The organism is Rhodococcus sp. PvR044, from assembly GCF_040548995.1.
Lineage (GTDB): Bacteria > Actinomycetota > Actinomycetes > Mycobacteriales > Mycobacteriaceae > Rhodococcus_G > Rhodococcus_G oryzae.
In genome coordinates this window covers 170,093-227,763 of record NZ_JBEPSX010000009.1, presented here as the reverse complement: position 1 = coordinate 227,763, position 57,671 = coordinate 170,093, and the positions used below count along the sequence as shown (strand labels likewise).

The following is a 57,671-nucleotide window of genomic DNA, read 5'->3' as shown; positions in this document are numbered from 1 at the left end:
CGAGGGGCGTCAGACGATCCTGAGTACCGAGCGAGTGAGGCTGACCACCTGGCTCCCATCAGACCTTCAGGATCTGGCCGAGCTGCATGCAGACCCGGTCACAATGCGGTTCATCGGCCACGGGCGTCCCGAAACTATGGACGAGGCGCGCTCGAGGATCGTCGAGTACCGCAGCGAACAAGGCCAACGAGGCTGGACCAAATGGCGCGTGGAGGGCAACGACGGAGGCATGATCGGCCGGGCCGGCTTCGGCGAGAGCGATGCCGGCCGCGAGTTGGCGTACGCCTTGCGTCCAGACCAGTGGAACCGTGGCCTCGCGACTGAGATCGCCGAGGCCTTGGTTCGCTGGCACGTCGAACATCCGCCCACCGATCGGGCTTCAAGCAGCCTCTGTGCGTACGTCGAGGTCGGAAACCAAGCGAGCGTGCGGGTACTCGAGAAGGTCGGCTTCACCTTCGTGGACAGACGCCCCTACAAGGGTGTGACCTGCGACTTCTTGCAGCTTCCCGTGAGGAGCTGACCGCGAACTGTTTGCCTCGGTCCGCGGTTAAGACCGCCACCGCAGACGCACCAGGGCAGCCATGACCAGGACAGCAACGCCGCCGAGAGCAAATCCCCACCACGCCGGCGCGCCAATGTCATCGACACCGACTGGGTCCGTTTGCGGATCTGGCGCCTGCGGTGACCCGTAGACGGTCATTCGCGGCTTCTCGGGTCCGGTCGTTGTTCGAATTGGTTGTGGCTGAGCAACTGTTGACCGACCAGGGTGCGCCATTGGTCTCGTATGTGGACGTGAAGACGAGGTATTCGGTGCCGATCTCGAAGCCGCGCCCGCATGCCGCGCTCTGCACACTCGACGACACCACCGTCGAAGCGCCGACGTCGCCCTCGAACACCTCACGGACCTTGAACTCGTAGAACTCTGTTTGGTCTTCGGCACGCTTAGACGTCGCAGTCCCGGTGAAGACTGACGCAGCATGCGAGACCTGCTCGACGATGTGAGGACCGTCGGGCGCGTAGGCGCACGAGCAGGCAGAAGCCACGCCAGGAGTGAACAACGGCAGCGCTCCCGTCAGACCCACCACCGCGAGTATCGACAGCAACCACCGCACAACGCCCCCCGTTCAGGTCCGCACACCCCTCCGACCGGAACCGATGCTAGACCTGCGGTATCAGAAGGCGTCAGCTATTGCGACGTTGCTACTTCCAGGTCCACCAGGATGCCTGCCTCTCGGATCCACGGGCCGTCCGGCGGAGGAACCATCGGGCTTCCCCATTCCCGCGCGTCTGGCGGCATGGGGACCGCCGGCACCAAGCCGCAACGAGTACGTCCCGGGGTGGACCCGACCGTATGGGTCGGTCCATGCCGCCGACAATCTGCCTTCGCTGAGCGGTTCGACCAGTGCCACAACGTCATTAGAGGTCTCTGGGTGGATCCACGGTTCGGCGAGGTAGAACTGGAGCGCGTAGTCGACGTGGTCGCCTACCTGCGGGATATCGATTGTCCCGTCCATGACCAGATCCTCGGGCACGATGATCCGCAACGTCGTCACCACATCATTCTGCCTGGTCATCGGGATGGTGGATCGGGACATCCGCGACCGCCGCGTCGCTCGGTGCAAGCGCATCCGGGACCAGCGCGCGGTGGAAGATCGGGATCAGCGGCCGGGGGGAGGGTTCACCGGAGCGACGGAACGGCGCCGAGTCCCGCGAGCCATCCGTCCAATCGCGGACGCTCACCGCGGACAGATCGAGCCGGAACGGGGTCTGCGCGGCCAACTGGTGCAGGAACAGCGTCGCGGTCCGGCCGTTGCCCTCGCGGAACGGGTGGGCGTGGTTGAGGGTGGCGTAGATCCGCGCGAGCGTGAAGGCGAGCGCGCCCCGGTCGGGTGTTGACCAGTCGGCGTCGGCGACGTACCCGGCGACGAGGCCGAGGTAGTCCTCGATGGCGGGGACCGGAGCGAACTCGTTGCCGCCCTTGGTGATGTCGACGATCCGGGTCTGCCCGGCCCACGCGAACACGTCGCCGAACACGTGCTGGTGCAGCTCGCACAGGTGGGTGGCGTCGAAGCCGGAGCCGACATCGGGACGTCGGTCATGCACCTGGAGGATCCGGACGGCGGTCGCGGTGAACTCGATCGAACGCAGCGCGGCGCCGTCCCGGTAGTCGAAGTTGTTCCGCAGCACCCGGGTTCCGGGAACCAGGTACGGGTGACGCCGCAGGAACAGCCGTCGACGCGGCGGCACCGCGACGCGGAACGTGTCGGCCTCGGCGCGACAGTTCACCAGATAGCTGCCGACGGTGAGCTCCCGGAGCAACACCGCGACGAGGTCCGCGATCTGGTCCGGGCGCGGCTCCCAGCCCTCGAGACACTCGGCGGCGACCGTCTGGTCCACCGCGCGCGTCTGCCGTTCGTCGAGCCGGGTGAACAGCGTCGGCCAGCGCTCCGAGGCGTTCACGCGCCCGGGCCCGCGTAGGCGAGTTTGCGTTGTACACCGGCGATCTCGCGGACGGCGTTCGCGAGCAGGCTGCGGTAGAGCGGGGTGAGCGAGGCGATGGTGAGCTCGTCGGTGACCGGTAGCCCCTGTTCGAGCTGCTCGCACTGGTGGCGCAGCCGGATCTGTTGCAGGACGTCGAAGGATTCCGCCAGGATCCGGGCGTCGTCGTCCGGTAGGAGCCCGGTGTCCGCCGCGGCCTGTAGGCGCGCGGGGGTCGATCCCGCGCCCAGCCCGGCGGCCAGGCCAGCCCAGCGGGCGATGTTGACGATCGGCATCACCCCCTGCGACTTCAGGTTCACGAAATCGGTTCGTCGGGTGAGGACCTGGCGCAGCGAGTGGATGCGGACCTTCTCCTCGACCGCCTCGCGCAGCAGGAGCTTCATCGCCGAGGGCGTCGCCCTGGTCCTTGCCGAGACCTGTGCGGACATGTCGAGGCCGTCGTCTCCCCGGGTGACCCGGCTGTCGGTGAGCAGGGAGATCATCAGGATTCCCTTGTCCTCGTACGGGTCCGCGATCCACTGGTCCGCGGCCTGCATCCAGGCCCCGGCGGACCGCGCGAAACGCGGTCGCGCGGCGGTGGCCCCCTTCTCGTCGGACGGGAAGCCGCACCGGTCGAGCAGGCGGTGCACCCGCGCGGCGGTGGCCATCAGTTCCGTGTCGGTGTCCGGCCGCTGGTCGTCGTCCGCCCACACCAGGGCACTGTCGACATCGGAGCCGGGCATCGCCTCGCGGCGGGCGACGCTGCCGAGCGAGAGCCAGGTGAACGGTGTCCGTCCAGACCGCGCGGTCCGGGTCTCCAGGTGCAGGGCCCGCGCGGCGGCGGCGTCCACGATCACCGAGAGGATCGCGGAGACGTCCAGCGGTGCGACCCGTGCCCGCCAGAGGCCGAGCACCAGCTCGGGCACCTGGGCGGTCGCCGCGATCAACGCATCCGGGGTTGCGGCCCTGGCCACGGCGGCGCGGAGCAGGAACCCGCTGCGGGTCGCGGTGGCCAGCAGGTCGCCGTCCTCGAGGACGCCGAGCAGTGCACCCGTCTCGGACATCACCGGCATGTGCCGCACCCCCCGCTCGAGCATGTCCATCAGGACATCCGCGCCGAGACGATCCGCGGGAACGGTGCGTGCGGGTGCGGTCATCACGGCCGAGACCGGGGTGTCGGTGCCGAGCCCGGCTGCCACCACCCGCCGCCGCAGATCACCGTCGGTGAAGATCCCGTGCGAGCCCCCGGTCAGCGGGACGATGACATAGCGCTTGCCCTCCCGGGTCATCAGCTCGGCCGCCTCGCGCACGGTGCTCTCGGGGGAACAGATCAGCGCGGGCCCGCGCAGCAGCTCGCCTGCCCGGCGCATCGCCGGGTCACGAACGACCAGTGGGGCGGCAGGTCCGGCGCCACCGTCCTTGTTCTGCACGGCTCTCATGGGCACATCCTTCCAGGACTCGGTGTTCCGACGCCGCAGGCGGCGGCGGTGAGCAGTTCGCAATGTCTGCGTAACGAATGACATTGAGACGCAACGGAAAGCCCGAACCTCGAAACGTGCGGGACACCCATGCGCACTGGTGGAACGGAAAACTATCAACTGACAGATACTCCGCCGCCCGCCTCGCAGGAGAGCCCATGACGACCGTCGCATCTCAGTCCCAGGACCACGACGACCTGGCGGAATTCGGGTACGAACAACAGCTGCACCGGTCGCTGGGCAAATTCGCCTCCTTCGCGGCCGGCTTCTCCTTCGTCTCGATCCTGACCACGATCTTTCAGCTGTTCGGTCTCGGTTTCAGCTTCGCCGGACCTGCGTTCTTCTGGACCTGGCCGTGCGTGTTCATCGGCCAGTTCATGGTGGCCCTCTGCTTCGCCGAACTCGCCGCCCGCTACCCGATCTCCGGCGCGATCTACCAGTGGTCGCGGCGAATGGGAGGCGAGCTCGTCGGGTGGTTCGCGGGCTGGTTCATGATCCTGGCCCAGATCGTCACGGCCTCCGCCGCTGCCATCGCGCTCCAGGTCGTGCTGCCGACGGTGTGGAGCGGATTCCAGATCGTCGGCGAGGACAGCGCCCTGACCTCGCCGAGCGGCGCCGCGAACGCGGTCCTGCTGGGGTCCGTGCTCCTTGTGCTGACCACCACCATCAACTGCATCGGCGTCAACTGGATGTCGCGGATCAACAACATCGGCGTCACCTGCGAGATCATCGGCGTGATCGCCGTGGTCGGGATGTTCTTCACCCACGCCCAGCGCGGGCCCGACGTCGTGTTCGACACGGGCGAGGCAGGCACCCAGCCGGGGTACATCTGGGCCTGGATCGTCTCCGGGCTGATGGCCGCCTACGTGATGGTCGGGTTCGGCTCCGCGGGCGAACTCGCCGAGGAGACCCGTAACCCTCGCCGGGTCGCGCCCCGCACCATCCGCCTCGCGCTCTCGGTCTCCGCCATCGGCGGCGGCCTGATGATCGTCGGCGCGCTGATGGCGGCGCCGAGCCTGACCGATGGCCGCCTCGCCACCGAGGGACTGCCCTACGTGCTGACCTCGATCCTCTCCTCGCCATGGGGGACGCTGCTGCTGATCGACGTCACGATCGCGGTGTTCGTGTGCACCCTCGCCATCCAGACCGCGGCCTCGCGGCTGATGTTCTCGATGGCCCGCGACGGTCGACTGCCCGCCTCGTCGGTGCTGTCCCGGGTCAACCCCCGCACGGGCACCCCGATCGCGCCCTCCGTCCTGATCGGCCTGCTGTGCGTGGCGGTGCTGGCCGTCAACGTCGGCAACTCCGCGATCTTCACCACCCTCTCGAGCGTGTGCATCGTGCTGATCTACCTGGCCTACCTCATGGTGACCGTGCCGCTGCTGGTGCGCAGGCTCAGCGGCTGGCCGACCGGCGGGCCGCAGGTGGACGCGGAGGGCCGCCCGCTGTTCTCGCTCGGGAAGTTCGGGATCCCCGTCAACATCGCCGCGGTCCTCTACGGCGCGCTCATGGTCGTCAACCTGTCCTGGCCGCGCGCCGAGATCTTCAACCCGACAGGCGAATTCCCCCTCCTGCAGTGGGCCGCGCCGCTCACCGTTGCTGCCGTGGTGCTCATCGGAGCCCTCTGCTACCCGCGCGGCAAGACCGTCCCGAACCCCGTCACGATCGGAGCCTGACAGTGACCGCAACCAACACCACGACCGCTGCCCGCGCGCACGCCCGCGCACAGGCGGGCGAGATCACCGAGTCGATGCCGGTCCTGCCGGCATCCCGGTGGCCCAGCCCACCGGATGGTGTGCCAGCCGAGCACCTGACCTGGGCGGAGACCGTACCGGGTGGCCGCTACACCTCGAAGGTGCTGGCCCGCGGTACCAGGCTGCGCCTGCGCGACCTCGACGGGGCCGCCTGCGCGAACCTGCTGCTCTACCGCGCCGACGCGCCATGGGAACGGCTCAACGCTGCCGACACGGTGAAGGTGCCCTGGCAGGCCTACCTCGGTACCGGGCATCCGCTGCTCTCCGATCAGGGACGGGTCCTGGCCACGATCGTCGCCGACACCTCGGGGCGGCACGACGCCTTCTGCGGCACCAGCAGCCTGGCCGACAACCTCGCGCGGTACGGAGAGGGCGCCGCGCACTCGGGCGCCCCGGCGGGCCGGGAGCTGCTGACCCTCGCCGCCGCCAAGCACGGCCTGACCCCTCGCGACCTGCCACCGACGCTGAGCTTCTTCCACGGCGTCCGGGTCGAGGCGGACGGCGCCCTGACCAGCACCGGGAACGCCGGGGCCGGAGCGGAACTCGAGCTGCTGATCCACCTGCCGGTGATCGTGCTCATCGCGAACACCGCGCACCCGCTCGACCCGGCGCCGACGTACCCGACCACCTCCCTCGAGGTGCTCGCTTGGGAGGCGGCGGCCGATCTCGCCACGCTGCCCAACGAGGACCCCGAGTACCGGCGGGCGGTCCTCAACAGCGAAGACGTCTGGGCCGCCGCACAGTTCGGAAAGGACGCGAAATGACCTCCACCCTCGACAACCTCGCCCTCGTGCCCGGCGCCGTCGTCCTCGACGAGGCCGTCGGTGCCCGCGGACCGTGGTCGGCGATCGTTCGCGCAGGCGACGTGCTGACCATCGTCGACCTGCACGGAAACCAGGCCGTCGACAGCCTCTTCTACGCGGCCGACGACCACGCCGTCCGGTACTCGGCCGCGGCGACCGTTGCCGCGCAACGCAACCTCTTCCTCACCACGGGAAGCGTGCTGCGGGCCGACGATTCGAGCGCGCTCATGACGATCGTCGCGGACGAGGTCGGCAATCACGACACCGTCGGCGGCGCCTGCTCGCAGGAATCGAACACGCTGCGTTATGGCCATCACACCAAGCATCAGCACGCCTGCGTGGAGAACTTCCTGGCCGAGGGCGCGAAATGGGGCCTGGGGAAACGCGATCTGGTCTCCAACATCAACTTCTTCATGAACGTGCCGGTCGACGCCGACGGAACCCTCGGGATCGTCGACGGGCTGTCCGCGCCCGGCAAGCGGCTGGCGCTGCGGGCCGAGGTGGACACCCTGGTGCTGGTCTCGAACTGCCCGCAGATCAACAACCCCTGCAACGGCTTCGACCCGACCGAGGTCCGGATGATCGTCACCCGGCCGACCGGGGACAACCGATGAACGCCGTCACCGTCCAGCGGCCGGGAATGCTGACGGCCGTGCAGGACTGGCCCGGTCGGGTGGGCTACTGGCAGATCGGGGTGCCGCCGTCGGGGCCGATGGACGACCTGTCCTTCCGGCTCGGGAACGTCGCGCTCGGCAACGACGAGGGTGCACCCGGCCTCGAGTGCACCATGGCGGGCCCCGCCCTGCGGTTCGCGGAGGCGACGACGGTCTGCGTGACCGGCGCGCCGACGGTCGTCACGGTCGATGGGCGGCCCGTCCCGTCGTGGCAGGCGGTCGCGGTGCCCGCGGGCGGCGTCCTCGACGTGGGCGCGGTCAGTGGTCCCGGCCTGCGGATCTACGTCCTGGTCCGAGGCGGACTGACCGTGCCGGACTACCTCGGCAGCGCTTCCACCTTCACTCTGGGGCGGTTCGGCGGCCACGAGGGCCGGACCCTGCGCGAGGGCGACGTGCTCGTCGCCGGTGGCGGTTCGTCGAACCCGGCTGCCGCCCAACCTGTTCCGATGGAGCACCGGCCGGTCATCGGTGGCCACTGGGAGATCGCGGTCACCGAGGGGCCGCACGGGGCGCCGGAGTTCTTCACCAGGGAGGACATCGACACCCTGCTGGCCACCGACTACGAGGTGCATTTCAACTCGGATCGCACCGGCGTCCGGCTGATCGGGCCGAAGCCGGACTGGGCGCGCACCGACGGCGGCGAGGCGGGACTGCATCCGTCCAACATCCACGACAACGCCTACTCTGTCGGGGCGCTCGATTTCACCGGCGACACCCCCATCCTGCTCGGGCCCGACGGCCCCAGCCTCGGCGGATTCGTCTGCCCGGTCACCGTGGTGGCCGCGGAACGATGGAAGCTCGGCCAGCTCAGCCCGGGGGACACCATCCGGTTCGTCCCCATCCGCGCGGCCCACGCCGCGTCGAGAAGCGAACTGGGACTGGGGCGCCGGGCCAGCCTGTCGACGGTCTTCGGGCGGGGCGGCGACGGCGACGACGGGGTGATCGCCAGGCGGGACGGGGCCACCCAGGTCACCTACCGGCGCTCCGGCAACGACAACGTGCTCGTCGAGTACGGCGACATGAGCCTGGATCTGGCCCTGCGCGCGCGGGCACACGCCCTGCACCAGCGGCTCGAGGCGGAGAAGCCGGCGGGCCTGCTCGACCTGACCCCCGGCATCCGGTCGCTCCAGGTCCGCGTAGACCCCGACGTGCTGCCGGTCCCGAAACTGATGGGCCTGCTCGCGGAGGCCGAGGACCAGCTCCCCGACGCCTCCGAACTGGTGGTGCCCAGCCGCGAGGTCCGGATGCCCCTGTCCTGGGACGACCCCTCCACCCGCGAGGCCATCAAGCGGTACATGCACGGCGTCCGGGCGGACGCGCCCTGGTGCCCGTGGAACATCGAGTTCATCCGGCGGATGAACGGTCTGGAGTCGGTGAACGACGTCTTCGAGACCGTCTTCGGTGCGCAGTACCTGGTCCTCGGGCTGGGCGATGTCTACCTCGGCGCGCCGGTGGCCACCCCGCTCGACCCGAGGCACCGGCTGGTCACCACCAAGTACAACCCGGCCAGGACCTGGACGCCGGAGAACGCGGTCGGGATCGGCGGCGCCTACCTGTGCATCTACGGGATGGAGGGTCCGGGCGGCTACCAGTTCGTCGGTCGCACCACGCAGGTGTGGAATCACCGGCACCCCCAGCGGTCGGGGCCGTTCGAGGAAGGCACCCCCTGGCTGCTGCGGTTCTTCGACCGGATCAGTTGGTACCCCGTCGAACCCGACGAGCTGTTGGAGTTGCGAGCCGAGACGGCCGCAGGCGGAGCGGGCGGGGTCCAGATCGTCGACGGCAGCTTCTCGCTCGCCGAGCACGACCGGTTCCTCGCGGACAACTCCGAGTCGATCGACTCGTTCCGCGCCACCCAGGCGCGGGCGTTCGGGGCCGAACGCGAGGCCTGGTCCGCGGCGGGGGAGTTCGCCAAGACCGAGGTAAAGGAGGTGGCCGCATGACGGCGGTGGAACGGGTCAGGGCGGCGTATCGCGCGATCGAGGCGGCCGACCGGCCGGAGATCTGGATTCACCTGCGCCCCGAGTCGGAGGCGTTGGCGGAGGCGGAGGCGGTGGACCGGCGCGCCGACACGCCGCCGTTGCGCGGCACGGTGCTGGCGGTCAAGGACAACGTCGACGTGGCGGGGATGCCGACCACGGCCGCCTGCCCGGAGTTCGCCTTCCGACCGGAGTCGGACGCCGAGTCGGTTGCCGCCCTGCGGGAGGCGGGCGCGGTGGTGATCGGGAAGACGAACCTCGACCAGTTCGCGACCGGCCTCGTCGGCACCAGGAGCCCGTACGGCGCGGTGCGCGATTCCCTTCGCCCCGAGTACATCTCGGGTGGCTCCAGCTCGGGCTCCGCCGTGGCGGTCGCGCTCGGCCTGGTGGACCTCGCGGTGGGCACCGACACCGCCGGATCGGGGCGGGTGCCCGCAGGCCTGCAGGGGATCGTCGGGATCAAACCGACCTACGGGGTCGTCTCCGCCGAGGGCGTCGTGCCCGCGTGCGCGTCCTACGACTGCGTGACGATCTTCGCACCCGACCTGCACGGTGCGTCGCGGGCGATGGCCGTGCTCGCCGCGGGCGCGCCTGGCCGAGCCTGGCCGGCGGACGTCCGGCTGGCCGCGCCGCCGCGGCCGCGGGTGGCCGTGCCGCGCGAGCTGCCTGGCCTCGACGCCGACTGGGCGGCGGCGTTCGGCGCGGCGGTCCGCGCGCTGCCCGAATCCGGCGCCGAGATCGTGGAGATCGATCTCGACCCGTTCCTGGCCGCAGCCAGGCTCCTCTACGACGGGGCGCTGGTGGCGGAGAGGTACGCGGCCGTCGGGGCGTTCGTGGATTCGCGGCCCGGCGCCGTCGATCCCACCGTCCTGGCGATCGTCTCGCCTGCGGGCGGGATCGAGGCGCATCGACTGATCGCCGACCGGAGCCGCCTGCAGCAGCTGCGCGCCACGGCGATGGCGCGGTTGGAGGGCATCGACGCCCTGCTGATCCCCACCGCTCCTGAGCACCCGACCATCGCCGAGGTCGCGGCCGACCCGATCGGGGTGAACTCCCGGATGGGGACCTACACCAACTTCTGCAACCTCTTCGATCTGTGCGCGGTGGCGGTACCCGCAGGGACCGCGGGACCCGCACATTTCGGGGTGACCGTGCTCGCGCGTGCCTTCGAGGACGCGGTCGCGGCGGACATCGCGGGGATGGTGACCGGCTCGGTGGTCGAGGGGTGGTCCGCAGCGGCGGCTCCGTCGGTCGAACTGGCGGTGTTCGGCGCCCACCTGCTCGGCCAACCGCTCGAGCACCAGCTCACCACGCTGGGCGCCCGCTGGCTCGGGCCCGTGTGGACCGCGCCGAACTACCGGCTCACGGCCCTGGACACCGTGCCCCGCAAGCCCGGACTGATCCGGGTGGCCGACGGCGGGGTGTCGATCGCGGGGGAGAAGTGGCTACTCTCCCCGGCCGCACTCGGGGACTTCCTCGCCGAGCTGCCGACACCGATGCAGCTCGGCGCCGTCGAGTTCGACGACGGGAGCTGGGGGACCGGATTCGGGTGCGATCACGCCGCGGCGGCCCGCGGCCGGGACATCAGCGAGTACGGCGGCTGGAAGGCGGCGCTGGCGGCGGGGGCGCTCGGGTGAGGGGCCGATGCTCTCGCGCTCTCGACGGGTGGCCGCGCGCCTGCAATGGTTGAGGTGTGACTCGAGGAGGTGAGCATGATGGACGTGAAGCAGTGGTCGGTGGGCGTCGTCATCGACGAGCACGACGGCCGAACGCGGGCCAAGGCACGGCTGAGCGCGGGCGAGAAGCCTGAGATGGTCGGTGTCGGGCTGGCCAGGCTCAACCCGGAGGACGCCGACGTACCGGCGATCGGCGACGAGCTGGCGACCGCGCGTGCACTGGCAGACCTGTCCCACCAATTGATCGAGGCCACCGCGGCCGATATCGAGGAGGTCACCAAGCAGCCGTCGAATCTCTACAGCTAGGCATGAGCCGCAACCTGTTCGGCCCAACCCAGCCGAATACCGGCAGCACCGCTCGCGACCATCTCGCGAACGAGCGGACCTATCTCGCGTGGCATCGCACCGGTATCAGCGTCGCCGCGCTCGGTGTCGCGGTCGCGAAGTTCGCCCCGAACCGCGGCGGCCACGCCGTCGCCGCCGGGTTCATCCTGATCGGCGCCGGACTGCTGGTGTCCGCGTACGGCACCATGCGCTACCGGGCCATCAGCAGGCAGATCGAGTCGGGGGAATTCGCCCCGGCGACCTTTGCCGCGATCGCCACCTCGAGTGTCGTGACGGTGCTCGCGCTGCTCGCGGTGGTGGTCCTGCTATGAGCCAGGAACGTCCGCGACGCAGCGGAACCCGATGTGACTCATCCCGGTGTCGATCATCTGCGGCCTCCTGGCCGCGGGCCGATACCGTCGGCAGTAGCTGTCCGCGCACAGGAACGAGCCGCCCTTGATCACCTTGCGGGGAACCAGGAACTGCGGCTGGCGGGGGTCGAAGCTCTCCGAGCGGCCGGGCCCGCGCGGGTTGCGAGGTGCGCAGCACGACTCCGTCGTGTCGGGGTGTCGGTCCGAGTACCAGTCCGCGGTCCATTCCCAGACATTGCCCGCCATGTCGCGCAGGCCGTACTCGTTCGGCGGAAAGCCTCCGACGGCGGTGGTGGTGCCGTAGCCCGCCTCGGCACGCCACGGGAAGTCCCCGTGCCAGTAGTTGGCCAGCGGGCGGGACTCGGATTCGGGGTCGTCGCCCCAGGTGAAATCGGCGCCGTCGAGGCCGCCCCGAGCCGCGGCCTCCCATTGCGCTTCGGTGGGCAGCGACCGGCCCGCCCACCGTGCGTACGCTTCCGCGTCCTCGTGCGCGACATGGACCACGGGATGCTGTTCCAGGCCGGCCGTCGACGACACGGGGCCCATCGGGTGCTGCCACGACGCACCGACCGTCCAGGTCCACCACTGGCTCAGGTGGCGGAGGTCGACGGGACCCGGAGTGGGCGTGAACACCATCGAGCCCGGTTGCAGGTTCTCGGCGGGAGCCCCGGGGAACTCGGCGGGATCGAGCGGGCGTTCGGCGACCGTGACGTAGCCGGTGTCCCGCGTGAAATGCGCGAACTGCGCGTTGGTGACCGGGTGGGTCTCGATGGCGAAGACGTCTACCGCGACGCGATGCGCAGGACCTTCCTCCTGGTAGTGCCGATCCGAGCCCATGATGAAGGTCTGGGCGGGGATGCGCCGGACCTCGGAGACGATCTGGGTTTCCAACGAAGCCTTTCCTACTGCCTGATCAGGTGACGGCCGACGAGAAGACGTTCGTCCAGTCGTTCTTCATGCTCACCACGGTCCAGTTCTTTTCTCGTGCGTGATCGAGGGCCTGCTCGGCTCCGGCGACGTAGTCGAACTCGCGGTCGGCGTCGTCGTGCAGGATCAACGCCCGCAGGGACGGGCGGTCGGGCTGCCCGGAGAAGGCGAGCATCGGCAGGTCGCCGTTGGAGTTGCCGACCGACAGAATCGGCCGTCGTCCGATCCGGCTCCAGATCCGGATCGGTTTCTCCGGTCCGTCGTCGAAGAAGTCCATCGCGCCCTTGTAGAGCAGGTCCGTCGCCTCCGCTCCCTCCCGGTACGAGAGGCCCAGGGCGCTGCCGATGATGCGTTCCGGCGGAATCCCGTAGAGCTCGCCCGCAACCGGGCGCATGAAGTCCCGATCGCCGCCCGACGCGATGTAGTTCGCGAAGCCGTTTGCCTCCAGGTAGCGCAGGAGCTCGACCATCGGCGCGTACCCACAGCCCCGATATGGGCGGCTGAGCGTGGGGTGGTCGGTGCCGGCGAAGAATGCCCGGACCCGAGCATCGTAGTTCTCGACCGTGACGGAATCGAACGCCTCGGTGACCGCGCCCATCAGCAGTCTCAGGTCGCCGTCGTCGCCGTGATAGTGCTTGACCATCGCCGCACCGAGCCACTGGAGGTCGTGCTCGTGGGCCGCCTTCCAGGGTTGCCTCTCCTGGAGGGCGGGATCGCCTGCCGCCATCTCGGCGAAGCGCCGGACGGTGAAGTCGAGCTGGATGGGCATCGGCTTCTCACACCAGAGCGTGCCGTCGTTGTCGAAGACGGCCACCCGGTCCATGGGTTCGACGAAGTCCTGGCCGCCCGTGGTGGTGACCCGCTCGACGAAGTCGACGATCGCGGCTCGGGTCGATCCGTCCGCCCAGGAAGCCAGGTGGTTCCCCATAGACGTCAGTCCTTCGCCAGGAAGGCGTGCAGCTTGGCCACCGCGTGGTCGATGGTGAAGCTGGCCGGCTCCTGCCGCGGCGGGAACTCCTTGAAGGTCTCGAGGAACTGACTGGTGATGAACGTGCCGTAGATGGCGATGTAGTCGTGGTCGAGGAACCAGTCCCAGTAGGTGTTCGAGGTGATGTCGGCGCGCTCGAACGGGTCGGTGCGCAGGTTGAACACCTTCGGTACCCGCAGGGCCGTGAACGGCTCCGCCCACAGCCCGAGGGTGCCCTTGGCCCGTTGCTCCATGAACACGATCTTCCAGTTGTCGAAGCGTATGCCCAGCACGTCGCAGTCGTCGGAGAAGTAGATCAGCCCCCGGCGCGGGGACGTCTCGACCTCACCGGTGAGGTACGGGAGCAGGTTGTAGCCGTCGATGTGCACCTTGAACGTCTTGTCGCCGACGGCATGCCCTGCCTTGAGTTGGTCGACGATCTCGGGTGCGCCCGCGGCGGCGAGGAAGGTCGGCAGCCAGTCGTGATGCTGGACGATCTCGTTGGACACACTGCCCGCGGGGATCTTGCCCGGCCAGCGGATCACCTCGGGAACCCGGAAGGCGCCCTCCCAGTTGGTGTCCTTCTCGCTGCGGAACGGGGTGGTCGCGCCGTCCGGCCAGGTGTTCGCATGGGGACCGTTGTCGGTGCTGTAGATGACGATGGTGTCCTCGGCGAGGCCCAGGTCGTCGACCGCGTCGAGCAGCCTGCCGACATGCTTGTCGTGATCGACCATGGTGTCGTGGTACGGCGACTGCCAGTGCCCGGCCTGCCCGAGGCTCTCCGGTTTCGTGTGGGTCCGCAGGTGCATGTGCGTGGTGTTCATCCACACGAAGAACGGTGTGTCGGCTTCCTTCTGCCGGGTGATGAAGTCGATTGCCGCGGAGACCGTCTCGTCGTCGATGGTCTCCATCCGCTTCTTGCTCAGCGGCCCGGTGTCCTCGATGCGTTGCTTCCCGACCGGCCCGTAGCGCGGATCGACCTCGCCCGCGTCCTCCTCGGTGGCCCAGGTATGCAGGACACCGCGCGGCATCATCACCTCGTGGAGTTTGGGGTAGTCCTGCGCGCTGGGGTAATCGGCGAGCTCGGGCTCCTCCTCGGCATTGAGGTGGTAGAGATTGCCGAAGAACTCGTCGAACCCGTGCACGGTCGGCAGGTACTTGTTGAGGTCACCGAGGTGGTTCTTCCCGAACTGCCCCGTCGCGTATCCGAGCGGCTTGAGCAGCTCGGCGATGGTGGGGTCCTCGGCCGACAGCCCGATGTCGACTCCCGGGATGCCCACCTTGCTCATGCCGGTGCGGTACACGCTCTGACCGGTGATGAACGAGGCGCGGCCCGCCGTGCAACTCTGCTCGCCGTAGGAGTCGGTGAACTTCATGCCCTCGTCGGCGAGGCGGTCGATGTTCGGTGTCCGGTACCCCATCAGCCCTTCGCTGTAGCAGCTGAGATTGGTGATACCGATGTCGTCGCCCCAGATCACCAGGATGTTGGGTTTGTTGTCCGCCATCGTTCGCTCCTCGCGTGTGCGGTCGGATGCAAAATGTCGCGGTTCCGACGCTGCTAGGGGCGCCCGTGGTGCGCATCACCCGTCTCGGGTGAGAGTCGCCGCCGGGCTCGGTCCGTGGTGAGGATGTACGCGCTGATCAGGATGACCCACGCCGGGAACGCCAACGTCACCCACAGGCTGAAGCTGACGACCACCAGCAGGCTGAGCGCGAGCACATAGGTGATGATCGCCAGCGTCCGCGGCATCAGGCCGGTGCGCAGCCAGATGGTTCCCAGCGAGATCATGAACACCGCGGCCATCCGGACCTCGTAGACGTTGTTGATGTGCAGCATCACCTCGCGGCCGAAGTACATCAGCTCGCCCTCCGGGGCCTTCGATTGCCGGGAGACGGCGAGGAGTCCGCCCGCCAGCGCCATCGACACGCACATCATCGCGAGGAGCAGCAGCCCGCTGCCGAGGAAGACGGTGGAGAAGAACCGGTCCTCCAGCTCCCCGAACCGGTCGCGGACCACCCCCATGAACCACAGGAAGGCGATGCCTGCGAAGGGGGCTAGCACCAGGGCGATGGTGATCTGTGTCTGGCCGCGCAGCCAGGGGGACCCGGTAGCCGCCGGCAGCGAGGTGCGCAACAGCACGATGCTGGCCGCGAACAGGACGCCGAAGACGATCCCGGCGACCGCCGCGGCGCGTGGCGTGCGCAGCTTCCGGAACTCGGCCTCTCCCAGCGTGCCGGCCATGGGATCAATCTTCGCCGAAGTTCGGCCGAAGGACCAGCACTCCGTGCGACCGATCAGCGCAGGGTGCGCGCCAGGTTGTCGGCGAGACCGGCGAGGGTGACCTGGTCAGAGCGGTACCCGACGTAGCCGTCCGGGCGGACGAGGAACCCGGTTCGGTCGCCTGCGCCGTATCCGGCGGCGAACCTGCCGTCGGCGTCGCGCAGGATGATCCCCGAGACGGTGGGCAGCTCGACATCCCGGGCGACGATGACGTGGCTGCGCACCGCCAGGCCGAAACGGTCGGTCACCTCGGCGGCGAGCGCGCGCTGCGTCTCGGCGTCCCTGGCGTCGGAGGCCCACAGCAGCAGCGTGTGGCCTGGGTGACGGAACAGTTCGTGCAGACGGACCGTGAACGCGACGCTGTCCTGACGCAGGCCCGCGGCATCGGGCGCGCGATCGCCTGGGCGGGGGAGCGCATCGACCGTTCCTGACCCGGCCCCGACCAGCGGGCTCGTGGGATAACCGACGAGCAGCTGTGCCTCCCGCACGATCGCCTCGGCGGGGTCGGTCATGTCCGCGCCGATGCCCTCCCTCGAGCTCTTGACGGTGCGCCCCACCACCTCCTCGCCGACGGGGTGCCGCTCCTCGTGATAGCTGTCGAGCAGCAGTGGCGCCGCTGAACCGGTGACGGCCAGCGCCAGCTTCCAGCCGAGGTTGTATGCGTCCTGGACGCCGGTGTTCATCCCCTGCGCGCCGGTGGGCGGGTGGATGTGCGCGGCGTCGCCCGCGAGGAACACCCGACCGATGCTGTACCGGCCCGCCAGCCGGTGGCTGATCCGGAAGACCGAGGACCACCGCAGGCTGCTCGCGGTCGTCGGCTGAGGTGAGAGCCGGTCGAGCACGGCCTGCACGTGCCGTAGCTCGGGCCGTCGCCCGCCCTCGAGGCCGTGTGCGACCTCACCGGAATCCGGAGGCGCAGTGGCGAGTTCGTCAGGGACGAGCATCGAGATCCGGTAGCGCTTGTGTCCGGGCAGGGGGATGCAGACCAGCAGGTCGTCGGTGACGCCGTCGGTCTGATGCATGGCCCGGACGCCGTACCCGGCCGGCATCGTCCAGTCCACCTCGACGTCAGCGAGCATGTACTCCTCGGCGAAGGCGCCGCCCTCGAAGGAGATTCCCGATCCCTTGCGGACCAGGCTGTGCGCGCCGTCGCAGCCGACCAGGTACTGCGACTCGACCGTGAACTCGCCGAACCCGTCCCGGACGGTCGCGTGGACCCCGGCCGGATCCTGTTCGAAGCCGGTGAGTTCGGTGCCCCTGGTGATCTGGCCGCCGAGGCCCTCCAGTGCCTCGGCGAGGACCCGTTCGGTCTCGCACTGCGGGAGCGCGAGGAACCCGTACGGGATCTCGGTGGGCAGGGTGAGGTCGAGCTGGGCGACCTCGGCGCCGTTGACGTAGACGAGCTGTCCGCGCATCGTGGTCGCCGCGTCGAGCGCGGGCCGGACCACTCCCATCGCGTCCCAGACCTCGACGGTGCGCGGCTGGATGCCGACGGCCTTCGCGTAGGGCGCGCGCTCGGTGAGACGGTCGACGACGATGACGTCGATTCCGCGCCTGCGCAGTTCCACCGCCAGCGTCAGCCCGACAGGCCCAGCCCCGACGATCAGGACATCGGTCGTCACGGGCGCCACCTGCGGTTCGACTGCCGAGGTCATCCCTGGATTCTGTCAGAGCCCGCCGAGTCGGGTGAGCAATTCGATCGCGCCGTCCGCGGTGGCCAAGAGCGCCTCCATCTCCGCGGTGGCGGCGGGCGCGGTCTGCGGATTCTGCAGGGCGAAACCGTTGGCCAGGGTGAGGGTGTTGTAGCCGCTGTCGGCGGCGCGCAGCAACAGTTCGGAGGCCACTCCCTCGCCCGCGATCCGGTCGAGACCCTCGCCGAGGAAGTAGAACCGCCACAGGGGGCCCAGATCGGCGCCGTACACGGCCTTCGTCCTGGCGACGATCGCGTCGCCGTCGGTGGCGATGGAGTCGACGATTTTGTAGTAGTCGGCGACGTTCCGCTCGGTGGTGCCGGTTGCGGCGACGGCCCGCGCGAGGTCGACCGTCAGGTGCGCGTTGTAGCCGATCATGGCGACCCGGGCGGGGGACAGGGTGCAGTCCCTGCTCAGTGCGAAGTAACGCTGCCATGCGGGTTCGGTTGGGGTGCCGGTGAACTCGGCGTGGACGTTGTCCAGGTAGCGGCGCAGCAGATCGGTGCTGATCGCGTGGGCCCATTCGGGGGTGACGAAGGCGGCCGGGTCGCGCTGCAGCGGCATGACGGCCCGTTGCACGACGGCGTCGAGTCCGATGCCGAACAGTCCGCGCCGGTCGCCGTGCGAGACCAGGATGTCGGATATCCGTTGCTGGCGGACCACCTCCTCCTCGAGTCGGTCCATCGACGAGGTCGCGGTGATCGTGGTGGTGTCGGACAGCGCGGCGACGGCGCCTGCCTCGGCGGCGGACAGCTGGGTGCCGCAGGCCGAGGCGGTCGCGGGATCGGCGGCCGCGGGCCGCGTGAGGGTGAGCGAGGCGAGGAGCGCGATCGAGGAGAGGGTGACGAGGCGGGAGACGGACGTGCGCGAGGTGGTCCGGCGCGGGCTCATCGCCGGAGTGTAACGACCGCGGTGCGGTGATGACGGTTGTCTGCGAGCGCACTTGACAGCGCCTAGAACACGTGTTCGACTCTGTGTATGCGATGGCAGGGGCAGGCTCTCGACGCCGACGACGGCGCCCTTCCCGGGCTCGCCCGCGCCGGGCTCGTCCGCACAGTACAGACGCCCGAGTTCGAGGGCATCACGTTCCACGAGGTGCTCTGCAAGTCCGCGCTGAACAAGATGCCCGACGAGTCCACACTGCCATTTCGCTTCACCGTCAATGCGTTTCGCGGCTGTTCCCACGCGTGCCGATACTGCTTCGCCAGGCCGACCCACGAGTATCTCGACCTGGACGCGGGCCGGGACTTCGACAGCCAGGTCGTGGTGAAGACGAACGTGGCCGCCGTGCTGAGGCGCGAGCTGGCCCGTCGGTCGTGGAAGCGCGAGCACGTCGCGCTCGGCACCAACACGGATCCGTACCAGCGGGCGGAGGGGCGCTACCGGCTGATGCCGGGGATCATCGGAGCGCTCGCGGAGTCGGGCACGCCGTTCTCGATCCTCACCAAGGGCACCCTCCTGCGCCGGGACCTGCCCCTGCTCACGCTGGCGGCGCGGCAGGTTCCTGTGGGGATCGGGGTCTCGCTCGCGATCGGGGACCCGGACCTGCAGAAGGCCATCGAACCGGGCACGCCGTCGCCGAAGGCCCGGCTGGAGCTGATCAGGGCGATCGCCGACGCCGGATTCGACTGCAACGTGATGGTCGCGCCGGTGATCCCGTACCTGACCGACTCGACGCGGCACCTGGACGAGTTGCTGGGGGCAATCGCAGACGCGGGCGCGAGCGGGGTCACGGTGTTTCCGATGCACCTGCGCGGAAGCACCCGGGGGTGGTTCCTGAACTGGCTGGCCGAGGAGCATCCCGCGCTGATCCGTCGGTACCGGCAGCTCTACGGTCGCGGCGCCTATGTGACCCCGGAATACAAGCTGTGGCTGCGCGGCCGGGTCGCGCCGCTGGTCGAGAAGTACGGACTCGGTGGTGATTCGGGCCATCGGCAGGAAGCCGCGCCTGCACCCGTGCGCGAGCTGGTCGGGGCGGGTACTGCGCCTGCGCTGACGCTGTTCTGAGACAACGCCGAATCCTATAGTGGTAGCAGGGAAATACTCCTGCTTCAAAGGTCGGCATATGTCCGGGTGCGCTCGCTCGGGATGGGTTCGCGGGGCGATGGGCGCCGCGCTCGCGGTAGCGATCTGCGCGGGCCTGACCTCCGGTGAGACAGCAGCGCCCGGGTGGTCGGCCGCGCCCACCGGCCCGGTTTCGCGCTCCGAGAGCGACGGCCTGTGCGACCCGCTCCCCGATGCGCTTGCGTCCGCGGTCGAGGAGGCGGCGGCGGACGGCGACATCGTCGGGATCGCCTACCTGGACCGAGCGACCGACGTCTACCTCGGCGCGGGCGACACGGCAGTGAGATTCCCGGCGGCGTCGCTGGCGAAGCTGTTCATCGCCGACGACTACCTGCATCGCATCGCGGCGACTCCGGCGGCGATCGACGGCGAGATGCTGGCGGGGGTCGTGTCGATGCTGGCCACCTCCGATGACGGCGCGGCCGAGCTGTTGTGGACGCTCGGCGGCGGCCCGGCCGTCGTCGAACGCGTAGCCGAGCGGTACGCGCTGTCCGCGACCTCGGCGGACGGTGCCTGGTGGGACACCAGCGTCACGGCCGCCGATATCGCCAGGTACTACGACGGCCTGCTCTCCGGGCGCGGCGGCCTCACCGAGCCCGCGCGGCAGATCATGATCGTCGGGCTCCAGGCGGCCGCGCCCGTGGCCGCCGACGGATTCGACCAGGGCTTCGGGGTCCGGGCGACGCTGGAGCGGTGGGGTGGACCCGGGATCAAACAGGGCTGGATGACGACGGGGGACAGGACGATCCGGCATTCGACGGGGTTCGGGGGACGCGACCACCGGTACGTCCTGGTCGAGCTCGCGGCCCTCGACTCCGGGTCGCCATCCGTCGCCGACGACATCGTCAACGCCGATGCGAGTGCCAGGGCCACCGCGATCGTCGAGGCCGCGATGTCCGCGAGCATCACCGAGGCCACCGTCTGCGTCAGCACGCCGTGACGGCCGGTTTGGTGCCCGCGCCGGAACGGTCGGCGAGTACATTTCCGCTGTAGCGGCACGACCATCCGACCACGGAGTGTGCGATGACCGACGACAGCGAACCGAACGCACGGCAGGCGCCCGAACCCGCGGCCGATGCGGGCACAGCCACCTATCGCCGATGGCTGCGGACCGCGATCCTCTACGTTCTCCTCGCCGTCGCGGGCTACCAGGTACTCGGCTGGCTGCTGCACAACCTGCGCGGTTTCCTCGGCATGCTGTTCCTGGCATGGCTCTTCAGCGTCACCATCGAACCGGTTGTCGACTGGTTCGAACGTCGTGGATGGCGCCGCGGCGCGGGCACGGGACTGGTGCTGGTGTCCCTGCTGCTGTTCTCGATCGGATTCCTCGCGGTGTTCGGGGCGCTGCTCGCCGAGCAGCTGGCCCAGCTGCTCACCGCGCTGCCGGGGGCCGTCTCGCGAGTGACGGAGTGGGCCAACCGGACCTTCGACACCAACTTCTCGACCGGCGATGACCTGCTCAAGCTCACCCCGGACACCATTCGCGAACTGGCGCAACGCTTCACGCCGGGGGTGCTCGGGATCGTGTCGTCCCTGCTCGAGGTCGTGTTCCAGGCGATGACACTGCTGCTGTTCGTGTTCTACATGTCGGCGCAGGGCCCGGCGCTGCGCCGGACGATCTCGAGCTGGTTCCCGGCCCGGCAGCAGCAGGTCATCTCCACCGTGTGGGAGATCTCCGTCGACAAGGCAGGCGGCTACGTGGTGTCCCGATTGATCCTGGCGGCGGTGAGCGCCGTCGCCACCGGCATCTTCCTGATGGCGATCGGGGTGCCGTATTGGCTGCCGCTGGCGATATGGACCGGAGTGGTCTCGCAGTTCATCCCCACCCTCGGCACCTATCTCGCGATCGCGCTGCCCGCGATCATCGCCGCCGCGGCGCAGCCGATGGACGGGGTGTGGGTGGTGGTCTTCGGGACGGCGTACCAGCAGGTCGAGAACTACCTGCTCCACCCGCGCATCACGTCCAAGACCGTGTCGATCCACCCGGCCGTCGCCTTCGGCTCGGTGATCGTCGGGGCATCGCTGTTCGGCGCGATCGGCGCGCTGGTGTCCGTCCCCGTCGTCGCGGTGATCCAGTCGCTGGTCGAAACCTACGGTCGCCGTTACGAACTGGTCCACGATCGACAGGCCGAACGCGACGCGCCCGCCGCCGAGTAGGGGGGCGGGCGCGTCGGGACCGGTTCCTGGGTCAGCGTTGCGCCAGCGCGGCGGGGTTGTCCAGGTCGCGGGTCGCGTAGGTGTTGCAGGCGCTGACCTGCCCGGTCTTGTAGCCGGTGGCGAACCACTTCATCCGTTGCTGGGAGGAGCCGTGCGTCCAGCCCTCCGGATTCACCCGGCCGCTGGAGGCCTGCTGGATCCGGTCGTCGCCCACCGAGGAGGCGGCGGACAGGGCGTCCTTGATGTCGTTCTCGCTCAACTTGTTGAGGAACGGTGCACCGCCGCCGGGGGCCGGCTTGGTGTCGGCGTAGTGCGCCCAGACTCCCGCGTAGCAGTCGGCCTGCAGCTCGGTCCGCACCGCGCCGGACTCGGCGCCCTTCGGGTCGGCCTGCGCCCGGCCGATGTCGCCGAGCTGATTCTGGATGTGGTGACCGATCTCGTGCGCGACCACGTATTCCTGCGCGAGCGGGCCCGCGCTGGAACCGAACTGGTCCACCAGCAGTTGGAAGAAGCTGGTGTCGAAGTAGGCGGTGGAGTCGGCCGGGCAGTAGAACGGGCCGACGTCGCTGGTGGCGTTGCCGCAGCCGGTGTTCACCGCGCCGGAGAAGAGCATGACGCCGGGCTGGACGTAGCGGACGCCGGTCTGTTTCTGCAGTTCCTCGCCCCACACCGAGTCGAGGCTCCCGGTGGTGTAGACGACACGGCAGTTCACGTCGCGGTTCGCGTCCGCTCCGGACTCGCAGTTCTGTACTTCCGACAGCGAACCGGTACCCAGCTGGGCGGAGTCGGAGGCGCCGGTCAGTCCGCCGAGCAGCGAGCCCGGGTTGCCGCCGAGCAGCAGGGCCAAGACGAGCACCACCAGTCCGCCGAGGCCGCCACCGAGTGCGGCCTTGCCGCCCCGACCGCCTCCGCCGCGGTGGCCGCCGCCCACCGTCACGCGGCCCGAGTCCATCCGCGCACCCTCGTTGAAGGTCATCGTCATCGCTTTCGTTCGAAGTCGAGAACTGCGGATACAGCTTTACACGCGATCGCGTGCAAAGTTCCGACTGCGCGGTTATGTCTTATGAGTGTCTCTCCGTAGGATCGCACCAACTGAGAAGTCGCTGGATAACTGTGGAAGGAACCCCGTGCTGCGCACCCACCTCGCCGGCTCGCTGCGAGCCGAGCACGCCGATCAAACCGTCACCCTCACCGGATGGGTTGCCAGGCGTCGCGATCACGGCGGAGTGATCTTCATCGATCTGCGCGACGCCTCCGGGGTCGCCCAGGTGGTGTTCCGTGAGGGCGAGGTCGCCGAGCAGGCCCACCGCCTGCGCGCCGAGTACTGCGTCAAGATCACCGGCAGCGTCGAGGTCCGGCCGGAGGGGAACCAGAACTTCGAGATCCCGACCGGCGCGATCGAGGTCAACGCGACCACGCTCGAGGTGCTCAACGAGAGTGCCCCGTTGCCGTTCCAGCTCGACGACCAGGTCGGCGAGGAGGCGCGCCTCAAGCACCGCTACCTCGACCTGCGTCGCGAGGGTCCGGGTCAGGCGATCCGGCTGCGCTCCAAGGTGAACGCGGCGGCCCGCGAGGTGCTGGCGCACCACGAGTTCGTCGAGGTCGAGACCCCCACCTTGACCCGGTCCACCCCCGAGGGTGCCCGCGACTTCCTGGTGCCCGCGCGCCTGCAGCCGGGCAGCTTCTACGCGCTGCCCCAGAGCCCGCAGCTGTTCAAGCAGCTGCTGATGGTCGGCGGCATCGAGCGCTACTACCAGATCGCGCGCTGCTACCGGGACGAGGATTTCCGTGCCGACCGGCAGCCGGAGTTCACCCAGCTCGACATCGAGATGAGCTTCGTCGAGCAGGACGACGTCATCCATCTCGCCGAAGAGATCCTCACCAACGTGTGGAAGCTGATCGGCCACCAGATCAGCACCCCGATCCAGCGGATGACCTACGCGGAGGCGATGCGCCGCTTCGGCTCCGACAAGCCGGACCTGCGTTTCGGGCTCGAGCTCGTGGAGTGCATGGAGTTCTTCAAGGACACCACCTTCCGGGTCTTCCAGGCCGAGTACGTCGGCGCCGTCGTGATGCCGGGAGGCGCCAGCCAGCCGAGGCGTCAGCTCGACGGCTGGCAGGAGTGGGCGAAGCAGCGCGGCGCCAAGGGACTGGCGTACGTCCTCATCGGTGAGGACGGGGAACTGACCGGTCCGGTCGCCAAGAACCTGACCGACGCCGAGCGCGAGGGCCTCGCCGCGCACGTCGGTGCCAAGCCGGGCGACTGCATCTTCTTCGCGGCAGGCCCGACGAAGCAGATGCGCGCCCTGCTGGGCGCCGCCCGCGGCGAGATCGCCCGCAAGCAGGACCTCATCGACCCGAACGCGTGGGCCTTCCTGTGGGTCGTCGACGCACCGATGTTCGAACCGACCGCCGACGCCACCGCCAGCGGTGACGTCGCCCTCGGCTACAGCGCGTGGACCGCCGTGCACCACGCCTTCACCTCGCCCAAGCCCGAGTCGATGGACACCTTCGACACCGATCCCGGCAAGGCGCTGGCCTACGCGTACGACATCGTCTGCAACGGCAACGAGATCGGTGGCGGCAGCATCCGTATCCACCGCAAGGACATTCAGGAACGCGTCTTCAAGGTGATGGGGATCGACCACGAGGAGGCGGAGGACAAGTTCGGCTTCCTGATCGACGCCTTCTCCTACGGCGCGCCCCCGCACGGCGGCATCGCGTTCGGCTGGGACCGCATCACCGCGCTCCTCGCGGGTATGGACTCGATCCGCGAGGTCATCGCCTTCCCGAAGTCGGGCGGCGGAGTCGACCCGCTCACCGATGCGCCCGCGCCGATCACCCCGCTGCAGCGCAAGGAGTCGGGCATCGACGCCAAGCCGGAGCCCAAGAGCAAGCCGGAGACGGACACACCGGCCTCCTGACCGACCGGGAACCCGACCGGCCGCACCTGCGGGTGCCGGTCTGGTCGGGTCCCCGCAGGTGCGGGTCCGTGCTTCGCGGGCCAAGTCTCCATCAATTTTTCGTACGGATCGGTCTGTTTCTGCAGGTCCGCATGGCGCGTCCATCGGTAACCGACCGGACGGGCGACCGAGGGGGCCCGCTCCGGGGCCTGGGCGGGTAGGTTGGACGGCGATGACCGCACTATTGGCCGACCCCGTTTCAGAGGTAGTCGCAGCAGCCGAGCAGCTGCTGGAGCGACGTACCGGAGCTCCGGTCACCCTCGTTGACCCCATCGATCTGGGCGGCAGCGGCCGCACGGTCGTGCTGCGCGTCCGCTGCGCCGAGAATCCCTTCTCGCTGCCACGCACCTTGGTGATCAAGCAGGTCCGCGAACTGTCCCCGGAGGCCGAGGCCAGGCGCATCGCCGCCTACGCGGCACTGCCCGCCGACGAGCCGCGGGTGATGGACACCGCCTTCCTCCGCGAGGCCGTGTCGTACCAGTTCGCGACCGCGCTGGCGACCGACAGCAGGCCGGGCCCGGAACTGATCGCCTACGACCTCGACGCTCGACTGCTGGTGCTGACCGACCTCGGTGACGCCACCCCGATCGCCGAACTGCTCCAGCAGGCCGACGAGGCGGCGGTCACCAACTCGCTGATGGCACTGGCTCAGGCGATCGGCCGGATGCACGCCGCGACCGTGGGGCGCGAGGAGGACTTCACCGCGCTGCTGCGCCGCGCCGACGTGCCGCACTTCGGAAACAGCATCTCCGAGCAGGTGGTCGCGTCCGCCCCGAAGGTGCCCGCGTTGCTGCGCCGCGAGCTCGGCATCGAGGTCGGCCAGGACATCGTCGATCGCGTCGCGAAGGCCGCGCGTCTCTTCGACGGCGGCCGCTACCGCGCCTTCAGCCCGTCGGACCTCTGCCCGGACAACATCATCGTCAACGATGCCGGGGTGCGCTTCCTTGACTACGAGTGGGGCGGGTTCCGCGATGCGACGCTCGACATCGCCTACGCCCTCGTGTCGTTTCCCGGCTGCCTGTGCGGGGTCGAACTGTCGCCGGAACGCTCGGCGGCGATGGCCGAGGCCTGGCGCGCCGAGGTGGTCGGGATGTGGCCGCAGCTGGCCGACGACGAGGTGCTCTGCGCCAGGATGCTCGAGGCCCAGCTGATCTGGGTCTGGCTCTCGACCTACTGGTACCTGCCCGACGACCACGAGCGGATCGCCGCCGCCAGGGAGCACCACCTGTCGCTGCCGCGTTCGAAGGCGCTGATCGCGCGGTGGAACACACTCGCGTCCTGTGCCGACCACGCCGGGGCGCCCGACGTGGCCGCGCATGCCCGCGAGGTCGCGGAGCGGCTCGCGACGTACTGGGCGTAAGGACGTCAGTCGCGAGGAGGGCCGATGAGCTCGGCGCTGGTCGTCGGCAGCGGGCCCAACGGGCTCGCCGCCGCCGTGCACCTCGCGCGGAACGGCGTCGAGGTGCGGGTGCTCGAGGCGGCCGACACGATCGGCGGTGGTACCCGCTCCGGTGAGTTGACCGTTCCCGGTCTGATCCACGATCACTGCTCGGCGTTCCACCCGATGGGCGTCGGCTCTCCGTACCTGGCCACGCTCGGCCTCGAGAAGTACGGACTGACCTGGCGATGGGCCGAGATCGACTGCGCCCATCCGCTCGACAGTGGTGATGCGGGCGCACTGCACCGTTCGATCGAGGACACCGCGGCAGGGCTCGGTGTCGACGGGCAACGCTGGCGCCGGATGTTCGGTGACCTGGCGGACGGGTTCGACGCCCTCGCCGAGGACCTGATGCGACCGGTGCTCGCCGTCCCGCGCCACCCGGTCCGCCTCGCGGCCTTCGGGCCGCGAGCGCTGCTCCCCGCCACCGTCACCGCGCGGTGGTGGCGAACGGAGAAGGCGCGCGCGCTGTTCGGTGGCGTCGCCGCGCACGCGTACTGCCGGCTCGATCGGCCGGCCACCTCCGCGGTGGGACTGATGATCACCGCCGCCGGACACCGCTATGGCTGGCCGGTGGCCGAGGGTGGATCCCGGTCGATCACCGATGCGCTCGCGGCGATGCTCGTCGAGCACGGCGGCACCATCGAGACCGGCGTGCGCGTGCGCTCCTTGGCCGACATCCCGCCCGCGGACGTGGTGCTGCTCGACGTCGCGCCCGCGGGCGCCCTCCGAATTCTGGGGGACCGGCTCCCTGCGCGGGTGGCGCGCGCGTACGCGCGTTTCCGCCCGGCGCCTGGTGCGTACAAGGTCGACTTCGCGATCGACGGCCACGTGCCGTGGACGAACCCCGACTGCCGCAGGGCAGGAACTGTCCACCTCGGTGGCGACTTCGCCGAGATCGCGGCCAACGAGCGTCTGGTCGGTGCGGGCGTGATGCCGCGGCGCCCGTTCGTCCTCATCGGGCAGCAGTACCTCGCCGACCCGACGCGATCACGGGGCGATGTACATCCCCTGTACGCGTATGCCCATGTCCCGCACGGATATCCGGGCGATGCGACGGAGGCGGTGATCGCGCAGATCGAGCGCTTTGCACCGGGATTCCGCGACCGGATCATCGCGACCGATGTCACCGGGCCCGCCCGGCTGGCCGAGGACAATCCGAACCAGGCGGGGGGCGACATCATCGGCGGCGCGAACAGCGGACCTCAGGTGGTCTTCCGGCCGCGGACGGCGCGTGACCCGTACGACACCGGTGTCGAGGGGACCTTCCTCTGCTCCGCCTCGACCCCGCCTGGCGCGGGCGCACACGGGATGTCCGGGTACAACGCGGCCCGGTCCGCCCTGCGTCATCTGCGCAGGGCGGACTCAGCGCCTCGGGGTGCTCAGGCGCCGGGCCGGTAGGAGGCGGGGTCGAGCGGTGCGCCGACCGGGAGCGTGCGCTGGGCACCGTCCGCCACCCGGTAACTCACCGCGTGGCGCACGGTCGCGTTGGGGTCGATCGGGTCGCTGACGTAGAACCAGTCCATCTGCGAACCGGCCGTCGCGATCTCGAACACGCCGTAACCGTGGGAGTCGAGTTCGACGTACCGGACGTGCCGGTTGACCGCCTTGAACCCCTCCTCCGCCGCGACGCTGACGGTCCGCGGCGGCACGCCGAGCGTCTCGTCGATGTTCGGGGAGGTCACCGACGGCACCACGAACTCGGTGCCCACCGTGGCGCCGCCCGGGTAGTTCGCGGCGTCGATCGGCAGGTCGCATGCCCAGGACGTGTGGATGTCACCGGTCAGGAAGACCGTGTTGTCGACACCCGCGGTCGTGATCGAGTCGAACAGCCGGCGTCGGTCGGCGGAGTAGCCGTCCCACTGGTCGGTGTTGTACGGAACACCCGCATCGGGCAGCCCGACCATGTCGGTGAGCGCCGCGGTGGTCTTGGTGTCCAGTGGCGGGAACAGGCAGGGCGCGATCATCACCGGGTTGCCGACCACCTTCCACTGGGTCGGTGACGACACGATGCCCTTGGTGAGCCAGTCCATCTGGGCGCGGCCGGTGATGGTCCGGTCGGGGGAGTCCACCTTGCGCCAACCCGCCCCCGACGAGGCCGGCTCGTCGCGGTAGGTGCGCAGATCGAGCATCGAGATCTCCGCCAGGTTGCCGAACCGGAAGCGCCGGTAAAGCGTCACCTCGGTGCCGGACCCGGTCACCCGCACCGGCATCCACTCGAAGTAGGCCCGTGCGGAACTGGCCTTGCGGGTGGCCCAGTCGCCCTCGGTGGCAGGGTTGTGGTTTTCCGCGCCGCCGTCGAAGGAGTTGTCCGCGGACTCGTGATCGTCCCAGGTCGCGATGAACGGCAGCTTCGCGTGCAGGGCCATCAGGTCAGGGTCGGTCTTGTACTGGGCGTGCCGGATCCGGTAATCGGCGAGGGAGACGATCTCGTGCGCCGGCTCGTGCGGCCGGACGGCTCCGTTGCGGCCACCGTACTCACCGCGACCGTATTCGTAGATGTAGTCGCCGAGGTGCAGGATCGCGTCCAGGTCCTCGCGCTGCGCGAGGTGGCGGTATGCGCCGAAGTAGCCTGCCTCCCAGTTGGAGCAGGACACCACGCCGAAGCGCAGCCGCGCCAGGTCGGCATCGTTGGCGGGTGCGGTCCTGGTGCGTCCGACGGGGGAGACCTGGCCGCCGACCGCGCCGCCACGGGCGGTGAAGCGGTAGTGGTAGTAGGTGGCGGGCTTGAGGCCGGTGACGTCGACCTTCGCGGTGTGGTCGGAGTCGGCGCCCGTGGTGACGGAGCCGCTGCGCACGACCGAGGCGAAGCCGGGGTCGGTGGCGACCTGCCACTCGAGCGAGATCGACGGTCCCGCACCGGATCCGGGCTGCGCGTCGGCGGTCGGGGTGATGCGGGTCCAGATGATGACCCGGTCGGGGAGCGGGTCTCCGGAGGCGACGCCGTGCGCGAAGCCGACGGCGGGCGCGCCGGGTGCGGCGGCGGCGGTGCCCGCGGCCACAACGGTGATGCCCACACCCGCGAGCGCGGCCGAGCTCTTCAACAGGGTGCGCCTGCTCACGCTGGGCAGGGTGGTGTGGTCGGGAAGGCAGTTGTCAGACACCCGAGCATCACAGCCGAACATGGACGCGCGTTCAAACTGCAAGGGGGTCGATCGCCCAATGTTCATCTGACGTTCGTCCTCGTGTCGTTCGGATGCGGGCGGTCGCGAGCTCATGCGCCCGGACGGTGGGCGGCGGGGTCGAGAGGTGTGCCGACCGGGAGCGTGCGCTGGGCGCCGTCCGCGACCCGGAAGCTCGCCCCATGGCGCACGGTCGCGCGCGGGTCGATCGGATCGCTGATGTAGTACCAGTCCATTTGCGAACCGGCGGTGGCGATCTCGAACACGCCGTATCCGTGCGAGTCGAAGTCGAGGTACCGGATATGCCGGTTGACCGCCTTGTACGCCTCCTCCACCGCGAGGCTGGCGGTGCGGGGCGGCACCCCGAGCGAGTCGTCCATGTTCGGGGAGGTCACCGACGGAACCACGAGTTCGGTGCCGATCGTGGCGCCGCCCGGGTAGTTCGCGGCGTCGAGCGGCAGGTCGCATGCCCAGGACGTGTGGACGTCGCCGGTGAGGAAGACCGTGTTGTCGACACCCGCCTCTGCGATCGCGTTGTACAGGCGGCGGCGGTCGGCGGCGTAGCCGTCCCACGAGTCGGTGCCGTAGGGAATGCCCTCGTCGGGGAGTCCGAGTATCTCGGTGAGCGCCGCGGTGGTCTTGGTGTCCAGCGGCGGGACCAGGGTCGGCGCGATCATCACCGGATTGCCGACCACCTTCCACTGCGTCGGCGAGGACACGATGCCGTTGGTGAGCCAGTCCATCTGGGCGCGGCCGGTGATGGTCCGGTCGGGGGAGTCCACCTTGCGTCCGGCAGTGGCGGTGGTCTGCTCGTCGCGATAGGTGCGCAGGTCGAGCATGGAGATCTCCGCGAGGTTGCCGAACCGGAAGCGCCGGTAGAGCGTCACCTCGGTGCCGGACCCGGTGGGCCGCACCGGCATCCACTCGAAGTAAGCCCGGGTGGAATTGGCCTTGCGGGTGGCCCAGTCGCCCTCGGTGGCGGGGTTGTGGTTCTCGGCGCCGCCGTTGAACGAGTTGTCCGCCGACTCGTGGTCGTCCCAGGTCGCGATGAACGGCACCCGTGCGTGCAGCGCCATCAGGTCAGCGTCGGTCTTGTGCTGGGCGTGCCGGATCCGGTAATCGGCGAGCGAGACGATCTCGTGCGGCGGATCGGTGGGCCGGACCGCACCGTTGCGGCCTCCGTACTCGCCTCGGCCGTACTCGTAGATGTAGTCACCGAGATGCAGGACCGCGTCCAGGTCCTCGCGCTGGGCCAGGTGGCGGTAGGCGGAGAAGAACCCGGCCTCCCAGTTGGAACAGGACACCACGCCGAAGCGCAGCCGCGCCAGGTCGGCATCGTTGGCGGGTGCGGTGAGGGTGCGTCCGACGGGGGAGACCTGGCCGGCGACCGCACCCCCGCGGGCGGTGAAGCGGTAGTGGTAAGCGGTCGAGGGCTTCAGGCCGATGACGTCGACCTTCGCGGTGTGGTCGGAGCCGGCGTCCGCGGTCACCGTGCCGCTGCGCACGACCGAGGCGAAGCCGGGGTCCGTCGCGACCTGCCAGTCCAGTGCGACCGCCTCTCCAACACCGGAGCCGGGCTGCGCGTCGGCGGACGGTGTGACGCGGGTCCAGATGATGACCCGATCGGGGAGCGGGTCTCCTGATGCGACGCCGTGCGCGAAGCCGATGGCGCCCGCGCCGGGCGCCGCGCTTGCGGTGCCCGCGGCCGCGACGGTCAGGCCAACGCCCGCGAGCGCGGCCGAACTCTTCAGGAGGGTCCGCCTGCTCAGGCTCGGCAGGGTGGTGCGGTCGGGAAGCCAGTTGTCAGACACCCGAAGATCACAGCCGAACTTGGACGTGTGTTCAACACGTGGCGGGCCTGACGGTCGGATGTTCATCTGACGTTTACTGCCTTGTCGTCCCGGCGCGGTCGGAGGCATCCGCGTCGGTGCCCTTTAGTAGCGTCGACACGTGAGCGATTGGCTGGGATCAACCGACGGTGGCGCGGACACGGGGCTGTTCGCCGCCCCGGGGGAACCCGCGGATCAGGTGGGGCCGGTGACAGCGGGCCTGCCGTCAGTGCGCCCGGACGCGCCGCTCGCGGTCCGAATGCGGCCGGTGAGCCTCGACGAGGTGGTGGGGCAGGGACACCTGCTGGGACCCGGCGCGCCACTGCGCAGGCTCGTGGACGGCTCGGGCGCGGCGTCGGTGATGCTCTACGGCCCGCCCGGCACCGGCAAGACCACCCTCGCCTCCCTGATCTCGCGGGCGACCGGCCGTCGGTTCGAGGCGTTGTCCGCGCTGTCGGCGGGCGTCAAGGACGTCCGCGCGGTGATCGACCTGGCCCGCAGGCGGCTCACCGCGGGTGAGCAGACCGTGCTCTTCATCGACGAGGTGCACCGATTCTCCAAGACCCAGCAGGACGCGCTGCTGGCCGCGGTGGAGAACCGGATCGTGCTGTTGGTCGCGGCCACGACCGAGAACCCCTCGTTCTCTGTCGTGTCGCCGCTGCTGTCCCGGTCGCTGGTCCTGCAGTTGCACTCGCTCACCGAGGCCGACATCCGCGCGCTGCTCGACCGGGCCGTCGCGGATCAGCGGGGGCTGGGCGGTTCGGTCAGCCTGACCGACGACGCGCGCGACCATCTCGTGCGGCTGGCGTCGGGCGACGCCCGGCGTGCCCTGACCGCGCTGGAGGCGGCCGCGGGCGCCGCGCTCGATTCGCCTGCCGAGGACGGGTCGGTCGTGGTCGACCTCGAGACCGTCGAGGCGAGTGTCGACAAGGCGGCCGTGCGCTACGACCGGGACGGCGACCAGCACTACGACGTGATCAGCGCGTTCATCAAGTCGATCCGCGGCTCGGACGTGGACGCCGCGCTGCACTACCTGGCCCGGATGATCACCGCGGGCGAGGATCCACGCTTCATCGCACGCCGACTGGTGGTGCACGCGAGCGAGGACATCGGCATGGCCGATCCGACCGCACTGCAGACCGCGACCGCGGCCGCGCAGGCCGTCCAGCTCATCGGCATGCCGGAGGCCCGGCTCGCCTTGGCGCAGGCCACGATCCACCTGGCTACCGCGCCGAAGTCGGGAGCGGTGATCGCCGCCCTCGGCGCGGCCATGGCCGACGTGTCCGCGGGGAAGTCGGGGCTGGTGCCGCCGCACCTGCGGGACGGTCACTATGCCGGCGCCGAGAAGCTGGGCAACGCGGTCGGGTACCGCTACCCACACAACGCCGCCGACGGCGTGTTGCCGCAGCAGTACCCGCCGGACGAGTTGGTCGGCGTCGACTACTACGAGCCGACCGGGCACGGCGCCGAGCGCGAGATCGCGGCGCGGGTGGGCAAGTTGCGGCGGATCGTGCGGGGTTGACGCGGCCCCGAGCGCTGCGCACCCCGTCATCCTCGGCACGTTAAGCTGGATATTCATCTCCAGATGCCCATGACGTATGCCCATGAAGTAAGGACCGGTTAGTGCAGACCCACGAGATCCGCAGGCGATTCCTCGACCACTTCGTCAAGGCGGGTCACACCGAGGTGGCCAGTGCGTCGTTGATCTTCGACGACCCGAACCTGTTGTTCGTCAACGCCGGCATGGTGCAGTTCAAGCCGTTCTTCCTCGGCCAGCAAGCCCCGCCGTACCAGCGCGCGACGAGCGTGCAGAAGTGTGTGCGCACCGGCGACATCGAGGAGGTCGGTGTCACCACCCGCCACAACACCTTCTTCCAGATGGCGGGCAACTTCTCGTTCGGCGACTACTTCAAGGAGGGCGCCATCACGCTCGCCTGGGAGCTGATCACCAAGCCGCTGGACCAGGGCGGATACGGAATCGACCCCGAGCGCATCTGGGTGACCGCCTACGAGAAGGATCCCGAGGCGGCGGAGATCTGGCGTCGCGTCGCCGGAATCCCCGAGGAGCGCATCCAGTTCCGCGACGGCAAGGACAACTACTGGGACATGGGTGTGCCCGGCCCTGGCGGACCGTGCTCGGAGATCTACTACGACCGCGGCCCCGAGTTCGGCAAGGAGGGCGGACCGATCGTGGACGAGGACCGCTACCTCGAGATCTGGAACCTCGTGTTCATGCAGGACGTTCGCGGTGAGCTGAGCCCGAAGCTCGGTCACCAGCCGGTCGGCGTGCTCCCGAAGAAGAACATCGACACCGGCATGGGCGTCGAGCGGGTTGCTCTGGTCCTGCAGGGCGTCGACAACGTCTACGAGACCGACCTGGTGCGACCGGTCATCGCCAAGGCCGAGGAACTCACCGGGCGCCCATATGGAGCGGGCAGCCACGAGGACGACGTCCGCTTTCGTGTCATCGCCGACCACGCGCGCACCGCTGCGATGCTGATCGGCGACGGCGTCAACCCCGGCAACGACGGCCGCGGCTACGTGCTGCGCCGCCTGCTGCGCCGCATCGTCCGCTCCGCCAAGCTGCTCGGCGCCGAGCAGCCGAGCATGCGCGAGTTCATCACGGTCGTGCGCGACACCATGGCGCCGTCCTACCCGGTACTCGACACCGACTTCGAGCGGATCCTCACTGTCGCGGTCGGCGAGGAGGCGGCGTTCCGTCGCACCCTGGTCTCCGGCGAGAAGCTGTTCGAGACGGCGGCCGATGAGGTCAAGACCGCGGGCAAGAAGGTGATCGCGGGCAGCGAGGCCTTCGCCCTGCACGACACCTACGGGTTCCCGATCGACCTGACCCTGGAGATGGCGTCCGAGGCAGGCCTGTCCGTCGACGAGGACGGCTTCCGCGCCCTGATGGCCGAGCAGCGGCAGCGGGCGAAGGACGACGCGCGGGCGCGCAAGCAGTCGCACGCCGACCTCACCGTCTACAAGGAGTTCGTCGACCGCGGCGAGACCGAGTTCACCGGCTTCGCCGAGCTGACCTCGGAGGCCACCGTGCTGGCGCTGATCTCCGACGGCGTCCGGATCCCCACCGCGACCGTGGGCCAGGACGTCGAGGTCATCCTCGACCGCAGCCCGCTCTACGCGGAGGCGGGCGGCCAGATCGCCGACATCGGCGTGATCACCGGACCCGGGCTGCGGGTGCGGGTGCGCGACGTGCAGAAGATCGCGAAGAAGCTGTGGGTGCACAAGGTCACCGTCGAGGAGGGCCAGATCACCGAGGGTGACGCCATCCTCGCGCAGGTCGACGCCAACTGGCGGGCGGGCGCGACCCAGGGTCACTCCGGTACCCACATGGTGCACGCCGCGCTGCGACAGGTGCTGGGCCCCAACGCCGTTCAGGCCGGATCGCTGAACAAGCCCGGCTACCTGCGGTTCGACTTCTCGTGGCAGGGCCAGCTGTCGGAGGCCCAGCGCAACGACATCGAGGCCGTCGCCAACGAGGCCGTCACCGCCAATCACCCGGTCAACACGTTCGTCACCGACCTGGCCAAGGCCAAGTCGATGGGCGCGATGGCGCTGTTCGGCGAGAACTACGGCGACGAGGTCCGGGTGGTCGAGATCGGCGGACCGTTCTCGATGGAGCTGTGCGGTGGCACCCACGTCGCGCACTCCTCGCAGATCGGGCCGGTCACGCTGCTCGGTGAGTCCTCCGTCGGCTCCGGCATTCGGCGCGTGGAGGCCTACGTCGGCCTCGACTCGTACCGGTACCTGGCCAAGGAACGCGCGCTGCTCGCTGGTGTCGCGACGGCGCTGAAGGTGCCCTCCGAGGAGGTGCCAGGGCGCGTGGAGCAGCTGGTGGAGCGGCTCAAGGTGGCCGAGAAGGAACTCGAGCAGACCAAGGCGGCCGCGGTGCTGGCAGGCGCGGGCGCGTTCGTGGAGCGGGCCGAGCGGATCGGCGGGCTGCTGCTGGTCGCCGAGCAGGCCCCCGACGGCGTCGCGGGCAACGACCTGCGCACCCTCACCACCGATGTGCGCGGCCGGTTCGGGACCGAGCCCGCCGTGGTGGTCCTGATCGGATCCGCCGACGGCAAGGTGCCGTTCGTGGTGAGCGCCAACAAGGCCGCGCAGGACCTCGGCGTCAAGGCCGGCGACCTGGTGGCCGCGTTCGGTCCGAGCATCGGCGGCCGCGGCGGCGGCAAGCCGGAGATGGCCCAGGGTTCGGGCAGCGACGCGTCGGGCATCCCCGCCGCGCTCTCGGCAGTGCGCGCCCGCGTCGCCGAGATCGCCGGGTGAGCGAGGCCGATCAGCCCGGCGACCAGGGGCGGGGTCGCCGGATCGGGGTCGATGTGGGCAGCGTCCGGATCGGTGTCGCCGCCAGCGATCCGGACGGGATCCTGGCCACGCCGGTGGAGACCGTGGCGCGGGCCAAGTCCCGCGCCGACCGGTCGGACATCGAGCGACTCGCCGCGATTGTCGCGGAATACGAGGCCGTCGAGGTTATCGTCGGATTACCGCGAACCCTGAGGGGGGAGAGCGGAACCGCGGCCGGACTCGCCTCGAAGTTCGCAGCGCAGCTCCGGGATCGGTTGGCGCCCATCCCGGTTCGCATGACCGACGAACGCTTCACGACGGTGACCGCGTCCAGGGCCCTTCGCGAGAGCGGGGTCAAGGCGAAGGGGCAGCGGTCTGTGATCGACCAGGCCGCGGCCGTGGCGATCTTGCAAGGATGGTTGGACCAGCGCAGCAGGGAACTGCACTCGGAGCAGGCCCTGCCCTCACAGATGGAGGACGGCGAGTGACCGATACCCGGTCGAGAGGGCCCGAGTTGCAGCCGACTCGCGCGGAAGTGCGTCGCGCACGGGAGCGCGCCGCGGGACGCAAGGGCAGGGGCAAGGTCGTGGTCGCGATCGCCGGACTCGGCGCCCTCGCGCTGATCGTGGGTGTCGGCTACGTCGGCGGCAAGAAGCTCCTCGGCGGCGTCGACGTGCCCGAGGACTACGAGGCGGGTCAGTCAGGGCCCGATGTCGTCGTGCAGGTGCACCCCGGTGACACCGCCGACCAGATCGCCACCGAGATGGTCGAAAAGGATGTCGTGGCGAGCGCGTCCGCGTTCTTCAACGCGGCCGTCCTGAACGATTCCATGACGTCGGTGCAGCCCGGCTTCTACAACCTCAAGTCCCAGGTGCCGGCCGCGCAGGCCGTCGCGGGCCTTGTCGATCCGAACTCCCGCGTGGGTGCGCTGGTGATCTCCGAGGGTCGTCAGCTGCACGACACCAAGGACGTGAACACCGGCGCGACCAAGCGCGGTATCTACACCCTCATCTCGGAGGCGAGCTGCCTGCCGACCCCATCGGGTCAGCAGAAGTGCGTGAGCGTCGACGAGCTCAAGGAGGCGGGCGCCAATCCGAACCTCGCCGCGCTCGGTGTGCCCGACTGGGCCGCCGCTCGGGTCAAGTCGGTTCCGGACCGAACCCGGCAGCTCGAGGGCCTGATCGCCGCGGGTAAGTGGGACTTCGACCCGAGGGAGTCGGCGGCGGAGATCCTGACCACCCTCGTCAGCGGGAGCGCGGCCAAGTACGAGGCCACCGGCATCGACCGCGCGGGGAACGCCGTCGGGCTGAGTCCCTACGACCTGCTCGTCGCGGCGTCGCTGGTGGAACGGGAGTCGCTGCCGGACGACTTCGGCAAGGTCGCGCGCGTGATCGTCAACCGGCTCGCCGCGCCACAGCGCCTCGAGCTGGACTCGACGGTCAACTACGCGCTCGACACCACCGAGCTCGCGACCACCGACGGCGACCGCGCGAAGGTCACCCCGTGGAACACCTACGCGATGGACGGACTGCCCGCGACCCCGATCTCGTCGCCGAGCATCGGGGCCGTGGAGGCCGTGGAGAAGGCACCCGCGGGCGACTGGCTGTACTTCGTCACGATCGACAACAAGGGCACCACGCTGTTCACCAAGAGCTACACCGAGCACCTCGAGAACAGCAAGAAGGCGCTGGCGAGCGGGATCCTCGACAGTGGGCGCTGACCTGCCACGCAAGGCCGCGGTCCTTGGCAAGCCGATCGGACACTCCAAGTCGCCGCTGCTGCACCTGGCGGCGTACCGCGCCCTCGGCCTGACCGGCTGGACCTACGACCGGATCGAGTGCACCGGCGAGCAGCTGCCCGGGCTCGTCGACGGGCTGGGCCCGGAATGGGTCGGGCTCTCGGTCACCATGCCCGGCAAGGTCGCCGCCCTCGAGTACGCGACCGAACGCACCGAGCGCGCGGTACAGGTCGGCTCGGCCAACACCCTGGTCCGGGTGCAGGGCGGCTGGCGGGCGGACTGCACCGACGTGGACGGCGTGACCGGCGCACTCGCAGAGGTCGGGGTCACCGATCTGGGCGGCGCGAGCGCGGTGGTGATCGGCGCGGGCGGGACCTCGCGGCCGGCGCTGCGCGCGCTGGCGGACCTCGGTGTCGACGCGGTGACCGTCGTCGCGCGCTCTGCCGACCGGGCGGCGGCCTCGCTGGCCTGTGCGTCGGAGATGGGCCTGCGGGCCCGCCACCTCGGCTTCGATACCGATGCGCTGGCCGCCGCGTGTGCCGACGCGGCGACGGTGGTCAGTACCGTGCCCGCGGACGCGATCGCGCCGTTCGCCGACGCGGTCGCGCAGGCGTCGGTGGTCTTCGACGCCATCTACGATCCGTGGCCGACCCCGCTCGCCGCGGCGGTCCAGGCCGCGGGCGGGACCGTGGTCGACGGCCTGCGGATGCTGCTCAACCAGGCGTTCGGTCAGGTCGAGCAGTTCACCGGCCGCCCCGCCCCGCGCGGGGAGATGGCGGCCGCGGTCGCGCGCTGACGCGACATTTCTCCACAGCTCCGGATCCATCCCCAGCACGGTCGGAATCGACACCCGTGGGGCCTGTCCAGGCGCCCTACGGTGGCAGCGTCGGGGCATGGGAATCGGATTGCTCGGCCTGGCGGGACTGCTCACCGGCGTCGCGACGCGGCGGTTCCTGCGTCGCTTCACCGCGGCGATGTCGCGCTGGTGGGTCGCGGTCCTGATCGTCGGCTTCGTCGCGGCCGGACTCGCCTGCCCGCCGCTGACGGCCGCCGCGGCCTGCGCGTTGCTCTGGTGGTGCGTCTGCCTGTCCGTTGTCGACCTGGGGGAGCGCAGGCTGCCGAACGAGCTCACCCTGCCGGGAGCCTGCGCGGTGTTCCTTGCTTCGGTGCTGGTGGGCCGGGGGATGGCGGCCCTGGTGGGGGCGGCGATGCTGGCTGGTCTCTACCTCGTCGTGCACCTCGTGTCCCCGGCCGCGATGGGCGGCGGTGACGTGAAGCTGGCCCTTGGGCTCGGCGCCGCTGCGGGTGCGGTGGGCGCCAAGGCGTGGCTGGCGGCGGCGGTCGGTGCGGTGGCGCTGACGGCCCTGGTCGGCGGGTGTGCCCTTGCCCTCGGGCGGGGCGGCCGCACGCTCGCGCACGGGCCGTCGATGTGCCTGTCGACGCTGCTGGCGTTGAGCCTGGCCGTGGGCGGCTAGCCGGGGACCGGGCCGGTGTGCGTTGACGCCTACGTTTCGTGAAAAGATGGGCGGCGTGCTGCGCTGGATAACTGCCGGAGAATCCCATGGTCCCGCCCTCGTCGCCCTCCTGGATGGGATGGTCGCCGGGGTCGAGGTGACCTCCGAGGACATTGCGTCCCAACTCGCCCGCCGTCGCCTCGGCTACGGTCGCGGTGCCCGCATGAGCTTCGAGAAGGACGTCGTGACGATGGTCGGCGGCGTCCGGCACGGTCGCACGATGGGCGGCCCCATCGCCATCGAGGTCGCGAACAGCGAGTGGCCCAAGTGGGAGACGGTCATGTCCTCCGACCCGGTGGACGAGGCGCTTCTCAAGGACCTCGCGCGCAACGCACCGCTGACCCGTCCGCGCCCGGGCCACGCCGACTACTCCGGCATGCTCAAGTACGGATTCGACGACGCCCGTCCCGTCCTGGAGCGGGCCAGCGCCCGCGAGACCGCGGCCCGCGTCGCGGCAGGAACCGTGGCCCGCGCTTTCCTGCGTCAGGTCTTCGGCGTCGAGGTGATCTCCCATGTGATCTCCATCGGCACCGCCTCCGGCCCCGCCGACTCACCGGTCCCCGGACCCGACGACCTCGCGGACATCGACGCCAGCCCGGTGCGCGCCTTCGGCGCCGAGGCGGAGGCCGCGATGATCGCGGAGATCGACGCGGCCAAGCGGGACGGCGACACCCTCGGTGGTGTCGTCGAGGTGATCGTGCACGGCCTGCCCGTCGGGCTGGGGTCGTTCATCAGCGGTGAGAACCGGCTCGATTCGCGACTCGCCGCCGCGCTGATGGGCATTCAGGCCATCAAGGGTGTCGAGGTCGGCGACGGCTTCGAGACCTCCCGCCGCCGGGGCAGCGCCGCGCACGACGAGATGCGCCCCGGCCCGGACGGCGTGCTGCGGTCGACCAACCGCGCAGGCGGCCTCGAGGGCGGTATGACCAACGGCGAGGCGCTGCGGGTCCGGGCGGCGATGAAGCCGATCTCCACCGTGCCGCGGGCACTCGCGACCGTCGACATGTCCACCGGCGAGGAGGCCGTCGCCATCCATCAGCGCAGCGATGTGTGTGCGGTCCCCGCCGCGGGCGTCGTCGCGGAGTCGATGGTGGCCCTGGTGGTCGCGCAGGCCGCGCTCGAGAAGTTCGGCGGCGACTCGGTCGACGAGACGATGCGCAATATCGGCGGATACCTCGCCTCGGTCCGGGAACGCCTGTCGAGGTGACTCCACGGGCAGTCCTGATCGGACCGCCGGGCGCCGGTAAGTCCACCATCGGGAAACGACTGGCGCGGGCGTTGGACGTCGAGATCTTCGACACCGACGCCGCCATCGAGCGCGAAGCGGGCAAGTCCATCCCGGAGATCTTCGCGCAGGACGGGGAACCGGCGTTTCGCGCGCTGGAGGAGGACATGGTCCGGCGCGCGCTGGCCGAGCAGACGGGCATCGTCTCGCTCGGCGGTGGCGCGATCCTGTCCGATACCACCCGCGCCCGGCTGGTCGGCCACACGGTCGTCTACCTGGAGATCAGCGTGGCCGAGGGCCTCAAGCGGACCGGGACCAACACCTCCCGGCCCCTCCTCAACGGTGGCGATCCACGCCAGAAGTACCGGGACCTGATGCGGCGGCGGCGACCGCTGTACCGGAAGGTGGCCACCATCCGGGTCCGCACCGACGGGCGCAGTCCGGCCCGCGTGGTGCAGCAGCTCGTCTCCAAACTGGGGTAGAGCGGTGGCAGCACCCAGGCAGAAGCGATACAGCAGCAGCGCACAGAAGCGGAGAAGCAGACAGTGACCGAACCCGTACGCGTCGAGGTCAAGACCGCCAGTCCCTACCCGGTGATCATCGGCCGTGGACTGCTCGGTGAACTGGTGGACGAACTGATCGGCACGAGGACCGTCGCGATCTTCCACCAGCCGCCGCTCGCGCAGACCGCGGAGGCGGTGCGCGCCGCGTTGGCGGCGAAGGGCATCGACGCCCATCGCGTCGAGATCCCGGACGCGGAGGACGGCAAGGACCTCGCCGTCGCGGGCTTCTGCTGGGAGGTGCTCGGCCGCATCGGGCTGACCCGCAGCGACGCCGTGGTGAGCCTCGGCGGCGGCGCGGCCACCGACCTGGCCGGGTTCGTCGCGGCCACCTGGATGCGCGGCGTGCGGATCGTGCACGTGCCCACCACGCTGCTCGCGATGGTGGACGCGGCCGTCGGCGGCAAGACCGGCATCAACACCGATGCGGGCAAGAACCTGGTCGGCTCGTTCCACGAGCCGTCCGCGGTGCTGATCGACCTGGCGACCCTGGAGACGGTGCCGCGTAACGAGATCGTCGCCGGCATGGCCGAGGTGATCAAGACCGGGTTCATCGCGGACCCGACGATCCTCGACCTCATCGAGCGGGACCCCGAGGCGGCCCTCGACCCGACCGGCGAGGTGCTGCCCGAGCTGATCCGCCGGTCCGTTGAGGTGAAGGCGAAGGTCGTCGCCGCCGACCTCAAGGAGTCGGACCTGCGCGAGATCCTCAACTACGGACACACCCTCGGCCACGCGATCGAGCGCCGCGAGAAGTACCGCTGGCGCCACGGTGCGGCGGTGTCGGTCGGCCTGGTGTTCGCCGCCGAGCTGGGCCGGCTCGCCGGCCGGCTCGACGACGCCACCGCGGAACGGCACCGGACCATCCTCGAGAGCGTCGGCCTGCCCACCACCTACGATGCGTCCGCCTTCGCGGACCTGGTCAAGGGCATGCAGACGGACAAGAAGAACCGGGCGGGCATGCTGCGGTTCGTCGTCCTGGACGGGTTGGCGAAGCCGGGACGGCTCGAGGGCCCGGACCCGACGCTGCTCGCGGCCGCCTACTCCGCGGTGGCCCGCGAGGACCAGCCGGGCACCGGCGGCACGGTGCTGCTGTGAGGGTGCAGGTCCTCAACGGACCGAACCTCGGACGGCTCGGCAAGCGGCAGCCCGAGGTGTACGGCGCAACCACGTACGCCGATCTGGTCGCGCTCTGCGAGGCGACCGCGGTGGAGCTGGGCATCGAGGTGACCGTCCGCCAGTCCGACAGCGAGGCCGAGCTGCTCGGCTGGATCCACGATGCCGCCGACGCGGGTGAACCGGTGGTGCTCAATGCAGGAGCGCTCACCCACACCTCGATCGCGCTGCGGGATGCCTGCGCCGAGCTGGAGGCGGGACTGGTCGAGGTGCACATCTCGAACGTGCACGCCCGCGAGGACTTCCGGCAGCACTCGTACCTGAGCGCTATCGCGACCGGCGTCATCGTCGGGTGCGGCGTCGCGGGATACCCGCTCGCGCTGAGGTTCCTCGCCGAGAGATAGCGCTGCGCGCCCGCGCGCGGGTCTCACCCCGATCGGGGTGAGACCCGCGCAGGGGCAGTGGAGCTGCGTTACTTGCCGTTCTCGGGCTTGATCGCCTCGAAGACCTCGGTGGGGGCGTCGTCGACGTAGTGGCGACCGCCGCCCGAGGTCTGGTCGTCGGCCTGCTGCCTGCCGGCCTGGTCGTTCTCGTAGTAGCCCTGATCGGTCTCGTAGTAACCCTGGCCGGTGCCGTGTTCGGAGGCCCACTCGGAGGCCTCGTAGTTCTCCTCCGCGGCCTCGACCACGTCGTAGTCCTGTTCGCTCGCGTACGCGCCCGCGGCGCCTGCCGCGGCGGGGGCTGCGGTCGCTCCGGACTTGCGGGCCTCGCGCCGCACCAGGAAGCGTCCGACCGTCACCGCGAGCATCGCCGGCAGGAAGACGAGCAGGATGGTGAAGGCGGCTCCGGAGGTGAGCTCGAAGAACAGTGTGTTGTCGCCGAGTGCGATGCCGGTGGTGACGCCGATCAGCCAGGACACCGCGCCCGCCAGCACGCCCGCGACGGCGGCGGCCTTGAGCCACATCATGGTCAGGTCCGCGCCCGACTCCTCGTCCACCGCGGTGCGCGCGTCCCTGATGCCGTCGAGACCGCCCCAGAGCAGTGCGACCAGCACCACGAACGCCAGCGAGACCCACCGTAGTGACGATCCGTGCAGGGGCCACTGCGTGACCGCGAGTCCGAGCACCACCCTCGTCACGACATGCACCGACGCCATACCCAGACCACGAAGAAGCCACGAGTTCATGCCGACAGCGTAACGACCGCTCAATGGGACCTGTGGCCTAACCCACACCTGGCGTCGCGAGGGCCCTCGCGGGGGCCGGACGCTGCCGTAGGTTGGGCTCATGTCGACCGTCGATCACGGGTCCCGCCGGGCCGCGCTGCGCACACTGCTCACCGACTGGGGCGTCGAGGCGCTACTGGTGACCGATCTGCTCAACATCAGGTACCTCACGGGGTTCACCGGGTCGAATGCGGCGCTGCTCGTCGACGCCCGCGACGAACCGGGTGCCGAGTCTCGGACCCTCATCTGCACCGACGGCCGGTACCTGATCCAGGTCGGCGAGCAGGTGCCGGACCTCGAGGCGGTGATCGACCGCTCCAGCGCAGGGCACCTCATCGGTCGCTGCGCCGACACCGATGCCGGCCCGGTGCGGCTCGGGTTCGAGAGCCACGTCGTGACCGTGGACGAGCTCGCCGCCTGGCAGGAGCTGGCTCCGTCACTCGAGATGATCCGGGCGCCGCGGCTGGTGGAGCGGCTCCGCATGGTCAAGGACGAGCACGAGGTGGGGCTGCTGCGGCGAGCGTGCGCGGCGGCCGACCTCGCCCTCGCGGTCCTGATCGAGCGCGGGGGACTGCGACAGGGCCGGACCGAGCGGGAAGTCGGACGGGAACTGGAGTTCCTGATGCTCGAGCACGGTGCGGACGGCATCTCGTTCGAGACGATCGTCGCGGCGGGCGCGAACTCGGCGATCCCGCACCACCGTCCGACCGACGCCACGCTGGCCGCAGGGGACTTCGTCAAGCTCGACTTCGGGGCAACGGTCGAGGGGTACCACTCGGACATGACCAGGACGTTCGTGCTCGGTGCGGCGGCGGACTGGCAGCGCGAGGTGTACGAGCTCGTGGCGACCGCGCAGGCCGCGGGCCGGGCCGCCCTCGCACCGGGCACGGAGGTCGCCGCGGTGGACGCCGCGGCCCGGTCGGTGATCGAGGCCGCGGGTTACGGGGAGCTGTTCCTGCACGGTCTCGGGCACGGCGTCGGGCTGGAGATCCACGAAGCACCGGGAATCGGCAAGCTCGGCACCGGTACACTGCTAGCCGGTGCTGCGGTAACAGTCGAGCCCGGTGTGTACTTCTCCGGTCGCGGAGGCGTCAGGATCGAGGACACGCTCGTTGTTCGCGAGCAGGAGCCCGAGCTCCTCACCCTCACCACCAAAGATCTCGTAATCGTCTGAAGGAGACGCGAAGTAAGTGGCTGACACCAGTGATTTCAAGAACGGGCTCGTGCTGAAGATCGAGGGCCAGCTCTGGCAGATCATCGAGTTCCAGCACGTGAAGCCGGGCAAGGGCCCCGCGTTCGTGCGGACCAAGCTCAAGAACGTGCTCTCCGGCAAGAACGTGGACAAGACCTTCAACGCGGGCGTCAAGGTGGAGACGGCGACCGTCGACCGTCGCGACATGACGTACCTGTACCACGACGGTAGCGACTACGTATTCATGGACGGCGACACCTACGACCAGATCTCGATCAGCGAGGCCACCGTCGGCGACGGCGCGCGCTTCCTGCTGGAGAACATGCAGGTCCAGGTCGCGACCCATGAGGACGCGCCGCTGTTCGTCGAGCTGCCGGTCACGGTCGAGCTCGTCGTCAAGCACACCGATCCGGGCCTGCAGGGCGACCGTTCGACCGGTGGCACCAAGCCCGCGATCCTGGAGACGGACGCCGAGGTGCAGGTCCCGCTGTTCGTCAACACCGGCGACAAGCTCAAGATCGACTCTCGGGACGGCAACTACCTGGGCCGCGTGACTTCGTAGCGTGTCCGGTAGTCAGAAGAAGCTCGGGGCCAGGCACAAGGCCCGTAAGCGCGCAGTCGATTTCCTCTTCGAGGCGGAGGCGCGCGACCTCGATCCGGTCGATCTCGCCACCGAGCGGGCCGAGCTCGCCCGTACGGACGACGCCGTCGCCCCGGTGAACCCCTACACCGTCACCCTGGTGACCGGGGTCGCGGAGAACCTCGACCGGCTTGACCGGGTCATCGCCGACCACCTGCAGGACTGGACACTCGAGCGTCTGCCCGCGGTGGACCGCGCGGTCCTGCGGATCGCCGTGTGGGAGCTCTTCCACGCCACCGACGTGCCGCCTGTGGTGGCGGTCGACGAGGCCGTGGAGCTGGCCAAGGAGCTGTCCACCGACGACTCGCCGGGATTCATCAACGGGGTACTCGGTCAGGTGGTGCTCGTCGCGCCGCAGGTGCGAGCCGCCGCGGCCGCCACCTCGCAGCGCACGGAGGCCACGCCCGAGCCGGGCACCGACGCCTGACCCGGCGCCGAACGACACGCGAACGCCGCGGACCGATCACGGTCCGCGGCGTTCGTCGTCCGGGCCGGGAAACGGTCGAAACGGGGGTTCGACTGTGGCTCAGCACACCCCGAACCGCGTCGGGTTCCTGGTCACCGCGCTGATAGGCTGGCGGGCGTCAGACATCCTTTAACGATCCGTCCAGAGAGGCGGAGAAGGAGGTCCAGCTTGCTCACGCCCGAGCCATCCTCCGCCGATTCATCGGCCCAGGATCACCCTGTCACCAGGGAGCTGCTCTCTTCTGCCGACGTTGGTCGGACGATCGCGCGGATCGCGCACCAGATCATCGAGAAGACCGCGCTCGACGCCGAGACCGACCCGCCCCGAGTGGTGTTGATCGGTATCCCGACGCGCGGCACCACCCTCGCCAACCGCCTGGCGAACAAGATCGAGGAGTTCTCGGGTGTCCGCCCCCCGACCGGCTCGCTCGACATCACCCTCTACCGCGACGATCTGCGGACCAAGCCGCACCGTCCGCTCGAGCGCACCTCGGTGCCCGAAGGCGGTGTGGACCAGGCGCTTGTGGTCCTCGTCGACGACGTGCTGTTCTCCGGGCGGACCGTGCGCTCGGCGCTCGACGCGCTCCGTGACCTGGGCAGGCCGAAGGCCGTGCAGCTCGCGGTCCTGGTCGACCGCGGCCACCGGGAGCTGCCGCTGCGGGCCGATTTCGTCGGCAAGAACGTGCCGACCGCGCGCACCGAGGACGTGAAGGTGCAGTTGGTCGAACACGACGGGGTCGACAGCGTGACGCTCAGCGGCGGCGTGAACAAGGCGAGCGGGGAGCCGAATCTGTGAAGCATCTGTTGTCGGTTTCGGATCTGACCCTCGAGAGCGCGACAGGTCTGCTCGACGAGGCCGAACGATTCGAGCAGGCCCTCCTGGGCCGCGAGGTCCGCAAGCTCCCGACGCTGCGGGGGCGCACCGTGATGACGGTGTTCTTCGAGAACTCGACCAGGACCAGGGTGTCCTTCGAGGTCGCGGGCAAGTGGATGAGCGCCGACGTGATCAACGTCAGCGCCAGCAGTTCCTCGGTGTCGAAGGGCGAGTCGCTGCGGGACACCGCGATGACCCTGAGGGCCGCGGGGGCGGACGCGTTGATCGTGCGGCACCCGGCCTCCGGTGCGGCGCACCGGATCGCGGAGTGGACCGCGGACGGCGATGACGGCCCGGCCGTGATCAACGCCGGTGACGGCACGCACGAGCACCCCACCCAGGCGCTGCTGGACGCGCTGACCCTGCGACAGCGGCTCGGCTCCATCGCGGGCAAGCGGGTCGCGATCGTCGGCGACATCCTGCACAGCCGGGTGGCCAGGTCGAACGCCTTCCTGCTCTCCACGCTCGGCGCGGAGGTCGTGCTGGTCGCGCCGCCCACGCTGCTGCCGGTGGGGGTGTCGAGCTGGCCGGTGACCGTGTCGCATTCGCTGGACGCGGAGCTGCCCGGCGTCGATGCGGTGCTGATGCTGCGGGTGCAGGCCGAGCGCATGAACGGCGGGTTCTTCCCGTCGCCGCGCGAGTACTCGATCACCTACGGGCTGTCCGAGAAGCGGCTGGGCATGCTCGCCGAACACGCCGTTGTGCTGCACCCGGGTCCCATGCTGCGCGGCATGGAGATCGCGTCGGCGGTCGCGGATTCACCGAAAGCTGCAGTGCTGCAGCAGGTTACGAACGGAGTTCACATTCGCATGGCTGTCCTGTTCGGGTTGTTGGTCGGTACTGAGGAAGGTGTGGCGCTGTGAGCCAGGACATTTCCCGAGGCTTCGCCCGCGGTGACATCCTGATCCGCGGGGCGCGCATCTACGGCGAGGGTGAGCCGCAGGACGTGCTGATCTCCGACGGTGAGATCCGCGGGATCGGCGCCGGACTGGACGCACCCGAGGGCGCCGAGGTCATCGAGGCGGCCGGCCAGGTGCTGCTGCCCGGCTTCGTCGACCTGCACACGCACCTGCGCGAACCCGGTCGTGAGGACACCGAGACCATCGAGTCCGGGTCGTCCGCCGCGGCGCTCGGCGGCTACACCGCGGTGTTCGCGATGGCCAACACCAGCCCGGTCGCCGACTCAGTCGTGATCACCGACCACGTGTGGCGCAGGGGACAGGAGGTCGGCCTGGTCGACGTCCATCCGGTCGGCGCGGTCACTGTCGGGCTCGCGGGCAAGCAGCTCGCCGAGATGGCGACCATGGCGTCGGGCATCGGCAAGGTCAAGATGTTCTCCGACGACGGCCACTGCGTGTACGACCCGTTGATCATGCGCCGGGCACTCGAGTACTCGAGCGCGCTCGGAGTCCTCATCGCCCAGCACGCCGAGGAGCCGCGGCTGACCGTCGGTGCCGTCGCGCACGAGGGTCCGACCGCCGCCCGGCTCGGCCTGGCCGGCTGGCCCCGGGCCGCGGAGGAGTCCATCGTCGCCCGCGACGCGCTGCTGGCCCGCGATGCAGGTGCCCGCGTGCACATCTGCCACGCCTCCACCGCAGGCACCGTCGAGCTGATGAAGTGGGCACGCGGACAGGGCATCTCGATCACCGCTGAGGTCACCCCGCATCACCTGCTGCTCGACGACTCCCGGCTGGAGACCTACGACGCGGTGAACCGGGTGAACCCGCCGCTGCGCGAACCCAGCGACATCGCCGCGCTGCGACAGGGCCTGGCCGACGGCGTCATCGACTGCGTCGCCACCGACCACGCCCCGCACGCCGAGCAGGACAAGTGCTGCGAGTTCTCGGCCGCCAGGCCCGGCATGCTCGGGTTGGAGACGGCGCTGGCGATCGTCGTGCAGACGATGGTCGAGACCGGCCTGCTGGACTGGCGCGGCGTGGCCCGGGTGATGAGCGAGCGGCCCGCCGAGATCGTCGGACTGAGCGATCAGGGCCGACCGATCGCGGTCGGCGAGCCGGCCAATCTCACGCTGGTGGACCCGGATCGCGAATGGACGGTGCGGGCACCGGAACTGGCGTCGATCGCGCAGAACAGCCCGTTCGACGCGATGACGTTCGGCGCCAGGGTCACCACCACCCTGCTGCGCGGCCGGGTCACCGTCCTGGACGGGAAGGTGCGCGCATGAGCACGGACCGGATCCTGCTGACCGTCGGCTTCCTCCTGTTCTGGGCGCTGATGGTGGCGCTGATGTACCGGGGCTGGAAGAAGCGGGCCGGCCGTCAGGCGGACGCGATCGGCGAGCTGCCCGCGGTGCCAGCCGACCTGGGCGCGCAGCTGATCCCGCCGAGCAGCGGCCTGTACGTGGGCAGCACCCTCGCGCCCAGCTGGCAGGACCGGATCGCGGTCGGAGACATCGGCTTCCGCGCGACCGGCGATATCAGCAGGCACGAGAAGGGTGTGCTGCTCGAACGAGACGGCGCCTCGGCGATCTGGATCCCGCAGTCCTCGATCCGGGCGATCCGGACCGAACGCGGGCTCGCAGGCAAGGTCATGAGCAAGGACGGGGTCCTGGTGATCCGGTGGGAGCTGCCCACCGGAACGGAGATCGACACCGGATTCCGTGGAGACGACAAGAGTGTGTACCCGGCATGGGTGAACGGAGAGAACGCGTGAGTGACAGCTTTGAATCAGCGAGCGGCACAGGACCGGCGGCCCTGGTCCTCGAGGACGGGCGGATCTTCCGCGGCACCAGCTTCGGTGCGGTCGGCCAGACCCTCGGCGAGGCGGTCTTCAGCACCGGCATGACCGGCTACCAGGAGACCCTCACCGATCCGAGCTACCACCGCCAGATCGTGGTCGCCACCGCCCCGCAGATCGGCAACACGGGCTGGAACGGCGAGGACGGTGAGGCGCTGAGCGCTGGCCGTCAGGCCTCCGGCGACTCCAACAAGATCTGGGTGGCCGGCTACGTGGTCCGCGATCCCGCGCGCCGCACCTCGAGCTGGCGCGCCACCGGGTCGCTGCAGGACGAGCTCGTCCGCCAGGGCATCGTCGGGATCGCGGGCATCGACACCAGGGCACTGGTCCGGCACCTGCGCACCCGCGGTTCCATGCGGGCCGGGGTCTTCTCCGGCGCGGCGCTGACCGACGACGCCGCCATGCTGCAGGCCGTCAAGGACCAGCCGTCGATGCTCGGCGCCGATCTCGCGGGCGAGGTCAGCACCGACAACGGCTACATCATCGAGCCGGTCGGCGGCGAGGCCCGGTTCACGGTTGCGGCCATCGACCTGGGCATCAAGACCAACACCCCGCGGATGTTCGCCCAGCGCGGCATCCGGGTGCACGTGCTGCCCTCGAACGCGAGCCTCGAGCAGATTCTCGACCTCGGCGCGGACGGAGTGTTCCTGTCCAACGGCCCTGGCGACCCGGCCACCGCCGACGGCGCGGTGCACCTGACCAAGGAGGTGCTCGGCCAGGGCCTGCCGCTGTTCGGCATCTGCTTCGGCAACCAGATCCTCGGCCGCGCGCTCGGTCTGAGCACCTACAAGATGAAGTTCGGCCACCGCGGCATCAACATCCCGGTGATCGAGCACGGCACCGGCCGGATCGCCATCACCGCGCAGAACCACGGGTTCGCGCTCGAGGGCGAGGCGGGCCAGGAGTTCGACACCCCGTTCGGCCGCGCCGTGATCAGTCACACCTGCGCCAACGACGGCGCCGTCGAGGGCGTCCGCCTGCTCGACGACTCGGCCTTCTCGGTGCAGTACCACCCCGAGGCCGCGGCGGGCCCGCACGACGCCGCCTACCTGTTCGACCGCTTCACCAGCCTGCTCGAGGGAGTCAAGAAGTAATGCCACGTCGCACAGATCTCAAGCACATCCTGGTGATCGGTTCCGGACCGATCGTCATCGGACAGGCCTGCGAGTTCGACTACTCGGGCACCCAGGCGTGTCGTGTCCTGCGTGAGGAGGGCCTGCGCGTGTCGCTGGTCAACTCCAACCCGGCCACGATCATGACCGACCCCGAGTTCGCCGACGCCACCTACGTCGAGCCGATCACCGCGGAGTTCGTCGAGAAGGTCATCGCCCGCGAGGCCGAGCAGGGCCACAAGATCGATGCGGTGCTCGCCACCCTCGGCGGCCAGACGGCGCTGAACACCGCGGTCGCGCTGCACGAGCAGGGCATCCTCGAGAAGTACGACGTGGAGCTGATCGGCGCCGACTTCGATGCCATCCAGCGCGGCGAGGACCGGCAGAAGTTCAAGGACATCGTCGCCAAGGTCGGCGGCGAGTCGGCGCGCTCGCGGGTCTGCTTCACGATGGAGGAAGTCCACGACACCGTCGCCGAGCTCGGCTACCCGGTCGTCGTGCGGCCCTCGTTCACCATGGGCGGCCTCGGCTCCGGCATGGCGTACAACGAGGAAGACCTCACCCGCATCGCGGGCGGCGGACTTGCCGCCTCGCCCACCGCGAACGTGCTCATCGAGGAGTCCATCCTCGGCTGGAAGGAGTACGAGCTCGAGCTGATGCGCGACGGCCGCGACAACGTGGTCATCATCTGCTCGATCGAGAACGTCGACCCGGTCGGCGTGCACACCGGCGACTCGGTGACCGTGGCCCCGGCCATGACGCTGACCGACCGCGAGTACCAGAAGATGCGCGACCTCTCCATAGACATCCTGCGCGAGGTCGGCGTCGACACCGGTGGCTGCAACATCCAGTTCGCGATGGACCCGACCGATGGCCGCCTCGTGGTCATCGAGATGAACCCCCGCGTGTCGCGCTCGTCGGCGCTTGCGTCGAAGGCGACCGGCTACCCGATCGCGAAGATGGCCGCGAAGCTGGCCATCGGCTACACCCTCGACGAGATCGTCAACGACATCACCGGCGAGACCCCGGCCTGCTTCGAGCCGACCCTCGACTACGTCGTGGTGAAGGCGCCCCGCTTCGCGTTCGAGAAGTTCCCCGGCGCCGACGGCACCCTGACCACCACCATGAAGTCGGTCGGCGAGGCGATGTCGATCGGCCGCAACTTCACCGAGGCCTTCGGCAAGGTCATGCGGTCGCTCGAGACCAAGCGGGCCGGCTACTGGACCGGGCCCGAGCTCGAGGTCGACGACCTGGACGCCCTGCTCGCGGACCTCAGCGTGCCGCAGGACGGCCGGATGTACGGCATCGAGAAGGCGTTCGCGCTCGGCGCGACCATCGAGCAGCTCTTCGAAGCCACCAAGATCGACCCGTGGTTCCTCGATCAGTTCCAGCAGATCCACGAGCTGGGGGAGCAGGTCCGCGCGGCCGAGGTCGTCGACGAGGCGCTGCTGCGTCAGGCCAAGTACCACGGCCTGTCCGACCGCCAGATCGCCTCGCTGCGCCCGGGTCTCGGTGGGGACAGCCAGGAGGGTGAGGACGCGGTCCGCACACTGCGCGACGCGTTCAAGATCCGCCCGGTCTACAAGACCGTCGACACCTGCGCGGCCGAGTTCGAGGCCAAGACGCCGTACCACTACTCCACCTACGAGCTCGATCCCGAGGCGGAGTCCGAGGTCGCGCCGCAGACCGAGCGGCCCAAGGTGCTGATCCTGGGCTCGGGCCCGAACCGCATCGGTCAGGGCATCGAGTTCGACTACTCCTGTGTGCACGCCGCGCTCACGCTCTCCGAGGCCGGCTACGAGACCGTCATGGTCAACTGCAACCCGGAGACGGTCTCCACGGACTACGACACCGCGGACCGGCTGTACTTCGAGCCGCTGACCTTCGAGGACGTCCTCGAGGTCTACCGCGCCGAGTCGGCGTCGGGCACGGTCGCAGGCGTCATCGTCCAGCTCGGCGGCCAGACCCCGCTCGGCCTGGCGAAGCGGCTCAAGGCCGCGGGCGTCCCGATCGTCGGCACCAGTCCCGAGGCCATCGACCTCGCCGAGGATCGCGGCGAGTTCGGCCGCGTGCTCACAGAGGCGGGCCTGCCCGCGCCGAAGTTCGGCACCGCCACCACGTTCGACGGTGCCCGCGAGATCGCGGGCGGCATCGGCTACCCGGTGCTGGTGCGCCCCTCCTACGTGCTCGGTGGGCGCGGCATGGAGATCGTGTACGACGAGAAGTCGCTGCAGGACTACATCTCTCGGGCCACCGAGATCTCCGACGACCGCCCGGTGCTGGTGGACCGGTTCCTGGAAGACGCGGTCGAGATCGATGTCGACGCGCTGTGCGACGGCACCGAGGTGTACCTCGGCGGCGTGATGGAGCACATCGAGGAGGCCGGAATCCACTCCGGCGACTCGGCCTGCGCGCTGCCGCCCATCACGCTCGGCAAGGCCGACCTCGAGAACGTCCGGCGTTCGACCGAGGCACTGGCCAAGGGCATCGGGGTCAAGGGCCTGCTGAACGTGCAGTACGCGCTCAAGGACGACATCCTCTACGTCCTCGAGGCGAACCCGCGCGCCAGCCGCACGGTGCCGTTCGTGTCCAAGGCCACGGCGGTGCAGCTGGCGAAGGCCTGCGCCCGGGTGATGCTCGGCGAGTCCATCGCGGACCTGCGCGCGAGCGGGGTCCTGCCCGCCACCGGGGACGGCGGCAACACCCCGGCCGGCGCGCCGATCGCGGTCAAGGAGGCGGTGCTCCCGTTCAACCGCTTCCGCAAGGCGGACGGCACCGGCGTCGACACCCTGCTGAGCCCGGAGATGAAGTCCACCGGCGAGGTGATGGGCATCGACGCGGACTTCGGTACCGCGTTCGCCAAGAGCCAGACCGCCGCATACGGCTCGCTGCCCACCAGTGGCGTGGTGTTCGTCTCGGTCGCGAACAAGGACAAGCGGTCGCTGATCTTCCCGGTCAAGCGGCTCGCCGACCTCGGCTTCACGATCCTGGCCACCGAGGGCACCGCGGACGTGCTGCGGCGTAATGGCATCGCCTGCGAGGAGGTGCACAAGCAGTCCGGCGAGGACCTGCCGGAGGGCGCGCGCACCATCGTCGACCAGATCAAGGCCGGGGAGGTGGACATGGTGATCAACACCCCGTACGGCAACTCCGGTCCCCGCGTGGACGGCTACGAGATCCGCAGCGCGGCGGTGTCGGTGAACATCCCGTGCATCACCACCGTCCAGGGCGCCTCGGCGGCGGTCCAGGGCATCGAGGCCGGTATCAGGGGCGATATCGGTGTGCGCTCGCTGCAGGACCTGCACGCGGCGCTGCGCGAGCCGGGACAGAAGTGAGTCAGCACAGCTGGGGCAGCCGGCTCCGGTCCGCGATCGCGGACCGGGGCCGGCTGTGTGTGGGCATCGACCCGCACCCTTCGCTGCTGCGGGCGTGGGGGCTCCCAGAGACCGCTGGGGGCGTCGAGACCTTCGCGGAGATATGCGTGGAGGCCTTCGTCGGCGACGTGGCGCTGGTGAAGCCACAGGTGGCCTTCTTCGAGGCCCACGGGTCGGCCGGGTACGCGGTGCTCGAGCGGACCATCTCGGTGGTGCGCGCGGCGGGCACGCTGGTCATCGCCGATGCCAAGCGGGGCGACATCGGTTCCACCATGGCGGCGTACTCGCAGGCCTGGCTGGGCGAGGAGGCGCCGCTGGCGTCGGACGCGGTGACGGTCTCGCCCTATCTCGGGTTCGGCGCGCTCGAGCCCGCTGTCGAGTTGGCGACCGAGCACGGCCGCGGGCTCTTCGTGCTCGCCCGTACCTCCAATCCGGAGGGTGGGCAGTTGCAGGGGGCTCGGTTGCTGGGTGATCAGCTCGACGCTGCCGACCTGTCGGCTGTTTCTGCTGGTAAGGGCGTGTCGGTCGCGCAATCGATCGTCGACGCGGCAGTGGCGCAGAACCGGGACGGCCGGGACACGGTGGGCCTGGTGGTCGGCGCGACACGCGGACACGGATTGGATTTATCGGAATTTTCCGGGCCGATTCTTGCGCCCGGACTGGGCGCACAGGGCGCCACCGTGGCCGATCTGGCAGAGATTTTCCGCGATTCACGAGAGTTGTTGCTGCCCAACACTTCTCGGGACGTTTTGCGGCACGGGCCGTCTGTTTCCGCGCTTCGCGAGGCCGCGGAGCGGGTCAGGGACGACGTCGAGAACGGACTCGCATAACCCACCGGAATTACGCGCTGACCTGGGGGGTGGGTTCGCAATCGGCGCTCGGCGTGAGTACGGTCGCTATCGCTGCTGGTTAACCGGTGGCAGAAGACTATTTGCACACGACGAGACGGAGGAACCGTGGCCCTTCCCCAGTTGACTGATGAGCAGCGCGCCGCTGCTTTGGAGAAGGCGGCTGCAGCCCGTAAGGCCAGGGCTGAGCTCAAGGAGCGCCTCAAGCGCGGCGGCACCGACCTGAAGCAGGTCCTCAAGGATGCCGAAGAGAACGAGATCCTCGGCAAGATGAAGGTGTCGGCACTGCTCGAGGCCCTGCCCAAGGTGGGCAAGGTCAAGGCGCAGGAAATCATGACCGAGCTGGAGATCGCTCCGACCCGTCGCCTTCGTGGCCTCGGCGATCGGCAGCGCAAGGCTCTGCTCACCAGGTTCGATTTCGACGCTGAGTAGGAATCTGGTGGCTGACACAGACAACGTGTCAGACAACAGCAAGACCACCCCGGCTTCGAACAGCGGGGAAAGCACAGCGCAGAGGGGCCGGCTGGTAGTACTGGCCGGCCCCTCAGCCGTGGGTAAGTCGAGTGTGGTCCGCAAACTGCACGAGCGACTTCCCGACCTGGTCTTCAGCGTGTCTGCCACGACGAGAGACCCGCGGCCCGGCGAGGTCGACGGCAAGGACTACACGTTCGTCACCGCCGACGACTTCGAGCGGATGATCGCAGCCGGCGAGATGCTCGAATGGGCGGAGATCCACGGCGGGCTGCAGCGGTCGGGCACCCCCGCCGCGCCGGTGATCGCGGCCCTCGAGGCCGGACATCCCGTGCTGGTGGAGGTCGACCTGGCGGGTGCTCGTGCCGTCCGGGCGGCGATGCCGGAGGCGATTCTTGCCTTCCTGGCGCCGCCGAGCTGGGAGGAACTGGTGTCCCGGCTGACCGGTCGCGGCACCGAGTCCGAGGCGGTCGTCGCCCGCCGCCTTGAGACCGCGAAGGTCGAGTTGGCGGCCAAGGACGAGTTCGACACGGTCATCGTGAACGAGGATGTCGACCGTGCGTGCGACGAGTTGGTATCCTTGTTGGTTGGAGCGCCGCGATAGTCGGCGTCCGTTCAGGATTCTGTAAAGAAGACAGTATCGATCTCGACTAGCAGCACCTTTGCTCGAACCTGCAGTTCTCAGAAGTAGTTGCAGTTGAAACAAGCGCCGACCACCACAGGAGATTCGCCAGTGAGCGCAACTCAAGCAGCCTTGTCCGACGCCGAGCGACACGGCGTCCCGGCGTACGACACCCCGTTGGGCATCACCAACCCGCCGATCGACGAGCTGCTCGCCCGCACCTCCTCGAAGTACGCGCTGGTGATCTACTCGGCCAAGCGTGCGCGCCAGATCAACGACTACTACAACCAGCTCGGTGACGGCATCCTCGAGTACGTCGGCCCGCTGGTCGAGCCGGGCCTCCAGGAGAAGCCGCTCTCCATCGCGCTGCGCGAGATCCACTCCGACCTCCTCGAGCACACCGAAGGCGAGTGATACAGAGCCCGTGAGCGAGCTCCCATCGGATTCCGCCGACCGACCCCGCCGCATCGTCGTCGGGGTCGGCGGCGGAATTGCCGCATACAAGGCCTGTTCGATCATCCGCAGCTTCACCGAGAGTGGACACCACGTGCGGGTGATCCCCACGGACTCGGCTCTGCAGTTCGTCGGCCGCGCGACGTTCGAGGCGCTCTCCGGCAACCCGGTGCAGACCGGGGTCTTCGCCGACGTCCCGCAGGTGCCGCACGTGCGGCTCGGCCAGGAGGCCGACCTGGTGGTGATCGCGCCCGCGACGGCCGATCTGATGGCAAGGGCCGCACACGGTCGCGCCGACGATCTGCTCACCGCGACCCTGCTCACGGCCCGCTGCCCGGTGGTGTTCGCGCCCGCGATGCACACCGAGATGTGGGAGCACCCCGCGACGGTCGCGAACGTGGCGACCCTGCGCGAACGCGGCATCTGTGTGATCGAGCCCGCCTCCGGTCGACTCACCGGCAAGGACACCGGCGCGGGCCGGCTGCCAGAGCCGGACGAGATCGTCGGACTGGCGACCCTGCTGCTCGAGCGTCCCGACGCGCTGCGCCGCGACCTCGTCGGCCGCAAGATCCTGGTGTCCGCGGGCGGCACCCGTGAACCCCTCGACCCGGTCCGATTCCTCGGCAACCGCAGCTCCGGCAAGCAGGGCTACGCCATCGCGCGGCTCGCCGCCCAGCGCGGCGCCGAGGTGACCCTGATCGCCGGATACACCGCGGACCTGGCCGATCCGGCCGCGCTCGAGGTGATCCGGGTCCGCACGGCGGGTGAGCTGAAGGAGGCCGTCGACAAGGCGGCGGTCGCAGCGGAGGCGGTCGTGATGGCCGCGGCCGTCGCGGACTTCCGGCCGTCCACCATCGCCGACAGCAAGATCAAGAAGGGCGCCGACGAGCCCGACACGATCCCGCTGACCCGCAACGAGGACATACTGGCCGGGCTCGTCCGGTCGCGACGCGACGGCGACCTGCCGAACACCTCCGTGATCGTCGGCTTCGCGGCGGAGACCGGCGACGCGCACGGCGACGTGCTCACCCACGCGCGCTCGAAGCTCGCCCGCAAGGGCTGCGACCTGCTGGTGGTCAACGCGGTCGGGGAGGGCAAGGCGTTCGAGGTCGACCACAACGACGGCTGGCTGCTCGGCGCCGACGGCTCCGAGGTCGCGCTGGAGTACGGCTCCAAGGCCTTGATGGCCAGTCGGGTGCTCGACGCCCTGGTGTCCCTGCTCGACAGTGGCGGGGGCGCGCACGCACAGAACGGTTCGGCCTCGTAGTCTGAAAGTCAGACCCTTTGTCGCCGACCCCGGCGCGGAGGGAATACATTTCCGCTGATTTCATTTTTCTGCTGATTTCAATGGTTCATATCCGTCGTACCCCGCACTAGGGTCTGTGGGGCAATACCAACGCTGTGGCGAGAGGGAGATCTGTGAGCAAGTCCGGCAGTCGGCTATTCACCAGTGAGTCTGTGACCGAGGGACACCCGGACAAGATCTGTGATGCGATCAGCGACTCCATTCTCGACGCACTGCTCGAACAGGACCCGCGCAGCCGGGTGGCCGTCGAGACGCTTGTGACCACCGGTCAGGTGCACGTGGCGGGAGAGGTCACCACCACCGCGTACGCCGACATCCCCAAGATCGTCCGCGACAAGGTCCTCGAGATCGGTTACGACTCCTCGGCCAAGGGCTTCGACGGCAACTCCTGCGGCGTGAACATCGCGATCGGCGCGCAGTCCCCGGAGATCGCGCAGGGCGTCGACCACTCGCACGAGGCCAGGGTCGACGGCATCACCGACGACGAGATCGACCGGCAGGGCGCGGGCGACCAGGGCCTGATGTTCGGCTACGCCTGCACCGACACCCCCGAGCTGATGCCGCTGCCGATCGCGCTCGCGCACCGGCTCTCGCGCCGGCTGACCGAGGTCCGCAAGACCGGCGTGCTGCCGTACCTGCGTCCGGACGGCAAGACCCAGGTCACCATCGAGTACGACGGTGACAAGGCCGTGCGGCTCGACACCGTCGTCATCTCCACCCAGCACGCCGCGGACATCGACCTCGACAACCTGCTCACGCCGGACATCCGCGAGAAGGTGCTCGGCTCGGTGCTCGCCGAGCTGGGCGTGCCCACCCTCGACACCGCCGACGTCCGGCTGCTGGTCAACCCGACCGGAAAGTTCGTGCTCGGCGGGCCGATGGGTGACGCAGG

General features: G+C 69.6%; 51 protein-coding genes and 1 pseudogene (2 of these 52 running past the window's edge). 39 read left to right on the top strand and 13 right to left on the bottom strand.

Annotated features, from left to right (window positions below; translation table 11 throughout):
• Positions 1-520, top strand: partial view of a GNAT family N-acetyltransferase gene (locus ABIC28_RS20765; protein ID WP_354580617.1) — the 3' portion only. 5 nt of this gene lie to the left of the window's left edge; 520 of the gene's 525 nt are visible here — the last part of the coding sequence; its start codon lies beyond the left edge, outside the window; the stop codon is at positions 518-520.
• 118 nt (positions 521-638) lie between these two features.
• On the opposite strand, the gene ABIC28_RS20760 is transcribed toward ABIC28_RS20765, so the two are convergent.
• The 3 genes from ABIC28_RS20760 to ABIC28_RS20750 form a co-directional block, all read right to left on the bottom strand.
• A complete protein-coding gene (locus ABIC28_RS20760) occupies positions 639-1,082 on the bottom strand; it encodes a hypothetical protein (RefSeq protein ID WP_354580615.1) in 444 nt (147 codons plus the stop codon).
• Between the two features lie 475 nt (positions 1,083-1,557).
• Complete coding sequence (locus tag ABIC28_RS20755; RefSeq protein WP_354580613.1) at positions 1,558-2,460, bottom strand: Fic/DOC family protein; 903 nt, start codon at positions 2,458-2,460, stop codon at positions 1,558-1,560.
• Positions 2,457-3,917, bottom strand: a complete 1,461-nt coding sequence (locus tag ABIC28_RS20750) for a putative nucleotidyltransferase substrate binding domain-containing protein (protein ID WP_354580611.1) — start codon at positions 3,915-3,917, stop codon at positions 2,457-2,459. Before ABIC28_RS20750 ends, ABIC28_RS20755 begins: the two co-directional genes overlap by 4 nt.
• A gap of 197 nt (positions 3,918-4,114) precedes the next feature.
• On the opposite strand from ABIC28_RS20750, the gene ABIC28_RS20745 reads away from it, so the two are divergent.
• The 7 genes from ABIC28_RS20745 (at position 4,115) to ABIC28_RS20715 (ending at position 11,498) form a co-directional block, all read left to right on the top strand.
• The gene (locus tag ABIC28_RS20745; protein WP_354580609.1) at positions 4,115-5,632 is read left to right on the top strand and encodes an amino acid permease; all 1,518 of its coding nucleotides are present in this window, start codon (positions 4,115-4,117) and stop codon (positions 5,630-5,632) included.
• A 2-nt stretch (positions 5,633-5,634) separates the two neighbouring features.
• On the top strand, positions 5,635-6,474 hold the full coding sequence (locus ABIC28_RS20740; protein WP_354580607.1) for an urea amidolyase associated protein UAAP1: 840 nt from the start codon (positions 5,635-5,637) through the stop codon (positions 6,472-6,474).
• Positions 6,471-7,127 (top strand): urea amidolyase associated protein UAAP2, encoded by a 657-nt coding sequence (locus ABIC28_RS20735; protein WP_269590032.1) that lies wholly within the window; start codon positions 6,471-6,473, stop codon positions 7,125-7,127. The genes ABIC28_RS20740 and ABIC28_RS20735 overlap by 4 nt, the downstream gene beginning before the upstream one ends.
• Positions 7,124-9,130 carry a 5-oxoprolinase/urea amidolyase family protein gene (locus ABIC28_RS20730; protein WP_354580605.1) on the top strand — a complete coding sequence of 669 codons (2,007 nt, stop codon included), beginning with the start codon at positions 7,124-7,126 and terminating at the stop codon, positions 9,128-9,130. Before ABIC28_RS20735 ends, ABIC28_RS20730 begins: the two co-directional genes overlap by 4 nt.
• Positions 9,127-10,803: an allophanate hydrolase gene (gene atzF, locus ABIC28_RS20725; protein WP_354580603.1), complete on the top strand. Its 1,677-nt coding sequence runs from the start codon at positions 9,127-9,129 to the stop codon at positions 10,801-10,803. The genes ABIC28_RS20730 and atzF overlap by 4 nt, the downstream gene beginning before the upstream one ends.
• A 78-nt stretch (positions 10,804-10,881) precedes the next feature.
• Positions 10,882-11,148: a DUF1876 domain-containing protein gene (locus tag ABIC28_RS20720; RefSeq protein WP_097209922.1), complete on the top strand. Its 267-nt coding sequence runs from the start codon at positions 10,882-10,884 to the stop codon at positions 11,146-11,148.
• A 2-nt stretch (positions 11,149-11,150) separates the two neighbouring features.
• Entirely contained in the window at positions 11,151-11,498 is a 348-nt protein-coding gene (locus ABIC28_RS20715) for a YidH family protein (protein ID WP_097209921.1), read from the top strand.
• Here the strand turns inward: ABIC28_RS20715 and ABIC28_RS20710 are convergent.
• The 6 genes from ABIC28_RS20710 to ABIC28_RS20685 are packed head-to-tail and all read right to left on the bottom strand — an operon-like array spanning position 11,493 to position 18,294.
• A complete protein-coding gene (locus tag ABIC28_RS20710; RefSeq protein ID WP_354580600.1) occupies positions 11,493-12,428 on the bottom strand; it encodes a formylglycine-generating enzyme family protein in 936 nt (311 codons plus the stop codon). The two genes, ABIC28_RS20715 and ABIC28_RS20710, sit on opposite strands and share 6 nt — an antisense overlap.
• Before the next feature lie 22 nt (positions 12,429-12,450).
• Positions 12,451-13,392 carry an HAD family hydrolase gene (locus ABIC28_RS20705; RefSeq protein WP_354580598.1) on the bottom strand — a complete coding sequence of 314 codons (942 nt, stop codon included), beginning with the start codon at positions 13,390-13,392 and terminating at the stop codon, positions 12,451-12,453.
• A 5-nt stretch (positions 13,393-13,397) separates the two neighbouring features.
• The gene (locus tag ABIC28_RS20700) at positions 13,398-14,936 is read right to left on the bottom strand and encodes an arylsulfatase (RefSeq protein WP_269590036.1); all 1,539 of its coding nucleotides are present in this window, start codon (positions 14,934-14,936) and stop codon (positions 13,398-13,400) included.
• A gap of 53 nt (positions 14,937-14,989) precedes the next feature.
• The gene (locus tag ABIC28_RS20695; protein WP_097209917.1) at positions 14,990-15,673 is read right to left on the bottom strand and encodes a hypothetical protein; all 684 of its coding nucleotides are present in this window, start codon (positions 15,671-15,673) and stop codon (positions 14,990-14,992) included.
• Between the two features lie 53 nt (positions 15,674-15,726).
• A complete protein-coding gene (locus ABIC28_RS20690; RefSeq protein ID WP_354580595.1) occupies positions 15,727-17,367 on the bottom strand; it encodes an FAD-dependent monooxygenase in 1,641 nt (546 codons plus the stop codon).
• A 12-nt stretch (positions 17,368-17,379) separates the two neighbouring features.
• Positions 17,380-18,294, bottom strand: a complete 915-nt coding sequence (locus ABIC28_RS20685; protein ID WP_209926235.1) for a DUF5995 family protein — start codon at positions 18,292-18,294, stop codon at positions 17,380-17,382.
• Positions 18,295-18,381: 87 nt separating this feature from the next.
• Between ABIC28_RS20685 and ABIC28_RS20680 the strand changes: the two genes are divergently transcribed.
• The 3 genes from ABIC28_RS20680 to ABIC28_RS20670 all read left to right on the top strand — a co-directional run bounded on the left by ABIC28_RS20680 (position 18,382) and on the right by ABIC28_RS20670 (position 21,624).
• Complete coding sequence (locus ABIC28_RS20680; protein ID WP_209926236.1) at positions 18,382-19,410, top strand: Rv2578c family radical SAM protein; 1,029 nt, start codon at positions 18,382-18,384, stop codon at positions 19,408-19,410.
• Positions 19,411-19,468: 58 nt separating this feature from the next.
• Positions 19,469-20,407: a serine hydrolase gene (locus ABIC28_RS20675; RefSeq protein WP_354580592.1), complete on the top strand. Its 939-nt coding sequence runs from the start codon at positions 19,469-19,471 to the stop codon at positions 20,405-20,407.
• A gap of 83 nt (positions 20,408-20,490) precedes the next feature.
• Positions 20,491-21,624, top strand: a complete 1,134-nt coding sequence (locus tag ABIC28_RS20670) for an AI-2E family transporter (protein WP_097209912.1) — start codon at positions 20,491-20,493, stop codon at positions 21,622-21,624.
• A 31-nt stretch (positions 21,625-21,655) separates the two neighbouring features.
• Here ABIC28_RS20670 and ypfJ read toward each other — a convergent pair whose 3' ends face one another.
• Complete coding sequence (gene ypfJ, locus ABIC28_RS20665) at positions 21,656-22,600, bottom strand: KPN_02809 family neutral zinc metallopeptidase (protein WP_209926240.1); 945 nt, start codon at positions 22,598-22,600, stop codon at positions 21,656-21,658.
• 151 nt (positions 22,601-22,751) lie between these two features.
• Between ypfJ and aspS the strand changes: the two genes are divergently transcribed.
• The 3 genes from aspS to ABIC28_RS20650 all read left to right on the top strand — a co-directional run bounded on the left by aspS (position 22,752) and on the right by ABIC28_RS20650 (position 27,426).
• Positions 22,752-24,548 (top strand): aspartate--tRNA ligase, encoded by a 1,797-nt coding sequence (gene aspS / locus ABIC28_RS20660; protein ID WP_209926242.1) that lies wholly within the window; start codon positions 22,752-22,754, stop codon positions 24,546-24,548.
• Positions 24,549-24,759: 211 nt separating this feature from the next.
• Positions 24,760-25,947, top strand: a complete 1,188-nt coding sequence (locus tag ABIC28_RS20655; protein ID WP_209926244.1) for a phosphotransferase family protein — start codon at positions 24,760-24,762, stop codon at positions 25,945-25,947.
• Positions 25,948-25,971: 24 nt separating this feature from the next.
• A complete protein-coding gene (locus ABIC28_RS20650) occupies positions 25,972-27,426 on the top strand; it encodes a phytoene desaturase family protein (protein ID WP_354580589.1) in 1,455 nt (484 codons plus the stop codon).
• Here ABIC28_RS20650 and ABIC28_RS20645 read toward each other — a convergent pair.
• Both ABIC28_RS20645 and ABIC28_RS20640 read right to left on the bottom strand, forming a co-directional pair.
• Positions 27,408-29,087 (bottom strand): alkaline phosphatase D family protein, encoded by a 1,680-nt coding sequence (locus tag ABIC28_RS20645; protein ID WP_354580587.1) that lies wholly within the window; start codon positions 29,085-29,087, stop codon positions 27,408-27,410. The genes ABIC28_RS20650 and ABIC28_RS20645 overlap by 19 nt on opposite strands.
• Positions 29,088-29,239: 152 nt before the next feature.
• Positions 29,240-30,916: an alkaline phosphatase D family protein gene (locus ABIC28_RS20640; protein ID WP_502945055.1), complete on the bottom strand. Its 1,677-nt coding sequence runs from the start codon at positions 30,914-30,916 to the stop codon at positions 29,240-29,242.
• Positions 30,917-31,097: 181 nt separating this feature from the next.
• Between ABIC28_RS20640 and ABIC28_RS20635 the strand changes: the two genes are divergently transcribed.
• The 10 genes and pseudogenes from ABIC28_RS20635 to aroQ all read left to right on the top strand — a co-directional run bounded on the left by ABIC28_RS20635 (position 31,098) and on the right by aroQ (position 41,844).
• Positions 31,098-32,498, top strand: a complete 1,401-nt coding sequence (locus ABIC28_RS20635) for a replication-associated recombination protein A (protein WP_209926251.1) — start codon at positions 31,098-31,100, stop codon at positions 32,496-32,498.
• A gap of 101 nt (positions 32,499-32,599) precedes the next feature.
• Positions 32,600-35,269 carry an alanine--tRNA ligase gene (alaS, locus tag ABIC28_RS20630; protein ID WP_354580583.1) on the top strand — a complete coding sequence of 890 codons (2,670 nt, stop codon included), beginning with the start codon at positions 32,600-32,602 and terminating at the stop codon, positions 35,267-35,269.
• Positions 35,266-35,775, top strand: coding sequence for a Holliday junction resolvase RuvX (ruvX, locus tag ABIC28_RS20625; protein ID WP_097209905.1), 510 nt, complete (start codon positions 35,266-35,268; stop codon positions 35,773-35,775). The genes alaS and ruvX overlap by 4 nt, the downstream gene beginning before the upstream one ends.
• A 23-nt stretch (positions 35,776-35,798) precedes the next feature.
• Positions 35,799-37,007 (top strand): annotated as a pseudogene (locus tag ABIC28_RS20620) (endolytic transglycosylase MltG); the annotation flags it as partial.
• Positions 36,997-37,821 carry a shikimate dehydrogenase gene (locus ABIC28_RS20615; protein ID WP_354580580.1) on the top strand — a complete coding sequence of 275 codons (825 nt, stop codon included), beginning with the start codon at positions 36,997-36,999 and terminating at the stop codon, positions 37,819-37,821. The pseudogene ABIC28_RS20620 and the gene ABIC28_RS20615, both read left to right, overlap by 11 nt.
• Before the next feature lie 97 nt (positions 37,822-37,918).
• Positions 37,919-38,500 carry a prepilin peptidase gene (locus ABIC28_RS20610; RefSeq protein ID WP_257016987.1) on the top strand — a complete coding sequence of 194 codons (582 nt, stop codon included), beginning with the start codon at positions 37,919-37,921 and terminating at the stop codon, positions 38,498-38,500.
• 46 nt (positions 38,501-38,546) lie between these two features.
• On the top strand, positions 38,547-39,746 hold the full coding sequence (aroC, locus tag ABIC28_RS20605) for a chorismate synthase (RefSeq protein ID WP_179800413.1): 1,200 nt from the start codon (positions 38,547-38,549) through the stop codon (positions 39,744-39,746).
• Complete coding sequence (locus ABIC28_RS20600) at positions 39,743-40,246, top strand: shikimate kinase (protein ID WP_179800412.1); 504 nt, start codon at positions 39,743-39,745, stop codon at positions 40,244-40,246. Before aroC ends, ABIC28_RS20600 begins: the two co-directional genes overlap by 4 nt.
• Before the next feature lie 63 nt (positions 40,247-40,309).
• The gene (gene aroB / locus ABIC28_RS20595; RefSeq protein WP_179800411.1) at positions 40,310-41,422 is read left to right on the top strand and encodes a 3-dehydroquinate synthase; all 1,113 of its coding nucleotides are present in this window, start codon (positions 40,310-40,312) and stop codon (positions 41,420-41,422) included.
• A complete protein-coding gene (gene aroQ, locus ABIC28_RS20590; protein ID WP_269590047.1) occupies positions 41,419-41,844 on the top strand; it encodes a type II 3-dehydroquinate dehydratase in 426 nt (141 codons plus the stop codon). Before aroB ends, aroQ begins: the two co-directional genes overlap by 4 nt.
• A 68-nt stretch (positions 41,845-41,912) precedes the next feature.
• Here aroQ and ABIC28_RS20585 read toward each other — a convergent pair whose 3' ends face one another.
• Positions 41,913-42,626, bottom strand: coding sequence for a B-4DMT family transporter (locus ABIC28_RS20585; RefSeq protein ID WP_179800410.1), 714 nt, complete (start codon positions 42,624-42,626; stop codon positions 41,913-41,915).
• A gap of 100 nt (positions 42,627-42,726) precedes the next feature.
• Here ABIC28_RS20585 and ABIC28_RS20580 point away from each other — a divergent pair, with 100 nt between their 5' ends.
• The 15 genes from ABIC28_RS20580 to metK form a co-directional block, all read left to right on the top strand.
• Positions 42,727-43,839 (top strand): M24 family metallopeptidase, encoded by a 1,113-nt coding sequence (locus tag ABIC28_RS20580; RefSeq protein WP_354580576.1) that lies wholly within the window; start codon positions 42,727-42,729, stop codon positions 43,837-43,839.
• A 16-nt stretch (positions 43,840-43,855) separates the two neighbouring features.
• Positions 43,856-44,419, top strand: a complete 564-nt coding sequence (gene efp, locus ABIC28_RS20575; protein ID WP_077041498.1) for an elongation factor P — start codon at positions 43,856-43,858, stop codon at positions 44,417-44,419.
• A gap of 1 nt (position 44,420) precedes the next feature.
• Positions 44,421-44,924 (top strand): transcription antitermination factor NusB, encoded by a 504-nt coding sequence (gene nusB / locus ABIC28_RS20570; RefSeq protein WP_097209899.1) that lies wholly within the window; start codon positions 44,421-44,423, stop codon positions 44,922-44,924.
• A 207-nt stretch (positions 44,925-45,131) separates the two neighbouring features.
• A complete protein-coding gene (gene pyrR / locus ABIC28_RS20565) occupies positions 45,132-45,758 on the top strand; it encodes a bifunctional pyr operon transcriptional regulator/uracil phosphoribosyltransferase PyrR (protein ID WP_097209898.1) in 627 nt (208 codons plus the stop codon).
• Positions 45,755-46,699 carry an aspartate carbamoyltransferase catalytic subunit gene (locus ABIC28_RS20560; protein WP_077041500.1) on the top strand — a complete coding sequence of 315 codons (945 nt, stop codon included), beginning with the start codon at positions 45,755-45,757 and terminating at the stop codon, positions 46,697-46,699. The genes pyrR and ABIC28_RS20560 overlap by 4 nt, the downstream gene beginning before the upstream one ends.
• Positions 46,696-48,021, top strand: coding sequence for a dihydroorotase (locus ABIC28_RS20555; RefSeq protein ID WP_307861247.1), 1,326 nt, complete (start codon positions 46,696-46,698; stop codon positions 48,019-48,021). The genes ABIC28_RS20560 and ABIC28_RS20555 overlap by 4 nt, the downstream gene beginning before the upstream one ends.
• Positions 48,018-48,509, top strand: coding sequence for a PH-like domain-containing protein (locus ABIC28_RS20550; protein ID WP_097209897.1), 492 nt, complete (start codon positions 48,018-48,020; stop codon positions 48,507-48,509). The genes ABIC28_RS20555 and ABIC28_RS20550 overlap by 4 nt, the downstream gene beginning before the upstream one ends.
• A complete protein-coding gene (gene carA / locus ABIC28_RS20545; protein WP_269590049.1) occupies positions 48,506-49,687 on the top strand; it encodes a glutamine-hydrolyzing carbamoyl-phosphate synthase small subunit in 1,182 nt (393 codons plus the stop codon). Before ABIC28_RS20550 ends, carA begins: the two co-directional genes overlap by 4 nt.
• The gene (carB, locus tag ABIC28_RS20540; RefSeq protein WP_097209896.1) at positions 49,687-53,040 is read left to right on the top strand and encodes a carbamoyl-phosphate synthase large subunit; all 3,354 of its coding nucleotides are present in this window, start codon (positions 49,687-49,689) and stop codon (positions 53,038-53,040) included. The genes carA and carB overlap by 1 nt, the downstream gene beginning before the upstream one ends.
• Positions 53,037-53,909 (top strand): orotidine-5'-phosphate decarboxylase, encoded by an 873-nt coding sequence (gene pyrF / locus ABIC28_RS20535; RefSeq protein ID WP_354580571.1) that lies wholly within the window; start codon positions 53,037-53,039, stop codon positions 53,907-53,909. Before carB ends, pyrF begins: the two co-directional genes overlap by 4 nt.
• Before the next feature lie 126 nt (positions 53,910-54,035).
• Positions 54,036-54,359, top strand: coding sequence for an integration host factor, actinobacterial type (mihF, locus tag ABIC28_RS20530; protein WP_027499670.1), 324 nt, complete (start codon positions 54,036-54,038; stop codon positions 54,357-54,359).
• Between the two features lie 91 nt (positions 54,360-54,450).
• Positions 54,451-55,002 (top strand): guanylate kinase, encoded by a 552-nt coding sequence (gene gmk, locus ABIC28_RS20525; RefSeq protein WP_097209984.1) that lies wholly within the window; start codon positions 54,451-54,453, stop codon positions 55,000-55,002.
• Between the two features lie 129 nt (positions 55,003-55,131).
• On the top strand, positions 55,132-55,434 hold the full coding sequence (rpoZ, locus tag ABIC28_RS20520) for a DNA-directed RNA polymerase subunit omega (protein ID WP_027499672.1): 303 nt from the start codon (positions 55,132-55,134) through the stop codon (positions 55,432-55,434).
• A 10-nt stretch (positions 55,435-55,444) separates the two neighbouring features.
• Complete coding sequence (gene coaBC / locus ABIC28_RS20515; protein WP_354580568.1) at positions 55,445-56,740, top strand: bifunctional phosphopantothenoylcysteine decarboxylase/phosphopantothenate--cysteine ligase CoaBC; 1,296 nt, start codon at positions 55,445-55,447, stop codon at positions 56,738-56,740.
• A 152-nt stretch (positions 56,741-56,892) separates the two neighbouring features.
• A protein-coding gene (metK, locus tag ABIC28_RS20510) for a methionine adenosyltransferase (RefSeq protein WP_097209893.1) crosses the window boundary here: on the top strand, positions 56,893-57,671 show its 5' portion. 436 nt of this gene lie beyond the right edge of the window; only the first 779 of its 1,215 coding nucleotides appear in the window; it begins with the start codon at positions 56,893-56,895; the stop codon falls past the right edge of the window.

Coding starts and splice junctions, on each gene's coding strand:
- ABIC28_RS20720 (WP_097209922.1), top strand. CDS start 10,882: ATGGACGTGAAGCAGTGGTCGGTGGGCGTCGTCATCGACGAGCACGAC.
- ABIC28_RS20695 (WP_097209917.1), bottom strand. CDS start 15,673: ATGGCCGGCACGCTGGGAGAGGCCGAGTTCCGGAAGCTGCGCACGCCA.
- ABIC28_RS20580 (WP_354580576.1), top strand. CDS start 42,727: ATGTCGACCGTCGATCACGGGTCCCGCCGGGCCGCGCTGCGCACACTG.
- aroC (WP_179800413.1), top strand. CDS start 38,547: ATGGGCGGCGTGCTGCGCTGGATAACTGCCGGAGAATCCCATGGTCCC.
- ABIC28_RS20745 (WP_354580609.1), top strand. CDS start 4,115: ATGACGACCGTCGCATCTCAGTCCCAGGACCACGACGACCTGGCGGAA.
- ABIC28_RS20685 (WP_209926235.1), bottom strand. CDS start 18,294: ATGAGCCCGCGCCGGACCACCTCGCGCACGTCCGTCTCCCGCCTCGTC.
- ABIC28_RS20585 (WP_179800410.1), bottom strand. CDS start 42,626: ATGAACTCGTGGCTTCTTCGTGGTCTGGGTATGGCGTCGGTGCATGTC.
- carB (WP_097209896.1), top strand. CDS start 49,687: ATGCCACGTCGCACAGATCTCAAGCACATCCTGGTGATCGGTTCCGGA.
- ABIC28_RS20650 (WP_354580589.1), top strand. CDS start 25,972: ATGAGCTCGGCGCTGGTCGTCGGCAGCGGGCCCAACGGGCTCGCCGCC.
- ABIC28_RS20670 (WP_097209912.1), top strand. CDS start 20,491: ATGACCGACGACAGCGAACCGAACGCACGGCAGGCGCCCGAACCCGCG.
- atzF (WP_354580603.1), top strand. CDS start 9,127: ATGACGGCGGTGGAACGGGTCAGGGCGGCGTATCGCGCGATCGAGGCG.
- ABIC28_RS20690 (WP_354580595.1), bottom strand. CDS start 17,367: ATGACCTCGGCAGTCGAACCGCAGGTGGCGCCCGTGACGACCGATGTC.
- ABIC28_RS20610 (WP_257016987.1), top strand. CDS start 37,919: ATGGGAATCGGATTGCTCGGCCTGGCGGGACTGCTCACCGGCGTCGCG.
- ABIC28_RS20715 (WP_097209921.1), top strand. CDS start 11,151: ATGAGCCGCAACCTGTTCGGCCCAACCCAGCCGAATACCGGCAGCACC.
- ABIC28_RS20750 (WP_354580611.1), bottom strand. CDS start 3,917: ATGAGAGCCGTGCAGAACAAGGACGGTGGCGCCGGACCTGCCGCCCCA.
- ABIC28_RS20675 (WP_354580592.1), top strand. CDS start 19,469: ATGTCCGGGTGCGCTCGCTCGGGATGGGTTCGCGGGGCGATGGGCGCC.
- ABIC28_RS20705 (WP_354580598.1), bottom strand. CDS start 13,392: ATGGGGAACCACCTGGCTTCCTGGGCGGACGGATCGACCCGAGCCGCG.
- ABIC28_RS20700 (WP_269590036.1), bottom strand. CDS start 14,936: ATGGCGGACAACAAACCCAACATCCTGGTGATCTGGGGCGACGACATC.
- ABIC28_RS20550 (WP_097209897.1), top strand. CDS start 48,018: ATGAGCACGGACCGGATCCTGCTGACCGTCGGCTTCCTCCTGTTCTGG.
- ypfJ (WP_209926240.1), bottom strand. CDS start 22,600: ATGACCTTCAACGAGGGTGCGCGGATGGACTCGGGCCGCGTGACGGTG.
- ABIC28_RS20680 (WP_209926236.1), top strand. CDS start 18,382: ATGCGATGGCAGGGGCAGGCTCTCGACGCCGACGACGGCGCCCTTCCC.
- ABIC28_RS20735 (WP_269590032.1), top strand. CDS start 6,471: ATGACCTCCACCCTCGACAACCTCGCCCTCGTGCCCGGCGCCGTCGTC.
- ABIC28_RS20730 (WP_354580605.1), top strand. CDS start 7,124: ATGAACGCCGTCACCGTCCAGCGGCCGGGAATGCTGACGGCCGTGCAG.
- ABIC28_RS20655 (WP_209926244.1), top strand. CDS start 24,760: ATGACCGCACTATTGGCCGACCCCGTTTCAGAGGTAGTCGCAGCAGCC.